Raw genomic sequence first — 57,281 nt, 5'->3', positions numbered from 1 at the left:
CCAAAACCAACCATGCCCGCCACAAAAAGATTCTGAAGCTCGCAAAGGGCTATCGGGGTCGGAATTCCACCAACTATCGCATTGCGATCGAGAAGGTGGAGAAGGGTCTCCAGTACGCCTACCGTGACCGCCGCAACAAGAAGCGCAATTTCCGCAGCCTGTGGATCCAGCGCATCAATGCCGGTGTGCGCGAGCATGACATGACCTATTCCCGTTTTATCGATGGCCTGAACAAGGCTGGCATCGAGCTCGACCGCAAGGTGATGGCCGATCTGGCCGTGCATGAGCCCGAAGCCTTTGCCAACCTGGTGTCCCAGGCGAAGGCGGCGCTTCAGTAAAAGGCAAGTTCGGGGAGGTTTGCTTCCCCAAACGGGTCTGAAAGACGAAAAGCGGGAGTCGCCTGGAGGGGCGGCTCCCGTTTTTTTCTTGCTCGACGCCTTTCCCGGTCTGGCCTTCATGGGGCTGGACAGGTACTTAAGGCGTTCGAACATTCCTTCCATCACAGGGCGGTTGGCGTGGGGCGGAATAGGCGCGCCCCAAGGGTCCATCCTCCCCGCGAAAACCTTGGAACCGAGACGCATGGACAACGTGGAAGACCTGCGCGGCGACCTGCTCGACGCCGTCGCCAAGGCCGAGGATCTGGAGGCGCTGGACGCCATCCGAGTGTCCGCCCTGGGCAAAAAGGGCCGTATCACCGGGCTTATGAAAGGCCTGGGGGGGATGGATCCCGAGGCCCGCAAGGCGGCGGGCCAGGCGCTCAACGCCGTCAAGGACGAGGTCGCCCAGGCTCTGGACGCTCGCAAGGCAGACTTGGCCGCCCAGGCCTTGGAGGCCCGCTTGGTGACCGAGCGTGTGGACGTCACCCTGCCCTCCCCCGGCGAGACCAGCGGTGCCATTCATCCAATCACCCAAACCTGGGAAGAGGTGGTGGCCATTTTTGCCCAGATGGGCTTTCTCGTGGCCGAGGGGCCGGAGATTGAGGACGATTTCCACAATTTCACGGCGTTGAATTTCCCGCCCGGCCACCCGGCCCGGGAGATGCACGATACCTTCTTCCTGCCGACGCGTGAGGATGGTACCCGCCATGTGTTGCGGACCCATACCTCGCCGGTGCAAATCCGCACCATGGTGAAGGAAAAGCCGCCGATCCGTATTTTGGCACCGGGTCGGACCTATCGCTGCGACTCGGACATGACCCATACGCCCATGTTCCACCAGTTCGAAGGGTTGGTCATCGACAAGACGACGCATTTCGGCCACCTCAAGGGCTGCCTCCAGGAATTCATGGAAGCCTATTTCGAGGTCAAGAACCTGCCGGTGCGGTTCCGCCCCAGTTTCTTCCCCTTCACCGAACCCTCGGCGGAGATGGATATCGGGTGTTCCCGCAAGGGCGGGGAGCTGAAGATCGGCGCGGGTGGCGATTGGTTGGAAATCCTTGGTTGTGGCATGGTCCATCCCAACGTGCTCAAGGCCTGTGGCTTGGATCCTGAGGAGTATCAGGGCTTCGCCTTCGGGATGGGGCTGGAGCGCATTGCCATGCTGAAATACGGCATTCCCGACCTGCGGACCTTCTTTGACTCCGACCTGCGCTGGCTGCGCCATTATGGCTTCGCCGCGCTGGATCTCCCCACCGTGCATGGAGGGCTGTCCCGATGAAGTTCACCATCGGCTGGCTCAAGGACCACCTGGAGACCGACGCCAGCGTCTCCGAGATTGCCGAGAAGCTGACCGCCCTGGGTCTGGAAGTGGAAGAGGTCCAGGATCCCGGCGCCCTGCTCGGCCCCTTTGTCGTGGGCCATGTCCTGGAAGCGGACAAGCACCCCGATGCCGACCGCTTGAAGCTGTGCAAGGTGGACGCCGGGGACGAGATTCTGCAAATCGTCTGTGGCGCCCCCAATGCGCGCAAGGGCCTCAAGGTGGCCTTGGCCAAGGTGGGGACGCTCATTCCTGTAACGGGGGAGAAGCTCAAGAAGGGCAAGATTCGGGGGCAGGAAAGCCTGGGCATGATGTGCTCCTACCGCGAGCTATGCCTGGGCGAGGATCACGACGGCATCATCGAATTGCCCGAGGACGCGCCCGTGGGGGCGCCCCTGCTGTCGCTGCTGTCCATTGATCCGATGATCGATATCGCCATCACCCCCAACCGGGCCGACGCCTTGGGTGTGCGGGGCATTGCCCGCGATCTGGCCGCAGGCGGATTGGGCACTCTGAAGCCCGATCCTGTTACCCCCGTAGCCGGAACGTTCCAGAGTCCCATCACTGTGGACATCACTGCCGACACCAAGGCGGTTGAGGGATGTTCCATGTTCGTGGGGCGCTATATCCGCAATGTGAAAAACGGCGAAAGCCCGGCTTGGCTCAAGGATCGGCTGACGGCCATTGGCCTGCGGCCCATCAGCGCCTTGGTGGATATCACCAATCTGGTTTCCTACGACCGGGCCCGGCCCTTGCATGTCTTCGATGCCGACAAGATCGAAGGTCCCATCACCGCGCGTTTTGCCAAGCCTGGGGAAACCCTGGTGGCCCTGGACGAGGTGGAGTATCGCCCCGATACCGAAACGGTTGTGATCTGCGACGCTCGGGGTCCCCAGGGGATTGGTGGCATCATGGGGGGGCTGCACAGCGGTTGCTCCCTGGAGACGGTGAATGTTTTCGTGGAATCCGCCCTGTTCGAGCCGACGCGGATCGCCGCTTCGGGCAGAGGACTGGGGATCGACTCCGATGCCCGCTACCGTTTCGAGCGGGGTGTGGATCCGGAAAGCTGTGTTCTGGGCGCTGAATTGGCGACCCAACTCATTCTGGACCTCTGTGGGGGTGAGCCTTCGGAGCTGGTGATCGCCGGGGCGCCGCCGACCTGGAAGCGGACCATTGCCCTGCGGCCCGCGCGGGTGACCCGCCTGGGTGGCGTGGAAATCCCCAAGACTGACATGGTCGATTCGCTGATCCGCCTTGGGTGCCAGGTGGAGGACAAGGGCGATGTCCTGGCCGTGGATCCGCCGAGTTGGCGGGTCGATATCCACGAGGAACATGACTTGGTGGAGGAGGTGATTCGCCTCTTCGGTTACGATAACGTGGCGGCGGTGCCCTTGCCCCGGGACCCCCAGCCCAAGCCGGTGCTGAACCCGGGTCAGCGGCGCATGGTCACCGTCAAGCGATGCCTCGCCACCCGGGGGTTGTTGGAGGCCGTAACCTGGTCCTTCATGCCCCGTGCCTGGGCCGCGCGTTTTGGGGGTGGTCAGGATGCCATGATGTTGGCCAACCCGATCAGCAGTGACCTGGACGCCATGCGCCCGGCGATTCTCCCCAACCTGATCGCTGCCCTGGGCCGCAACGCCGCCCGGGGGTTCCCGGATCTGGGGCTGTTCGAAGTGGGACCCCGCTTCCACGGCGGTGAGCCTGGGGAGCAGGCCTTGGTGGCCGCAGGTGCCCGGGCGGGCAAGGCTGTCGGTCGGGAATGGTCTCGTCCTTCGCGCGAGGTCGACGTTTTTGATGCCAAGGCCGATGTGCTGGCGATTCTGGAGGCGGCGGGTGCACCCGTGGCGAATCTCCAGATCTCCCAGGATGCGCCGGATTGGTACCATCCGGGGCGGTCGGGTCAAATTCGCCTGGGCAAGAATGTGTTGGCCACCTTCGGCGAGATCCACCCGGCGGTGCTGGAGTTGATCGATGTGAAAGGGCCGGTGGTCGGTTATGAAGTCAATCTCGACCTGCTGCCGCTGCCCAAGACCAAGCCGACCAAGACCCGTCCGGTCCTGGTCTCGTCGCCCTTCCAACCGGTGGGACGGGACTTCGCCTTCGTGGTGGAGGCCGATGTGCCTGCGGAGACCGTGGTGCGCGCGGCGAAGGGGGCGGATAAGACCCTGATCACCGAAGCCGCGATCTTTGACGTCTACCAGGGCGACCGGATGGAAGCGGGCAAGAAATCGCTGGCATTGGCGGTTACCCTGCAGCCCAGGGACCATACCTTGTCCGACGAGGAAATCGAGGCGGTCTCCACCAAGGTCGTTGACGCTGTGGTTAAGGCTACCGGTGGGGTTTTGCGGGGGTAATCTTCGGTATCTGATTGAGGAGGAGGGGGAAGTGGCTTGAGCTGCTTCCCCCTTTTTTATGGTTGAGAGCCGTTCGCCTGCCCTCTTCGCTCCCTGCGCTGGTTTCGGCGTATTTCAAGAAAGCACCTGTTGGTCAGGATGCTGTCAGATTGTAGTCGTACATTTCATCGTGCCTTCTGGGAAAAGGATAATGAAAAAACAGGGAATTGAAGTGGAGAGTGAGATGAAACATAATAATAATCCGAAAAGTGTGGTTCTTCATGGTGTAAAGAGAAGTGATTCCGGGCTAGGTTCGCGGCGTTATTTCGTTCTTGCTACGTCTGTGATCGCGGTTTGCATCGGTGTTTTCACACCTATCTCCGTGAAATATGTGGACGGTGGCTTCACCGTGTTGAACCTCGCACATGCCGACGGGGATGGCGATGGCGGCCATGATGGTGGCGGCGGCCACGACGGTGGCGATGGCGGCCATGACGGTGGTGGTGGCGGCCACGACGGTGGCGATGGCGGCCATGACGGTGGCGGCGGCGGCCACGACGGTGGCGGCGGCGGCCACGACGGTGGCGGCGGCGGCCACGACGGTGGCGGCGGCGGCCACGACGGTGGCGATGGCGGTCATGACGGCGGTGGCGGCGGCCACGACGGTGGCGATGGTGGTCATGACGGCGGTGGCGGCGGTCACGACGGTGGCGATGGTGGCCATGACGGCGGTGGCGGCGGTCACGACGGTGGCGATGGTGGCCATGACGGTGGCGGTGGCGGCCATGATGGGGGCTCCAAGCGGGGACATTTCGAATGATGTGGCGCGGAACCGTTCTTCTGGTTTGCGTCGGTGCAATCGCCGTTTCCGGATGTGCCCAGACCCCCGCCCGCCGATCCGCTGAATACGGTGCGGTTGTTTTTAACGCGGGAACCCGTGACTATGGCTTGAGTTGGGGTATGTCCAGCCCGGATGCAGCCCGGCGTGAGGCGATGAGCATTTGCGGAGCAGACTGCGCTCTTCTGGACAGCTTTGGTCCCAGGGAATGCGCTACCTTGGCGAGCCGACCCAATAGGGCTCCTCTGGTAACCATCGGTGCCACAAAGGATCAAGTCCGGCAGCGGGCACGGCAATCCTGCGGTGCCGATTGCGCGATCGTTCCGCCGGAGTGCAACGGATAATAGTCCGAGCAACCGAACCGGATTCGGTGAGGGAGCCGCTTTGTCTTTTATCGTGGACGCGGCGGAAACCCGGGGTTGGGTTTCCGCCGCTGCATCGTATTTGCCGCCCGGGTTCTTTTTTATCGCTTGACTATAGATCGTGCACGATATAATGACTGGTCTATGAGCAACGAAACATCCCAATCGACCCCGGACCACATGGACGACTCACTGAAGTTGGCGAACCAATTTTGTTTCGTCTTGTACTCCACCATGCACGGCATGAATCGGGTGTATCGCAAGGCATTGAAAGATCTGGAGCTGACCTATCCACAATATCTGGTCATGCTGGTTCTGTGGGAACGGGATGGACGGAATGTTTCGGAGATCTGTGACCAACTTCTGCTGGAGACAACGACGCTGACCCCATTGCTCAAGCGGATGGAAGCCAACGGCTTGCTCCAACGGGTGCGGTCGGCCGAAGATGAACGTCAGGTCATTGTTTCTCTAACGGAACAGGGGCGGACGCTCAAGGATCGGGCGCGGGTTGTCCCTGCTTGTGTTCTTCGGGCTACGGATATGACGGTTCCGGAGTTGACGGATTTGCGCGGTGACCTCCTTCGTTTGCGTGGTGCCTTGTATCGCACCACGGAATGAACGTGGTGAAGGGGAGACCCCGCAAGTGGTACAAACCCTACCCTGCTTTCATCAAATAAATCGTGCACGATATTAATTCGTACGATTTAAACCAACAAGGAACCCATCATGTCTATCGAAAAAATCCTGTATCGCGGCCAGGCCACTGTCACCGGCGGTCGAGATGGTCGTGCTGTCACGGATGACGGCAAGTTTGACTTCCGTCTCTCCACCCCAAAGGAGTTGGGTGGTGGGGGTGGAGACGGCACCAATCCGGAACAACTCTTCGCAGCCGGATATAGCGCCTGTTTCCTTAGTGCCTTGAAGTTCATCGCCGGGCAGGACAAATTGCCGCTTGCCTCCGACGTATCCGTTGGCGCAACAGTCGGGGTTGGCCCCGTTCCCGACGGTTTTGGTCTTGAGGTCGACCTGAGGATTTCCCTCCCCGGCATGGATCCTGCCGCCGCCAAAACCCTGGTGGAGCGGGCTCACAAGGTTTGCCCCTATTCCAATGCCACCCGTGGCAATATTGATGTGCGTCTGACCATTGTTTAATGGTCGGTGTTTTAGAGCGGAATGAGAAAAACTGTGCAGCGGCTTTCCGTCTCATACCAAGCGGCGCGGGTTTAAACCCAGGCCGCTTTTCTTGCGTTCAAACGCCAGGCGGGCTTTTACGCGCCATAAGGCGCGGCGGCCACTTGGCGGCTTCCAAGGTGTGGTGAGTCAAACTCACCGCACCTTGGTATCATACCTCTCTTTAACCATGTGATTTAGACCACGTTTATGAAACCCGGTCTATCAGACCCACTCTGTATACGACAGAGGGTGTTTTCCCGTCACGGGCCTTTGCTCCGTCCCCCCCCTTCTTTGGCGAGGCTGGGGCCGAAAAGCCCCAGACCCCGGACAAAAAAAGGGGGGTTTGGGGGCATTTGCCCCCAAATGGGCTTGGGCAATCGCCCAAAAAATATAAGACACTGCCCTATCCCGAGCAGACGCACAGGCATGCCCCAGGGGGGAACGCGCCAGGAGTCCCTTTGAGGTCCAAGAAGGGCCGACAGCGGGTGGAGCCCCCCCTACTCTGCAAACGGTCCTAATCCTCCAGGGCGGCCACACCTGGCAGGGTTTTGCCTTCCAGCCATTCCAGGAAGGCGCCGCCAGCGGTCGAGATGTAGGTGAAGTCTTCCTGCGCCCCCGCGTTGGCGAGCGCCGAAACGGTGTCGCCGCCACCGGCTACGGTCAGCAGCTTGCCCGCCTTGGTGGCTTGGGCTGCGGCCTGGGCAATGAAGTTGGTCGCGGCGTCAAAGGGCTTGATCTCGAAGGCGCCCATGGGGCCGTTCCAGACCAGGGTTTTGCAGGTCTCCAGTTTGGCAATCACGGCCTTGGCACTGGCTATGCCCACATCCAGGATCATCTTGTCCTTGGGCACCGCTGTGATCGAGACAGTTTCGTTGGCCGCGCCTTCCTTGAATTCCGACGCCACCACGGCGTCGATGGGCAGGACGATTTCACAACCCGCCGCAGCGGCTTTCTCCATAATCTCCCGGGCGGTGTCGGCCATGTCCTTCTCGCAAAGGCTGGAGCCGATCTCGGTGCCCATGGCGAACAGGAAGGTGTTGGCCATGCCGCCGCCGATGACGATCATGTCTACCTTTTCGACCAAATTCCCCAGCAGTTCCAGCTTGGTGGAGACCTTGGCACCGCCAACGATGGCGGCCACGGGGCGCTCGGGGGCTTCCAGGGCCTTGCCCAGGGCGTCCAGTTCGGCCTGCATCAGGCGACCGGCTGCGGCTGGGACGAGACGGGCGATGTATTCGGTGGAGGCATGGGCGCGGTGGGCCGAGGAGAAGGCGTCGTTCACATAGATGTCGCAGAGCGCGGCCAGCTTCTGGGCGAAGTCCGGATCGTTCTTCTCTTCCTCAGCGTGATAGCGCAGGTTCTCCAACAGGGCGACTTCGCCCGGGGCGAGGCCATTGACGACCAATTCCGCAGCCGGACCGACGCAATCGTCGGCGAAGGAAACGGCCATGTTCCCCAGGGCCTTGGACAGGGGTTCGACAATGGGTTTCAGGCTCATTTCCGGGACGCGCTGACCTTTTGGGCGTCCGAAGTGGGAGCAGACGACAACGCAGGCGCCCTTCTCGGCCAGATCACGGATGGTCTGGGCAGACCGGTCGATGCGGGTGGTGTCGGTGACCTTGCCGTCCCGGATCGGCACGTTCAGATCCGCGCGCACGAGCACGCGTTTGCCGGTCACATCCAGGTCGTCGATGGTCTTGAAGGTGGGCATGGCTCGTTTCCCCTATGCCAGTATCGGTTGTTGGTCCGCAGTGGGGCCGCACGGTTGCGCGTCCCGAAAAGGTGGGACTGGAGGCAGCCCAACACCGAGGGAGGGGAAAGAAAATCCACCCCATCCCGTCCGCGTCGGCTTCCCTAACTGAGTCCGGGGCTTGTGGACAAAAAAGGAGAGGTCCGCCAAGCCGTAGGGGAAAGTAGCAGAGGGATCCCGTTCCGGCCACCCCCGCGCTTGGTCGGTATTGCCGTGACACGAAACCGTCTTGGGGCGCTGGTTCCCTTTCGGTGGCTTAAATCGATTCCGATTTCGGTGATTTTCGTCTAATGTTTTGATCCGAGGGGAAAAAAGCGGGCAGTTTAGAAAAGGGGCGGTTAGATGTTTCGCACAGCCGAATTGGGGCGCAAGGTATCCAAAGACGAATTTGAGCGTTTGGCGACGCCCTTGCGCACGGAGTTGTTGGAGCTGCAGCAGTTGCTGTTGCAGGCGGACTTTCCCGTGATCGTCCTGTTCTCTGGCGTGGACGGTGGCGGCAAGGGCGAAAGCGTCAACTTGATCAACGAGTGGATGGACCCCCGCTGGATTCGCACCCGCGCCTACGGCCCGCCCTCGGATGAGGAACGGGAGCGGCCGGAGTTTTGGCGGTATTGGCGGGATTTGCCGCCCAAGGGGCAGGTGGGGCTGTTCCTATCGTCTTGGTATTCCCGCCCCTTCATGGAGCGGGCATCCAACAAAATTGACCAACCGGCTTTTGATGCCGCCCTGGAACGGGTGTCGGCCTTCGAGAAAACCTTGGCCGACGATGGGGCGCTGATCCTCAAATTCTGGATGCATTTGGGGAAAGACGCACAACGCAAACGTCTGAAGACCCTGGAGAAGGATCCCCTGTCGAGTTGGCGGGTCACCCAGACGGACTGGGACCACTGGCGGGATTACGACTCCTTTATCGATGCCGCGGAGCGCCTGATTCAGCGGACCAGTGTCGCCCATGCCCAATGGCAGATCATCGAAGGGGAGGATCACCGGTACAGGTCTGTGACGGTCCTGAAAACCCTTCGGGATGCCATTCGCAACCAGTTGGCCGAACGGGCCGCTTTGAAGGCGGTGGCCAGTTTGTCCAAGGAGATGCCCAAGGACGAGAAACCGGCCACGGCGGAAACCAAGCCCGACCAAGTCAAAAGCACCCCGCCCAAAAGCGCAAAGGCCAAGGCCTCGGATCAACTGGCCTCCAGCCTATCGACCAACGACGATGTGGATGCGGTGCTTGGGGAGATGCACCAGGGGTTGCCCTCCATCCTGCATACCCTGGAGATGGACCTGGATCTGTCCAAGAAACATTACGAGAAGGAATTGGCCTTCGAACAGGCACGCTTGAACGAGCTCTCCCGCAAGGCCAAGGCCAAGGGGGTGTCCACGGTGTTGATGTTCGAAGGTTGGGATGCGGCTGGGAAGGGAGGCGCCATCCGCCGCCTGACCAAGTCGTTGGATGCCCGGGACTATCAGGTGATCCCGGTGGCTGCGCCGACGGATGAGGAAAAGGCCCAGCATTACCTCTGGCGGTTCTGGCGCCACATGAGCCGGGCCGGTCGGTTCACCATTTTCGACCGCTCCTGGTATGGTCGGGTCCTGGTGGAGCGGGTTGAGGGCTTTGCCAGCCGGAATGAGTGGCGTCGGGCTTTCTCCGAAATCCGGGATTTCGAATCCCAACTGGTTGACCACGGCATTGTCCTGTCCAAATTCTGGGTGCATATCACCAAGGATGAACAACTCTCCCGCTTTAAGGAGCGGGAAGAAATCCCCTACAAGCGCTGGAAACTCACCGAAGAAGACTGGCGAAACCGGGACAAATGGGACGAGTACGAGACGGCGGTGAATGAGATGGTGGAACGTACCAGCACCTCCGTTGCGCCCTGGACCCTGGTTGAGGGGAACAGCAAGAAGTTTGCCCGGGTGAAGATCCTGCGCACCGTCTGTGATGACCTGGAGCGGAGACTCAAGAAAGGCTAAGACCCCTCCTTATGGAAGATCATGGTGTGCTTGTTGAGGTCTTGACCCTGCTGGTTGCGGCAATCGCGGCAGCCACAGTGTTCAGCCGTCTGGGTTTTGGGGCAATCCTGGGCTATCTGGTGGCCGGTGCGGTTATCGGACCCTGGGGCTTAGGTTTGATCCGAGATCCCGGGGAAATCGCCCATATTGGCGAGTTCGGAGTCGTCTTTCTGTTGTTTTTGATCGGCATCGAACTCAAACCCAGCCGCCTGTGGGTCATGCGCCGCTTGGTGTTTGGCCTGGGGGGAGCCCAGGTCCTGGTGTCCGGGGGGGCGCTCTCTGCTTTGGCTTCCCTGGGGTTGGGGCTGGATCCGGGACCCGCCCTGGTGGCTGGATTCGGTCTTGCCCTGTCCTCCACGGCGTTCGGCGTGCAACTGTTGTCAGATCGAAATCAACTCTCTGCCCAGTGGGGCCGCGCCGGATTCTCCATTCTGCTCTTCCAAGACCTCGCGGTTGTGCCTCTGTTGGCGATGGTTCCCCTTCTGGCGGATACGGGGTCGGGGTTATCCATGGACTTGGGTCTAGCCATCGTTGAGACCTTGGGGATCCTGGTGGCGGTGATCCTGGGAGGACGGATTCTGATCAATCCGGTCTTGAAACTGATTGCCTCGACCCGAGGGGCGGAGGTCTTCACCGGGATGGCCCTGTTGCTGGTCCTGGGCTTTGGCTGGCTTATGGAGCATGCGGGGCTGTCCATGGCCATGGGTGCATTTCTCGCGGGCGTGCTGCTTGCCGATTCCGAATACCGCCATCAGGTTGAAGTGGATATCCAGCCCTTCCGGGGATTGTTGCTCGGCTTGTTTTTTATGGCCGTGGGCATGGGTATCGATCTGGGGGCGTTGGTGAACAATTGGTCGTTGATCCTGGGCGCTTTGGTCGTCCTGCTGGTGGTCAAGGCCGGGCTGATCATCGGTCTGGCGCGATTATCCGGGCTGGATGCTGCAGGATCCCTCCAGGCGGGATTGCTGCTGGCCCAGGCTGGGGAATTCGGTTTCGTCCTGTTCGCCTATGCGGGGGAGCAGGGTGTGCTTGCTCCGGCGGTCTCCGAACCGTTGGTCTCGGTGATCGCCCTGGGTATGGCTGTTACGCCCTTGTTGGCGATGCTGGGTGACCGGTTGGCGCCCCGGTTTAAGAATGCAAGGGCGGCCGATGGCGCCGAGGATGCGGACCCGTCGGAAGACCGCCCCGTTCTGATTGCGGGGTTTGGTCGGGTGGGCGAGACAGTGGCACGTATGCTTCACAGCCTTGGAATCCCGTGTCGCGCCATTGATCTGGACAGCGAGAACGTGGACCGGGGGCGCAAGGCGGGGACCCGGGTCTATTACGGGGACGCCAGTCGGCCGGAGATTCTGCGCGCTGTCGGCGCGGCGGAGGCTCGCCTTTTGGTGATTACCCTGGATAGCCCTCGGGCTGCGGAACGGACTCTCTGGACTGTCCGCCACCATTTCCCCAACCTCCCTGTCCACGCCCGGGCCCGGGACTTGGCCATGTCCGAGCATCTTCGGAACCAGGGGGCGGCGCACGCCGTGCCGGAGACTTTGGAGGCGAGCTTGCGCCTGGGGGCGGAGGCGGCCAAGGCGGCCAAGGCCGATCCGGCTGCGGTAGCGGATTTGGTGCGTGCGCTGCGGGGGGACCATTACACGGGGCTGACCCAAGCCATGGATGAGGCCCGCCAGGAGTCGGCATCGGATGCGTCATCGGTTGGAAAGGGGGTCTGACTTCGGTCGTTTCGGGCCTGTCGGCTATCCCTGCTCGCCAGAGGGTTTGAGAAAGGCCCTGCGGGACAGTCGTTTTATTTCAAAAACATAATCTTCCTGACTCCATCCCCGATCCTGGACCAGCTGTTCCCACAGGCGAACGGAAAGGAGAGCCCAAAGGCTGTCCGTGGCACGCTCGACGGTCAGCGCCGGGTCCAGATCGCCATCTCGGTCCAAGGCTGTGATCGCGGCCTCGCAGCCCTGGCGGAGGGCTTCCATGCGGTTGCCCCAGGCGGCTTGGGCTTCGGGGTCCGTATCGGCCATCGCCATCAGGGCACCCGCTCCCCCATGAATCACCGGAATGAACCCACACCAAGCCTGGATGAAGCTCTCCAGCCGCTCCTGTCCTGTGGTCGCGGTACGGCTGGGGGCGAGGCGTTCTTCCGTGTCCGCACGGTCCTCGATGAATCGGGTCGTGGCAATGAGTAAGTCTGCCCTGTTCTGGAAATGCAGGTAGACGGCCTGGCGGCTGACGCCCGCTTCCTTGGCGACATCTCCCATGCGGACCTGGGCCCCGGGACCCCGCTCAAGCAAGCGCCAGCAGGCATCGAGGATTCGGTCTCGGGTGGCGTCACGGGAGGATTTGCCCGATGTCGGGGTTGGGGTGGTTTGGGGCAAGGGCGTTTCTCTGGGTTGGAGTGGGGACAATCAATGGTGGGACAGAGATGAATGGAACTTGACAGCATGTCAAGGGAGGCGATATTGACGCTGTGTAAAGTTTACACTGTGTCAATTTGACTCGTCGAAAGGACTACGCCATGCCCAATATCCTCGCCCCTCAGGGTCGCTGCTCCCAAACCCCGTCTGTTTTGGTCTTGGGTGGCACGGGAAAAACCGGCCATCGCATCGTTGACCGCCTGACCGCCAAAGGAGTCCCCACTCGAGTTGGCTCCAGGCGGGGGGCAATCCCTTTTGATTGGGGCAGCCCCTCAGGGTGGTCTGCGGCTCTGGACGCTATGGAGGTTGCCTATGTGAACTACGCCCCGGACCTCGCCATTCCCGGGGCGCCCGAGACCATCGCGGACTTTGTCGAAAGCGCTCGTGCCGCTGGATTACGCCGTCTTGTCTTGCTTTCGGGGCGAGGAGAGGCCGGAGCAGAAACCTGCGAAAGGATCGTATTGTCCAGCGGTCTGGAGGCCACGGTCGTCCGGGCGAGTTGGTTCAACCAGAACTTCACCGAAGGCGCATTTCTCCCCATGGTCCAGGGTGGAACCATCGCCCTTCCCGCTGGGGATATTCCCGAACCCTTTATCGATGCCGATGACATTGCCGACGTGGCCGTAGCGGCCATGACCGAACCGGATTGGGTCGGGGAGGTCTTGGAGGTGACGGGTCCCCGGGCTATGACTTTCGCCGAGATCGCCCGAGAGATCGTCCGGGCTTCTGGGCGGTCGATCAATTTTGTCCAGATCTCCCACGACGCCTTTCTTGAGGACGTCAGCCGGTGCGGAGCACCTAAGGACGTTGTTTGGTTACTGGACTACCTGTTTTCCACCGTGCTGGACGGGCGGAATGTCGGGCTGGGCGATGGGGTGCAGCGGGTCTTGGGCCGCGATCCGAAGGATTTCTCCACATTCGCATGCGAGGCGGCCGTGACAGGGATCTGGTCCCAGGCCGCATCGAAGATACTCTAAACTTATAGAATGAGAGTCAGACGGGGCCAGTTTGATTCAAACTGATCCCGTTTGACTCTCACCAATTGCTACAACAAAAGTGTGCTGCCGGGGACGACCGTCTCCGGTGCCGTGTCCTCCAGGGTCAACCCACCGGCCAACAGGTCGGCTATGGCGCCGCGCAGAACCTCCGGTTTGACTGGCTTGTGCAGGAGGGGGAGGCCGCTGGCGTCCGCTTCTCGCAAGCGCTGGGGCGCGGTGTCGCCGGTCAGCAACAGGGCAGGAACGGGCAGGGCGAAATGGGTGCGGACCAGGGTCACAGCGTCCACCCCGGTTTCTTGCTCTCCCAGGCGGTAGTCGGCGATGATTACATCCGGTGGCGCCTCGAAGCCGCCGGACTCCAGGCCTTCTCGCAGACCTTCAAGGTCATCGAAGGCCAAAACCTCGCACTCCCAACCCTCCAGGACCAGGGTCAAGCCATCCAGAATCGCCGGTTCGTCATCGATCAGCAGCACGGTCAACCCCTGGGCCGCTTCCGGTTCAGCTGACCGAAGGCCCCCGGTTCCATATCCCGCCAGCACTCCTTGGGGTGGGGATAGCACAAGGCCGAACCGAGATCCTTTTCCAGGGATTGAGGCCAAGGTAATTTGGGCATCCAACAAGGTTGCCACCCGTTTAACGATGGCCAATCCCAAACCCAGCCCTTCACCTTTCTCGCGGGTGGGGTTTTCCACTTGGTGGAAATCCTCGAAAATCAGGCTGTGCTGCTCCTCGGGGATGCCGGACCCGGTGTCGATCACCTGGATTTCCACCAGTCTTCCGGACCGGTGGCGGATGCCTAAGAGGACACGACCTTGGGGCGTATACCGCAGGGCATTCCCCAGAAAATTCCGCAAGATGATTTCCACCAGGGCAGGATCCGCATGGGCCTTGGCCGAGGTGCTGACATGGCTGAAGCTCAAACCCTTGGCGGCGGCCACAGGGTGGAATTCGTCGGCGAGGCGCGAGAGCAGGGGGGCTAAGGAAATGTCCCGGGGTTCCCGCCGCATCAACCCGGCGTCGAGTTTGGAAATGTCCAACAGGGTGTTCAGCAGACCCGTCAGGGCCTCTGCGGTCTTCTCGATCTTGGTGACGATCTCGCGCTTGCGGGGATTCTCTTCCCGGGCGGCGAGGACGGAGACGAACATGTTGAGGGCCTGGAGGGGTTGACGCAAATCGTGGCTGGCCGCCGCAAGGAAGCGGGTCTTGGCTCGGCTGGCTCGGTCTGCCTCCTCCTTGGCCTCCCTCAGGCGATGTTCGGCCAGATGTTCTTGGGTGATGTCACGTAGGTGCATGACCACATAGGGCCGTTCTCCCACCAGGGGGCTTTGTAGGGCGGCGCTGACCGAGGCCCAGATCGTGTTCCCATCGGCGCCGACGAACCGCATGCGGACGGTGACCGAGGTTTCCTGGCCGTTGCCCAGGCGGCGGACGAGGTCCAGGGCAATTTTGATATCTCCGGGAAAGACCCTGGAGGGCAGGTCGCCGGGGGTCTTTTCGGACAGGCCCAGAAGGTCGCGCAGGACCGGATTGACCATGCGGAAGCGTCCATCCAGCTCCACCAGTGCCATGCCATGGCCGGCGGCGTCAAAGGTGCCACGGAACCGTTCCTCGCTATCCCTGAGGGCCAGGGCGAGACTGCGGGTTTCCGATATTTCCCTAGCGCGGATGACGACGCCTTCGATGGTGTGCCAGGAACCTGTCACGGGCGCCAGACGGACGGACCACCACTGGCCATCTTCCTGGTCCTCGATCACCTCGGCGATGCCGCAACTGGCAACCCTGGCGAGGGCGGCGCGGCGTCCTTCGGCCACGGCGGGAGCGTGGGCGGCAAAGGCATCCATGCCGATGGCGTCCTTGGGATGGCACACACCCAGGCGTTTCGCACATGCGCTGCCAGTGGCCAGGATGCGGCCCTTCAGGTCCACCAGGGTGATGTCGTCATCCAGACTGTCCAGAATGACGTGAAGAATGGTTCGGCTGTCCAGGGTCATTTGGATCTCAGTTTTTTTGGGAGGCTCGGCTTGGTCCGGAGGTCTTTTCTTGTACACCGGGGGGTGGGGGATCGTCATTGCCTGGCGTCGCCATCGCTTGACGGCGGCGGTTGGACTCCCGAAATATGGGTATGGACCGGTGCCCCTTCTGGGGCCGGTCCACTTCATGGGCGCCGGAAACGGGCCCCATGTGGACTCGCTCCAGACCCAAATGGCCTTGCGCCGCATTGGGTTTCTACCATTGAGGAGGACGCAGGTGACCAGAGTATCCGTATTCAATAGCCCGCTTTTGCTGGGGTTCGACCATTTCGAGCGTGTGCTCGACCGGGTGTCCAAGAACCAGGCCGAGGGCTATCCCCCCTATAATATCGAGCAGACCAGCGAAATTGGCCTCAGGATCACCCTGGCCGTCGCCGGATTCGCTGAAACGGACTTGTCCGTGGCCGTGGAGGACAATCAGCTTGTCATTCGTGGCAAGCGCCAGAACGACGATTGCGAACGCATTTATCTGCACCGGGGTATAGCGTCGCGCCAGTTCCAGCGCGCCTTCGTCCTCGCCGAGGGGATAGAAATATCCGGGGCGAGCCTGGAAAACGGGCTTTTGCATGTCGATCTGGAACGGCCGATTCCGGAAACCAAAGTGCGTCATATTCCCATCGATGCCAAGGGTGAGACCGTCAAGGGGGCGCCGTCGCGTGCCATTGATGTCTCCGCCTTGGCTCGGGATGACGAGAATTCCTGATCCGATTCGTGCATCGGATTGGTGGTAAGATGATTGGAGCGATGCCCATATGGGGTCGCGTGAGAGGAAAACGGGAGATTGTCACCATGACAGCCGTCAAGACGACACCAGCCCATCAAATACAGGCCACGCAAACGGGAGCTGATCAGGCAGGGTCCCATCAGGATGATGGCCAAATACTGTCTATCAACCCCGAAGAATTGGCCGTGTTGGGCCTGAACGCCATCGCCTACGCTCGGCATTCCGTTCTGGACCATGATGGCCCGGCAGATGGATTCACCATCCACGCCGCCAATGGCGCGCGTATTGGGTGGGCGCCCAGCCTGGAATTGGCGAATGCAGCCATCGTCCAGCATGACATGAGGCCCATGCCCGTCCACTGACGGGCAAGAGTTATGCCCCCGTCAATGGACGGGGGATGCAGACGCCCATGCCGTTCCCATGGGCGTCTGTTGAAGACCCTTTACCGGTTGGTTTGAAGCGATTCCGTCAGGCTGGTCAGGGCCGCTTGGGTTAGTTCGCCGTCGTTGAACTGCACTCTGAGATAATCCTTGGTTTGCTCGATCACGGCTCCCTTAGGCTTGGCGCCGTTTGGCAAATGGATGGTGATGGTGCTTCCCTGAGATATGGCTTCGGAGACTTGCGTCAGTCTTGCGCCGCCCAGGCTGATGTCTTCCAGCATGCAAGGGATGACTTTGGAGGAGGCATCCAGGGAGCAGGTGACATTGATATGGAACCGCTGGGCCTTGCGCCGGTCCACGTCCTTGGTGCTGGTGCGGACGACCGAGATCAGGGTCTTTCGCAGTTCGTTGATGGATGTGGCCACGTCTGAGGAGCCCTGGCGCATGACCGTGGCCCTGTCACCATTGGCCCGGGCATTGTCCGAGACCTCGGTGATGCGTGACGTAACCTCTCGCGACGACTCCGCAGTTTGACTGACGTTGCGGGCGATTTCCCGGGTTGCTGCGCCCTGTTCCTCCATGGCTGCGGCGATGGTTTCGGACACGTGGTCCATGTCATGGATGGTGGCGCTGATGTCATCCACGGCCAGGGTGGCGGACTGGGTCGCGTTTTGAATATCCGTGATGCGCCGGGTGATCTCTTCGGTGGAGCGTGCCGTCTGGTTGGCCAAGTTTTTGACTTCTCCTGCCACGACAGCAAAACCTTTGCCGGCCTCGCCTGCCCGGGCGGCCTCAATCGTGGCATTCAGCGCCAGTAGGTTGGTCTGGCTGGCGATGTCGCTGATCAGATTGGCGACTTCGCCGATCCGTTCCACGGTGTTATTCAGTTCGGTGATGGTCCGTTTTGTCCTGTCTCCAGCATCGACTGCCTTGGCCGTGATATCGGTTGCCCGGGTCACTTGGCTGGAGATCTCGTGGATGGAGGCGGTCATTTCCTCGGTCGCTGAGGCGACGGCTTGGGCGTTGGCGAGGGCTTCCTCCGCAGCGGCAGCGACGGCTGAGGCGTTTTCCGCCACCTCTGTTGCACTGTCTGCCATGACGTTGGCCGTTTTGGCCATGTTTTCGCTTCGGTCGGCAACGGCGTCGACCGCATTTCGGGTTTCCTGCTCCACCGTTTCGGCCATGGCGCGTAGGGCGGCCGTTTTTTGCTCCTCGGCGGCTTGTCGGTTTAATTCCTGTTGTTCGCGGAGCTGGGCGGCTTCAGCCCCTGACTGTCGCAAGACATCGACAGCCTTGGCGATTTCTCCCAGTTCGTCCGGCCGGGTTTGACCGGGAACCATGACGTCGTACTTCTCGGCTTTCAAATGTCCCATGACGGCGGTCAAAGCGAGGATGGGACGGGTCAGAGAGCGGGAGAATAGAAAGCCGACCAGGAACAGGAGAACGGCAGAAATGGCCGTGACGAGGAGGATGGACTTGGTTAAAGCGCGGGTGGGGGCGAGCATTTCCCCTTCGTTCTGTTCGGCGACCAAAGCCCAGCGGACGCCATCGATATCGATGGGCATGGCTGTCGCTGCCACAGGGTCACCCAAATAGTCTGTGAAGAGTCCTTGGACACGCTCTCCGGACAGGGCTGCTGTGACTTGAGGTGTGTCGACGGTCTGGCTGAGGATCGTGCTTTCCTTGGAGAATCGACTGTCGGAGCGCATGGTCTTGTCTTTGCCCACCACATAGATTTCACCCGTCTTCCCAAGGCCCATATGTTGCTGCATCAGGTGGTCGATTCGCTCCACGGGCATCTGGAAGGCGAGGACTCCCAGAAGGGTTCCGGTCTTTGGATCGACAATGGGCGTGGACATGAAACTGGCCGGGGTGCCATGGCTGGGGGCATAGGCGGCGAAGTCGAAGAACGCAACCTTGCCGGGTTTGGGGGTGTCCCGGGCTGCGCGGAAGGCCTTTCCCAGCTCTGAATCGGCCCATTTGCCATTGACCAGGTTGGTGGCGTAGTCCAACTCCTTGAAGACCGTGTAGACGAGGTTGCCCTTGGGGTCGAACAGGAAGATATCGTAGTAGCCCCGGGCTCGGAGAAGGTTCCGGAACCAGGAGTGCCACTGGCGGTGGGCAGTGCTGTAGGCTGATCCATCGGAAGCTGCGTCGAGCTCATCCTTATGGCCGGTGGGGTTGGGATTATCGGTGATGTACAGCTTTTGTAGCTGTGCGGTCTGGTCGGAACCCAGGGCATTCCATCCGGCGATGAGGTCGTTCAGGGCCATTCGGGTAGCTGGTCCGGCTGCCAGGACCGTCAAATCTTCTTCAATGGCCTTGAAGTACTGGGTTAATTCGGCAGCGCGCGAATCTAGGACTGCGGAGAGCTTGTTTTGTGTTTCTACGATCAGCGCGTCGCGGGCACGGAGATAGGACAACGTGGCTTGTCCAATGAGGGCAATAAGGCCAAGCCCGACGATCAACAGAGGAATGCGAATGCCGAGACGCAAGGCCTTACTCCTTCTGAAAGTGAGGAGGAACATTCACCACCCGTTTCTGGGGTCGGTGTGATGGGTGTTTTGAAACCGATACAGTATATCGTACCGCAAAAAGTATTCTTTGTCCCACTCTTAAGTTCAGGTCATGCAAGGGTAGTCTAATGCATTGATTCAGGCAAGGGATTGCGGGGAGTTTACAAACCTAACTATAAGTTGTTGTGCCGGGTTAAGCCCAAGCCTATGGTGTTGGCTCCTTGTGTGGTCGCGTAGAGAAAGCCGAATAGTGTCCTCTTGGCTGGAGGCGGAATCAAAGACACCCCGTTTGGGGCAGGGTCTTGTCAGAGCTGACTACGATACACGACAGTGTCTTATATTTTTTTGGGCGATTGCCCAAGGCCCCATTTATTTTGGCCTGGGGTCTGGGGCCTTTTGGCCAGTAAATGCTTGGGGTCTGGGGCCTTTTGGCCCCAGTGGGGGACGGAGCAAAGCCCCCCTGTCGTGTACCGTGAGACTTGATCTCGGAGCACTCTAGGCCAAGTTTTCTTTGAAAACGGCCAGTTCCTCGGGGATGGCTCGGAGGGTAAAATAAAAGGTCGTGCCAACGCCTTCCTCTCCCTCCAGCCAGACGCGACCGCCGTGTCGCTCGACGATTTTCTTCACGACGGCCAGCCCGATTCCGGTTCCCGGATAGCGATCGCGGGTTTGGAGACGCTGGAAAATCATGAAGACCTTGTCGGCAAATTGGGGAGCGATGCCGATACCGTTGTCGCTGACAGCAAAGCGCCAATAGTCCCCATCCTGGGTGACTTGGATCCGGATATCCGGAGTGCGGTCCGGAGCCCGGTATTTTACAGCGTTGCTTAGGAGATTCTGAAACAGGCTCGTAATCTGTGCATCATCGGCCATGACCATGGGTAAGGGCAGGCAGACCAATTGTGCGTTGGCTTCTTCGAAGGAAACGCGCAGATTATTCATGGCCATGTCCAGGCATAGGCGAGTGGACGTCGGCTCCAGGGGGTTGCCTCGGGTGTCGATGCGTGAGAAATGCAACAGGTCTTGGATCAGGTCCTGCATGCGATGGGCCCCATCCACGGCATAGCCGATGAATTCAACGGCGTCGTCGTCCAGATGGTCGGCGTAGCGTCGTTTCAAAAGGCCAAGGTAGCTTGAGACCATGCGCAGAGGTTCCTGCAAGTCATGGGAGGCCACATAGGCGAACTGTTCCAGGTCCTGGTTCGAGCGGCGCAGTTCATCCGTTGCTTTTTTCAGGTTGCTCACGTCGGTCAAAATGCCAACCAAGCCATTGACTTGGCCTTGGGCGTCGGTAAACGCTGCCTTTGACATGGCCATGTCGCGGAAGACGCCCTCGGAATCCATTAACGTGATTTCGCGGATGTCCATGCCTCCGTTGGTGAGAAGGTCCCGGTTTCCTTCCGTCAGGCGGCGTGCCCGTTCCTGGGAAAAAAGCTCATCTGCCGTGGCGCCGAAGACCGCTTCTGGCGACCGGCTCACCAGCGTTCCAAAAGCACGATTACACCCAAGGAAGCGTTCCTGGCGGTCCATGTGAAAGACGGGACTGGGAAGGGTATCGAGCAGGGTATGCTGGAATTCCAACTGATCGGACAGGGCCCTTTCCACGCGTTTTTGCTCGGTTACTTCCCGGAAAAACCAGACCCGGCCCCAGGGGGTGCCCGTGTCGTCCTCCACGGCTAGGGAATGGCGTTCAATGACTCGTCCGTCTCGGAACATGATCTCCAGCCCCACTTCCGGCTCGCGGGGGGCTTCGTTCAGGCTGTTGATGACTTCCAGGAAGGTCTGGGGTTCGGCGACTTTTTTGGCCATGGTCTCGAACAGGAAACCCGGTTCCTCCGTTTCGAGAACATCCGGATCCAACCCCCACAGCCGCCTCAGGCGCAGATTGATCATGCGGGGACGACCCTGCAGGTCTGCGACCAAGATCCCGTTGGGCGAAATGTCCAGGACTGCCCGCATCATGGAAACCTGCATGTTCAGGTCTTCCTGAAGGCGTTTCCGTTCGGAAATATCTTCATACACGGCGACATAGCCGATAACGGCATCATCGGACTGGATTGGGGAAATGGAGACGAGATGCCAAGCGAGATGACCATTCTTGTGACGGTTGATGATCTCGCCGGACCAGTCCCGTCCTTGGGAAACCCGTGACCAGAGGTCCGTGATGACCGAAGGATCCGTTAATCCGGAGCCGATCATCTCAGGGTATTGACCAAGAACATCCGACGGAGTGTAGCCCATTACGTCCTGGAATTTGTGATTCACATAGTCGATGCGTCCTTCCGCATCGGTCATCATCACCGCGACAGGACCTTTCTCCACCGCCGTGGCCAGGCGGAGGCGTTCCATGGCGACTTGGCTCTGGTCTGTCACATCGGCCCAAAGACCGGCGACATAGGGGGGGTGTTCCCCATCTTGTCCTGTTGACCCGTGTTGTCCCGTTGGAATAAGGCGACCTCGGAAGCGGAGCCAACGGATGGATCCGTCCTTGAAGGCGCACCGCACTTGGATGTCCAGCGGTGTGGCCAGGCCCCGTTCCTGGGCTTCCAGTGCTGCCATTAGAGCAAGCCGATCCCGGGGCAAAATCCGATCGAGCCAATTTGTGCCGTCCAAGATTTCATCTTCCAGGCCTCCGCCGCTCATTTCCCCAGTGCCTTCCGAGGACCTCCAGGCCCAGGTTCCCAGGCCCGAGGCCGTAAGGGCGGCGGCGAGTTGGGCATTGTCCCGGTCCTTACGCTCCTGTACGTCGATCCGATGGGCGACCTTTCGAAGGATGGTGATCAGGGCGACTGCCAGAAATAGGGCGAATCCTCCAAATCCGACCAATGAGATCCAGACGGTATGCGTCCAGTGTTTCAAAGCCGCGTCCCGGGACATGGAGAGAGCGATCGTCAGGGTGCCAGAGGACTCAACGCGGGAGGTGCTGACCAAGGTGTCGCTATCCGAGACGGTCGTGCCGGAAGGTTTGGAACAGGCGCCCTGGGATGCCAAGATGGCATCGTTGACATAGAATTGCCGACAAAGCTTGGGATTACTCTGAAGGGTTAGCAAGGCATCGATGTCGATCAGAATCGAGACTGTTCCCAGGGGGGCGCCTGTGTCTCCGGTCATGGGGCTGACCAAGCGAAGCAGGGATGGGCGAAGCAGGGATGGGCGAAGCAGGGATGGGCGAAGCAGGGACGGGCCGCTGCCAAGGATCTGGTACTGGATGGATTCCGGGGTCTTGGACCAGCTTTCCGGTTCCGAAGGGGGGGCAAAAGGGTGTTCGGGAAGGGGGCCTTTGATCACTTGGGCCAGAAGGCGACCGGATTGGCTATGGGCGGCGATGCCAACCAGCCCTGGGACGTCAGCGACAAACGGTGCCAACCGGGTTTTGAAACGATCCGCATCCGGATCCTTTCCCAGGGCCAGGGTTGCACCAGTATCCAGGGCCACTTGTCGTGCGATAGCACCAGCGCCAGAGAGGGTTGCGTCCAGAACATGGGCCAGTTCTACAGCTTCTTCCGTTAGCCGGAGATGTGCGTCCCGCAGGTCCGACTCTCGCTCCTTGACGAGGATCCAGGTGACACAGACCAGAATCAGGACCAACAAGCCAACAATCAGAAGAATTCCAAGCGTCTTTTTTCGGAGTGCCGGAAGGGGATGGGGCCAGCAAGACCAACGGTTCCGATGACCTGGAGAAGGAGTTGGAAACGTCACCCTTTTTTCTGGGGAGGACTCTGATCGGCGCTCCATCATCGGTCGCCGGTACGCGCCCTATCCCTCTCCGCGACCATTTCGGAGATGGTCCGGGGGTCACGCAGACACCGTTGAATACGACCAATCAAGATGCGTGCGGTGAACGGCTTCACAATGAAGTCGTTTGCGCCTGCTTCTGCGGCTTTGTGGATGTTTTCGGTTTCTCCATGCCCCGTAACGATAATGATAGGCATGGATGCCAGGGTGGTGTCCGTGTCTCTGCGGATGGCTCGGGTCATGTCCATCCCTGTCATTTCGGGCATGACATAATCAATCAACGCGATGGAGGGCACCCAGGTCCTTAAAAGATCCAGGCCATCTTTCGCGCTGGCGGCTTCCCGGATATCCAAAATGCCCACGGCGCTGAGCAGCGTGGTCATCAACAACCGCATATTCGGATTGTCGTCGACAAGAAGAACCTTTACGGCGGATATATCCATTCCGTGCTCCCGGACACCCCCCTCTACTCGGGAAAACTCATCCTAAACGCCGATCATCCTGGCGTCCATATGTCGCACTGAGAGATCTGCCGGATTATGGTCAAATTGCAGCAATCGATGGGAGATGAGGAGATGGCTATGGGGGATGACCCAAGGCTCAAGGCTCGGACGGTGGTCCAAGCCATCATCCGGCGATGTCAGGTCCGGGGTCTTTCTGCTTACCAACTCCGCCGGGGGGATCCCGATGCGGGGGCCATCTTTTTGAAACTCAATGGTTTGGGAGCAGGGTGTCAGGTGCTTTGCCAAGCCCGATCCGGTGAAGGAGAGGCGGTTTGGATGCGGGCCACCGGTTCGGAACCGGTGGACGAACGGACGGCGGATGCCTATCTGGAGCGGCAGGAACGGTATGATGCGGATATTTGGGTGGTGGAAATCGAGGATCCTTCTCTAACCCTGCCCGTTGACACTGTCGTGCTGTGACCCTAACCCCTCTTGGAACGAGTCGTTCCGTAAGGCCAAGGCGATTTTTGTGACTCAAGCTCCGCTTTTCTTGATTGTCGAAGGCAATGCGGCTGTTCATGACGCCGTCAAGGCCGACTACGGAGCCCAGACTTATGCCCGGGCTTATGGTCAGGTCCTTGCCGAGGTGAGGCCCGTTGTCCGTTGGGTGTCTCTGCTTTCGGTTGATGGTCTGCCCCGTCTGCGGCATCTGGCCTGGGCCTTCGGGCTGGATTCGGATATCTTGGATCCCGTCACGCATCGAAGCGAAATTTGCGCCTGGATGGACCACTTGGTCATCCCCTATCGCCGGGAACGCGGCCGGGACTGATCCCGTTCCCCCCTTCATTTCCACGGGCAAGGGACCGCGAGGACGCGGCCTTGTCCAGTTTTCCAGGATTGGGACATCCCCCGATGGTCTCCGTGTTGTTTTCGGTCACCCCCCTTCTGGGTGGGATTGGGATTTTGCTGCTGGGGCATGGGCTCCTGGGGACCCTGGTTGGTGTGGGTTTGGCGGACATGAATGTGGGCGCGACCGTGTCCGGTATTGTCATGGCCAGTTATTTCCTTGGCTTGATTCTTGGGGCGTTGAAGGTCTCCTCGGTCATCGGTGCCGTGGGCCATGTGCGGACCTTTGCCGCCTTGGCCTCGGTGTATTCTGCGGCCAGTTTGGCCCATGCCTTCCTGCTGGATCCCTGGCTTTGGGGCTGCCTGCGCCTGGTGGAAGGCTTCACCATGGCCGGTCTGTTCATGTGCGCGGAAAGCTGGTTGAATGCTCGGGGGACGGCGGAGACCCGGGGGGCCCTGCTGTCGGCCTATATGATCATTACCTATTTCTTCCAGGGCGTGGCACAGTTCCTGCTGCTTTTGGGCCAGACCACGGGCTTCATGCTGTTTGCCCTGGTGTCGATTCTCACCTCTGTTGCTCTGGTGCCGGTTACCATCACACGGATTCCGGCGCCGGACTTGCCGGAAATTTCCAGTTTCAGCTTGGTTCGCCTGTTCCGGATTTCGCCGACGGGCATGTTCGGTGCGTTGACCGCAGGTTTGGTTTTGGGCTCCTTCTATTCCCTTGGTCCCCTTTACGCCCGGACCATGGGGCTGGATTTGACCGGGGTTGCCTTGTTCATGAGTGCGGTCATCATTGGCGGGCTTCTCTTGCAATGGCCCCTGGGCCGGTTGTCCGACCGCATGGATCGCCGGTTCATCATCGCCGGAACCAGTCTGGCCCTGGTTCTGGCTTGCCTGTTCCTGATTGCCGGGCAATGGGTGGGGATTGACCTGTCCCAATTCTTGGACAAAGGCATCTTCCTGGGATCGGCGGTTCTGTTTGGAGCCGTGGTCAGCACCCTCTATCCGGTCAGCGTGGCCTTGGTAAACGACTGGTTGGATCCGGTGGACATGGTGTCGGCCAGTGGTGGGCTTTTGTTTACGTACAGTATCGGAGCCGTGATTGGACCGCTGGTCGCCTCAGCGATCATGGAAGGGATCGGCCCCTCGGGTCTGTTCCTGTTCAGCGGCTTTATTGCCCTGGGAATGTTCGCCTATACGATCTTGCGGATGCGGATCCGCGATGCGGCGCCGGACGACGAGAAACTCCCCTTCCAGATCGTCGCGCGAACCACGCCCGTCGCGACCGAACTTGACCCCCGGGCCGACTATGAAGATGGCCAACTCTCCTTCGATTTCAACGCACCCGCACCTGTGGAGGAGGATGAGGCCGATTTGGAGGACGCGGAACGGTCCGCAGCTTAACTTTGATCAAGAGTCGTTTTGCATGTCTCACACTGAGTCCAGTTCCGTTTTGTCGACTGAAGACCGTCTGCGCGCGCAGGCCCCTCGCACGTGGCAACGCATGTTATCCGGGCGTCGGCTCAACTTGATTGAGCCCTCGCCCATGGATATCGAAATCGAGGATATCGCCCTGGGTCTGTCCCGAAATACCCGGTGGAATGGGCAAACCCAGGGGGCGCACGGCTGGTCCGTGGCTCAACATTCCATTTTGGTCAGCGACATTGTCCGCTCCCTCCAGCCCAAAGCCCATCCCCGGGTGATCCTGGCGGCCCTTTTGCACGACGCCAGCGAATATGTGACCCATGACCTGATTACCCCCCTGAAGGCCGCCGTGGGCGATGTCTTCAAGGAAGTGGAGAGCCGATTGATGGCCGCCGTTTATACCCGTTTCGGGTTGCCGCCTGTGCCTGCGCCGGAGGTCAAGGCCCTGATCAAAAAAGCCGATTGGATTTCTGCGGCGACGGAAGCGGTTCAACTGGCCGGTTTCACGGAAAAGGAGGTGAAGACGGTCCTGGGCATTAAGGAAAAACCCCTGGTCGGCGTCACCCTGACCCCCCTTCCCGTGGCCGAAGTGCAGACGCGCTTCCTTGACGCTTTCCGCCGGGCCGAGGCCGCCGTTCGTTTGGCGTCCCGCTGACATGGGCCGGGATACCACCTTGCGCGTTTTGCGCGACACCACACTGCGCACCCTGGAAGACCTGGAAGCCGAGGGTCTTCTGTCCGGTGAGCAGGCTCCGGCCCTGGCTCAGGTCGTGGATCGCTATGCCTTGGCCATCCCCTCGGCCCTGGCCGAGGGGATACGGGTCAGGGGGCCGGATAGCCCCCTGGCCCGCCAGTTCCTGCCCGATGTCCGGGAATTGGTGACGACGCCCGACGAATTGGACGAACCCATTGGCGATGGCGCCCATGCTCCAGTAAAGGGGGTGGTGCACCGCTACCCCGATCGGGTGCTGGTGAAGCCTTTGCATGCCTGTCCGGTCTATTGCCGGTTCTGTTTCCGACGGGAACAGGTCGGGCCGGGGGGCGAGGTTTTGGCCCCCGATGATTGGGCCGCCGTTCTCGACTACATCGGTGCGACTCCAGCGGTTCGGGAAGTGATTCTGTCGGGTGGCGATCCCTTGATGCTGTCTCCCCGGCGTCTGGGGGGCCTGTTGGACGACCTGGAAGGCATTGCCCATGTGCGGACCCTGCGGATCCATAGCCGGGTGCCGGTCCTGGATCCAGACCGGATCACACCGGAGATGCGGGCTGTTTTGCGCCGGAGGACACCGGTCTGGCTGGTGATCCATGCCAACCACCCTGAGGAATTTACCCCGGCAGCGGAGGCGGCCGTGGCCAGTTTGGTGGATCGGGGTATTCCCCTGCTGTCGCAGACGGTGCTGTTGCGGGGGGTGAATGCCGACCTGGAGACCCTGCGTGACCTGATGCGTTGCTTCGTGGACAACCGGATCAAGCCCTATTACCTGCACCATCCGGACCGGGCGAAGGGAACCTCCCATTTCCGCCTCTCCCTGGCGGAGGGCAAGGCCCTGGCTGATGCCCTGCGCCGCACCATTTCGGGCCTGTGCCAGCCGACCTATGTGCTCGATGGGCCGGAGGGGCAAGGGAAGTGGCCTATCTCGAGTCCCTAGAGTATTCCGAGGCCAAGTTGGGTCGCTTCGCGACCAAACTTGGCCTCGAAGATACTCTAAAACTTATAGAATGAGAGTGAAACGGGGCCAGCTTGACTCAAGCTGATCCCGTTTCACTCTAAAGCTGAGGCAGGAAACGTGGGCACCTGTTTTCACGGTACACGACAGGGGGTGTTCCCCGTCACGGGGCAAAGCCCCGCGTTTTTCGGTTTTTCAAGAAGAGTGACGCTCGCTTTCCCCTTATCCCCCCGTTGGCAGGCGTACGATGATGGTGGTGCCCTCTTCGGGGACACTGATCAGGTCGATCTCTCCACCATGCAACTCGACGAAGCGGCGGACCAGGGTCAGCCCCAGGCCTGCACCTTCGGATCGAGGACCCTTGGCGAAACTGTCGAAGGCCCGGGTCCTCTGGGTTTCGTCCATACCCCGGCCCGTGTCGGCGACGGTGAAGACCATCTCGTCGCGATGGGGGTTTTCCCCTTCGCCCGGGGCGTCCCGTTGGACAGCCAGGGTTACTTGGCCGCCCTGGCTTGAATGGGTGATGGCATTCGTCATCAGGTGGTACAGGACCTGCTTGATCCGTGTTTCGTCGGCGACGATCCAGCCGGCATCGGGGGGGCAGTCGAAATGCAGGGTAATTGCCCGGCGTTTCGCGGCCTCCCGGACCAGGGCCAGCACCGCAGCCAGGGCCGCATGGACGTCGAAGGCATCCAGATCAAGGGTGAGGTTGCCCGCATCGATGCTCGCCAGATCGGTGATATCGTCGATCAAGCGCGTGACCTGGCCCGCCGTTTGGGCGATGACCTGGGCGTACTCTTTTTGGCGTGGATTCAGATTGCCATAGTAGCCCTCCGCCAGGATCTCGGCGAAGCCGCCGACGGTGGTCAAAGGGGTGCGCAACTCAAAGGACACATTGGCGATAAACTCGCTTTTCATCCGGTCTGCGGCCCGCAGGGCATCCGTGCGTTCGCGGAGCGCCTGCTCCACCCGGGCCCGGTCGGTTGTGTCCACCATGGAGAGCAAGAGTCCGCCGTCGGGCAAGGGAACCGTGGCGTAATCCAGGTGTCGTCCATCGGATCGAACCACTCGACCGGTGCGGGGTTCCCGTCCGGTGCCTCCACCGGTCAGGCGGCGGCCCAAAACCTCCCAATCGTCGCCCCCCTGGCCCGCGTCGGCCATGCGGGCCACCAAGTCAGAGGCGAGGGGGGTCTGGTTGGGGCTGTCCAGGCCCCAAAGGGAGGCGAAGGCGGGATTGGACAGGCGGAGCCGTCCGTCGCCGCCGAAGACGGCCACGGCTTCGTGCAAATGGTCCAGGGTTTCGCGTTGGACTGCCGTTAATTGGTTATAGGACCGCTCCATGGCCAAGCTATCGGTCACGTCCTCGTAGGTGGCCAGCAGTCCGCCCAGGGGATGGGGGGCGAGAATCCGACGGAGGGTCGCTCCATCGGGCAAATGCAGGATATCCTCCCGGGGGCGGAGGAGTTTGGTGAAGAGGGCGACTTCTCCGGCCTTGAAGGCGGGGAAGTCGGCGACCTCGGGCAGGCGGCGGGCTTCGCGCAACCGTTCCAGGAAATCCCCGTAGGGTGGGTTTTCCGCCAACCACTCTGCGTCCAGCTTCCAAAGCTTTGCGAAGGCCGCATTGTGGAAGGTCATGCGGGTGACACCGTCAAAAATGGCGATGGCCGACCCCAGCCTTTCGAGGACCGCGCCATGGGCTTGGGTTTCTTGGCTCAGACGGTCTTCCACTTCTTCCAGGGCGGTAAAGTCCTGGGCGATGCCGACGGTTTGTCCGGCCAGGGGACCCGAGGGGATGGGTGTTTCCGTGATGGCCACCAGCTTGCGCTCACCTTCCAGAACAGCATGGAACCGGGCTTGGCTGGGGCGGCCTGCAGCCCGGGCCCGGGCGGCCAGTGCGCGCATTTCCTGGCCGGTTCCGCCAGAGGACAACTCCCTCCGGGCTGCGACGACCTCCAGGGGGTTGTCCAGGTCGAGGGCCTGGGCATGGGCCAGATTGCAGGCCACGATGGTCAAACTGTCGTCGCGCACCCAGACGGGTGTGGGCAACCCGTCGAGCAGGCCGCGCAGGCGGTCCCGTTCAATTTCCAGCGCGGCAACGCGGTCGCCAAGAGTCTCCAGCGCCTCAGCCGCATCGGTCACATCCCGCACCCAGAGCACATCGGCCAGGGTCTTACCCATTTCCGTGGTGGCGCGGATCCCCGTCACCCGCAGACGGCGGCCCAGGCCCGTATGAACCACATCGAGCGTGAACCCTGCTCCCTTGGACCGCAGATCGGCGACCTGCTCGGCCAACAGACGGGCATCATCGTCCCGCAGGACGACGAGCAGGTCTGAAAAGGAGGACTCCAGGCCAGCGGGCAGGCGGGCCAGGACGGCCAGACGGCGGGAACAGATGGCTGTCCCCGCCTGGGGTCCCTCCAGTACCCAGAGGAAGTAGCCATCGTCCGAGGTGTGGAGGGTCTCGCGCAGGCTTTCTGTTTCGGTGCGGGCGACGTCCCTTTGCTCGACAGCATTCAGCCAGGCGCGCCGCCATTTCACAGCGGCCCAGCCGGCGACAATGGCGATTGCGCCCATGACCCAGGGCAACAGCGGCGCGCACTGATCAGCCAACGACTGGGCTGTGGTGATCAAGGGGTCACTGGGCATGGAACAAGGGAGGTTGGAGCGCGAGAGGGGTGGGGGAGACCGGCATGGCAAGGGACAGGGCTGGGAACATGGGGCAGGGTATTCCGGGAGGAGCATTGGAGTCCCAGCCTGGGCGCTGGAGGGGGAAAATGCAAGCGCACAAGGGCGGGTGAGTCTCCCATTTCCCAGAGGCGGGGCGGCATGCTATGCCAGCAAAGAAGATCAACAAAAAGACAGTCGTGGGTTTGTTCGCCCTTCTCGGAGGGGCCTGTGCCCGATGCGTCAGCCACCCAGTTGCCCGTGCAACAATGGAACAGGGTGGCCGGGAAACTTAGGATCGAGGGATTCTCGCCATGGACCAAATCGCGAAGGGGGCCTCCCCCGACCGCGCGTCCTTCTTGGACTTGTTTACGCCGAAACTCGTCACCACACTGCGGGAGCGCCAGGGGATTGTCGGACTGAAGGCCGATGCCCTGGCCGGGCTCACCGTGGCCATTGTCGCCCTGCCGCTGTCCATGGCCATTGCCATTGCCTCGGGCGTGGGGCCGGAGCGCGGGCTCTATACCGCCATCGTTGGCGGCGCTTTGGTTTCCGCACTCGGGGGAAGCCGGTTCCAGATCGGTGGTCCGGCAGGGGCTTTCATCATCCTCGTTGCCGCCACTGTCCAGCGCCAAGGGGTCGACGGGCTGATCCTCGCGACTTTCCTGTCGGGCCTGTTCCTGCTGGCCATGGGCTTTCTGCGAATCGGGACCTACATCAAGTTCATTCCCTTCCCCGTTACCGTGGGATTCACGGCGGGGATCGCGGTCATCATTTTTCTCAGTCAGCTCCGGGACCTTCTGGGACTGACCCTCAGCGGGGGAGGGGGGAGCGAAGGACTTGCCGCCCGCCTTTCCGTTCTGGCAAAGGGCTTACCAACAGCCGATCCGCTGACCGCCCTTCTGGCCTTTGGGACCATCGGACTGATCCTTCTGTTGCGGCGTATTGCTCCGGGGTGGCCAGGGATGCTCATCGCCGTGGCCTTTGGCGGGTTGCTTGCTTGGGGTTTTACCCTTCCGGTCGAGACCATTGGGACCCGGTTTGGAGAGATCCCCGCAGGCCTCCCCGCTCCGCGTCTGCCCGATCTGTCCATGGCCCGGATTTTGTCCATTCTGCCTGATGCCGGCGCCTTCGCCCTGTTGGGCGCCATTGAAAGCCTTTTGTCGGCGGTAGTCGCCGATGGCATGTCGGGCAGACGCCACCGGTCCAATTGTGAGTTGGTCGGGCAGGGGGTGGCCAATATGGGCTCGGCTCTGTTCGGTGGTATTTGCGTCACCGGCACCATTGCCCGGACGGCGACCAATGTGCGGGCTGGCGCCTGGAGCCCCTTGGCTGGAATGTTCCACTCTCTTTTCCTCCTGATTTTCCTGGTTGTGGCTGCGCCCTTGGCGGCGTTCATTCCCCTCGCCTGTTTGGCGGGAGTCCTGGCTCTGGTGGCCTGGAACATGGTGGAACGTCACGCCATTGCCATCCTGCTCCGCACCTCTCGCGGGGATGCGCTGGTTCTGTCGGCCACTTTCTTCCTGACCCTGTTCCGGGACCTGACCGAGGGAATTCTGGCAGGCTTTCTGCTCGGAACTTTGCTGTTCGTTCACCGCATGTCACGGAGCATCGAAGTCTCGGCCCATCAGCCCTTCGTGGCCGAGGACCAAGCCGATGGCTTGCCTACGGATCGGGAGGCCTATGAGGGAGGGGCGGCGGATCCGTCCGTGGTGGTCTACCGCATCACCGGTGCTCTGTTCTTTGGGGCTGCGGCGAATGTGGGGGCGATTCTGGATCGCATCTCCGACCGTCGGCAAGCCTTCGTGTTGGATTTCACCGCCGTGCCTTTTCTGGATTCCACCGGTGCCAACGCCATCGAGGGCGCCGCTCGCAAAGCCGAGCGGCAGGGGGTGCGGTTGTATATCTCCGGCACCTCTCCGGAAATCCGTGCCGCGCTGGCCGCCCATGGGGTCACATTGCCGCTCGCCCATGTCACGGACACGGTGGAGGAAGCCCTGGATCACATTGGGCGTAACCGCGAGCAGGTCTTGGCAAGGGGCTGATTAAAACTGCAGGTCCACCACCAGGGGTAAGTGGTCCGATGCCCGGCGCACGCCAAACCCCCGGGGTGGATCGGGGACCCGGACCACCCGCTTTGGCTTGGGGCGGAAGAGCATCCGGTCCAGTCGGAACAGGGGCAGGCTGCTGGGAAAGGTGCGGCGGGAGAAATCGGCGTCGAAGCCAGCCTTGAGACTGGCGACGGAGGTCCTGCCCCAGGGCAGCCACTCGTTCAGGTCTCCCATCAGGATCATGGGGTGGGTACGGTCGTCCCCATCGGTTCCCCCCAGGGGGTGGGCCAGTCGTTCGGCCAGACGAGCCACTTGCACGCGCCGCTCCTTGCGGCCCAAGCCCAAGTGGGTGATCAGCACCCGGGGGTGTCCTGCGGGGTGCTTCAGGGTCACGTCCATGGCGTTGCGTGGCTCCTTGCCCGCAACGGACAGGTCTAGGGGCAGGCTTACGGTTATGGGCCAGCGGGAGAGCACGGCATTGCCATAGGCATGGCCGTCCCGCCACAGGGTCGGCGCATGGACGGATCGCATATTTGTCCCATTGGCCAGGACCTCCAGGGGATCATGGGGTGCGTCCGGCAATCGGGTCAGGTCCACCTCCTGAAGACCGGCGATATCCGGTTTCAGGACGGCGAGCGCTTTTGCGATCCGGGGAACGTCCCGTCGGCCGTCGGTGCCGATGCAGCCATGCAGGTTCCAGCACACAACCCTGAGGGAGAGGTTCGAGGGTGGGGTCGGGTCTAAATCTTGTTCCGATGGCATGGTTTAAGCGTCGCTCCGTTTTTCCGCCCATCGTTGGAACAGGTGGGCGATACCGGCGGTGATCACTGCCATGCCCGCCAGTCCGCCCAGGGTGGCGAGGTCCGGGTTCTTCAGGCTGCGGGCCAACCGGTCTCCCAGGAACGACAAGGCGATGATTCCCGGTCCCATGCCCAACAAAGTTCCGAGCATATAATCGCGGAAGCGAATGTGGGTGGCCCCACAGATCAGGTTTACCAAGGTGAATGGCGCGATGGGCAGATTGCGCAAGGCGGCTACGGTGGCAGCGCCCTGTTTGGCCAGACGCCTGCTCAATGCCGGGATAGCACGACCGCCGAAACGTTCCACCGCATCCCGGCCCAGGACGGTGCCCAAACCGAACAACAAAGCGGCGCTGGCATTGACACCGATGACATTGATGGCCAGGGCCTGCCAGGTGTCGAAGAGAAGGCCCACAGTCAGGATCATGACCAGAACCGGAAAACCGGTCAGCCCCAGAAGAACGATGGCCAGGGTTGTCAGCAGCGGTGCGAGAGGCCCCTGCGCCCAATCCCCAGCAAGGGATACGAGGTGGCTGGGATTGATCCAGGCCAGTACATCGGGATTGGTCCAAAGCATCGCCAGGGCACCCATCAGGGCGATGCCGCTTCCCAGGAGCAACCAAGCCCGTCGCCCAAGGCGTCTGGAGTCCGGGTCGGTTGGATTGGCCGGAGGAGGAGCCTCATCCCGGTCTACGACCATCAGGGCGGCCACCAGATCCGGATCCAGGGGGCGATCCGGATCGGTCAGACGGGGATCCGGCGCCAGATCGGCATAAAGGGAGGGGGCGCGGTGGGTCAGGGGGAGCAAGGTATTGCCCGGTCTCTCCCGCAACGCCTCGATTGCCGCGATCCAGGAGCCCTGACGGTCTACCTCCTGGTCCAGACGCGGGCCGTCCAGGCCAAGGAGTTCGCCGCAGAGGCTGGCTGCGAGGTCGGTGATGGTTCGTTGGGCCTCGGGATCGTCGGGAGCGGCCAGGGTCAGGTCCAGTTCCGTGTCCAGTCCCATGGACCGGTTTGCCATATTGGCAGACCCCACGCGGACGAGCCTGCCGTCAATGAAGAGAGTCTTGGCATGGACGTAAATAGGTTTCTCGGTCGCGGCTTGGTCCGTCTGGTTCTGTCGAGTCCGGTTTGCTTCTCCGGTTCGGGTTCCGGTCCGGGCTACGGGCCAATAGACGGCCAGGCGGCCAGGGGGCGCCACGGCGCGCAGGCGGTCGAGAAAGGCGTCGCGGCCCGTGTCCATGACCGCCTGTTGGGTGGGACCGTCCGACCCATGGGGCAGGATGATCACCACTTCTGGCCCGTCTTCCTCGGCCAACCGGCGTTCAAGGACCTGTCCGATGGTTTTGGAGGTGCAGTACTGCTGGACGATCAGGATCCACTGTTTGGCGTTTTCCAGGGCCTCGACGAAACTGGCCTCCACCTCGCGTACGGCTTCCCGGCTTTCATGGGCCCCGCTTTCGTGCGGATGTTCGGTGCGGGCGAGCGAGACCTCGTGGTTTCGGAATTGGGGGGAGACCGAGGGAGGCCAGGGATCATGGTTCGGGCCGGTGGGATCGGGTGGATCCAGATGCTCACCCGTGGCCCAAAGCCAGCGGGTCCGAACCAGCTCGGCGATGGCCAGTGCGGCATCCCCGTCAACCAGGGCCTGGAGGTCAAGCCAGGGTCCCCCCTCCGTCCCATCGGGATTGGCCCGCCGGGAATCCGAGACGTGGTGTTCCGAGGTGTCCCAGCGGGATCCGGTGAGATCCAGTCCACCGGTGTAGGCGATCCGATCATCGATGGTGACGATCTTCTGGTGATGGCTGGCCAGGGCCGGAAGGTCTCCATCCTCGACGAAATGTAGGCGGGGGTGGCCTGCCCAGAGACTGGGCAGGTCGAAGGGGACTTCCCGTTCCAACCGAAACAGCACGGCGGCTTGCCAGAGGACAATGTGGACCTCCAGCTCCGGATTGCGGTCCAGGGCATCTAACAGAAGCAGGCGAAGGGTGACGGGCCAGCCGTCTTCTGCCCGGCCTTCGGAATCCAGGGGCACGTCCCGGAGCAGGGGAACTTTGGAATGGAGCTCCCAGGCCAAGATGAAAATGGATTTTCGCGCGGCTTTTATGGAGTCGCGCAGGGCCGCGTAATAGGACTCCCCATTGAAAAGGATCGCGCACCGCTCAGCCCGCTCCCGGCGCCAAACACCCGGGTTCCGCCGGGCGGTCGGAAGGGCGTCGGCTTTGGTGAGGGGAACGTCGTCCTCCACCGGTTTCTGAGCTTCGGTGTCCGCAGACATGCCTGGGGTATCCTTTGAAGTGGATGATCCAGAAAGTAACGCGGCGCAAGGCGGCTGGTTCCGAAGGGGCTGTTTGCTGCGGTTGGGGTTGAGGGGAGCTTTGATTAAACCGCCTGACACGGCACAGGACAGGACAGTGTCTTCTATTTTTTGGGTCTTATATTTTTTGGGCGATTGCCCAAGCCCATTTGGGGGCCAATGCCCTCAAACCCCCCTTTTTCTTTTATACTCTGTGTCCTTGAAAATCCGGGTCCTCAGGCCCCGGTTGGGGATGGGGCAAAGCCTCGTGACGGGAAAACACCCTCTGTCGTGTACAGTGACCGCCCTAAATCGGAGTCGATTTAAGGCGGTTGATTTGATCTAAAATCTTATACTTAGAGTGCTCCGAGATCAAATTGGGCCACGTCTTGGCCCAATTTGGCCTCGAAGGCACTTTAAAGTCACTTTAGTGAATGGTCGCATCTTTGGGGGTCAGGGCGGTGGAGCCATTGAAGACCATCAGGGCCGTTTGCGGATAGTTGCCCATCAGCTCGGGCAGCAGGCTGTCCATTCCCGTGGGAGAGGATTCCCGGTCGGTCAACACGGCAGCGAAGGGACCACTCTCCGCCAGCAAGCGAATGGCGTTGACCGCCGAGGATGCTGTGCTGACGGTATAGAGCTTACGCAGTTCACTTTCGGCCAGGCGAAGGACGGTGTCATCCTCGCTGAGAACCAGGATGCGGGCGAGATCGGAGAGGGAGGAATTCTGGGTCATGGATGTTGTCCTTGGGCATGGGTCGGGCGGTCACCGGAACCGGTCGGAACCGACGGTGTTGCAAAAGAAGGTAGGGATGGGAGCTTGGCTTGGTTCCTCGGAACCAAGTGGTCAGTTTGGTCTTTGTCCCGATTGCGAGGTCATGACCGGAGAGTCTGAGGCGGCGGTCGGTGTCCTGTTTATCGGGGCGGGAGGCAGATCGGCGGGCCAACGGTCACGGATGGTTCTGGCCCAAAGGGGAAGCCTGTTGTCCAGGCCGAGGCGGCGCAGGGCATCCAGGTCGATATCCAGGGCGCGCCATTGTTCGGGCGGCCCATCAGGGTCACAGGTGATGGGAGTTCGGGCCAAGGACCGGGCCACATGGATCAACAGGGCCGGGGTCAAGCCCGGACGTCCATCCATGTCGGGACGGTGGTGATGGGCCACGGCCCGGGTCAACTCGGCGGGCAGCCCCCAAAGGGCGAGCATGCAGGCGCCGACTTCGGCATGGGTGCAATCGAACATGGCCTGTTCAGCCACGGTTCGATGGACACCTGCCCGTTTCGCTGCGTTTTCTGCCATGGTCAGCTTCTCCGGCGCATAGCGGGCTAAAATCAGAACGCCGATGTCATGGAGCAGGGCCGCAGTGATGGTGTTGTCCCGGGGGTCGCCTTCCAGACCCTCGACATCGCACAGGATTTCCGTCGCGACGCGGCTGGCCTCGGCATGGGTCAGGAAGGTTTCGAACCGACGGGTCGCAATGGCGTCCCCCGGTGCCGGGGCGCCCAGACCGTGAAGCAGGGCGATGGCCTCCACGGTGCGCAGACCCAGGTACCGGACGGCGAGCTCCACCGAACCAATGGCGTGGTGGGGGTGTAGGGCGCCCCGGTTGGCCACCCGCAGGACCAGTGCGGCCAGCGTTGGGTCGGAAGTCACGGTCTTGGCGGCCTCATCTGCTGCATGGTCCGGATGACGGACGGCCTGGGAAACGGACAGATGGATACTCGGACGGGCGGGCAGATCCGACACTTCCGTCAGGACCCGGCGGACCGAGGCGTTGTTGATGTGGTTGAGCAAATGTCCCGCTTCGGTCAGGGCGCGCAGAAATTGCCCCCGGTGCGGATCGACCATGCGATGGGCCACGGTCAAGGCCCGCACCGACTGGGCTTCGTCTGTGGTCTCTCCAACCAGGATGCGAATGGTTTCCGGATGGGTGACGCGAAGGCTCTCCAGCAGGGCAAGGCCCCGGGTGTCGTGGAGGATCGTCGCACAAGCGATCACATGGGGTGGAGAATCTGCGAGCATCGACCGGGCTTCCGCTGCGTCTAATGCCACCCGGACCCGCCAACGCACCCCTTCCGTCGACAGAATGTCGCAGTCCATCGGGATCAGGTTCGGCAAATTGCCAACAAGTAGAAGGTCATGTAAGGGCAGCATGGGTGTCGCTCCTCCGGTCGTGCCACGACCCCGATGGTGAATTTGGGGTCGACGGTTTTCGCTAGCATAGATCCAATCAGGGAACCGGGGTTACCCCCAACCGTGAAAACCAGCGTAACGTAACGAGAGTACAGCAAACCTTGTGCCAAAGACACAGACAGTCCCGTCTTCTTATTTTTTCCTTTTTAAAACAATCCACTATATAGATAGACCGACAATTTGACGTAGATCTAGACCTAGACTTATTGTCTCAATCAGACTGCTTGGCGTTTTGCGAAATGCGATGCAACCCGCAGCATTCTGCGAAATGCCACGGTTTGCTTCGATCAGAAGCGAAGCCCTATCCGGCGTCCGAGGGGGATTGGCAGCGCATGGACAGGGCGTGGACGCGTTCGCGCAGTTCATCGGCAAGCAGGTCGTTGACCAGCCTTTGACGGTTTACCCGGGATAGGCCATCGAATTTGGCGGAGACCACATCCACGTGGAAATGGGTCTCGCCTTGGCCATCCATGGGGGCATGGCCGCCTTTCCCTGCGGCGGCCACCCGGTCGCCGTGACCGGCATGCTTATGGGACTGATCGCGGACGGAAAGAGCGACGGGGGCTAACCCTTCGGTCAATTTGCGGATGATACGCTCATGGTAGGTTTCGGCCATGGTCGCGGACCTTTTCGACGGCAAGACCCTCCCTATTGGTGGACCGGGTCTTTGGTGAACCCGCGTGACAGGGGCGGGCGAAGGACTGAGTCCTTGTGGGAATGGGTTGCCAAGGGAGGGCTGTCAAGGGAAACAGTCTGCGAAACGGGGTGAGTCCGAGACTTGCCTTGTTCGATCATGCTCCCCATAGTAGGCGGCGATGGCACGGACTAATGACATAGGTGGCGGACGACGTGGACGACGCGGCGTACCGCCCTTAGAGGACTTCGACCTGAAAGGGCCGGAGCCTAAACGCATGTGTGACCACCCGGATTGCAAGCGGGAAGGAGAGTACCGCGCGCCCAAAAACCGGGGCTTGAATGAGTACTATTGGTTCTGCCTGGACCATGTGCAGGCCTATAACCGGTCGTGGAATTACTACGAGGGGATGAGCGACCTGGAGCTGGAGAAGGAAATCCAACAGGCTGCGGTCGGATTTCGTCCCACTTGGCCCCTGGGGGACCGGATGGCTCCGGGCCGGGGAGAGGGCGCCACAGGTCCGGATCCGCGATTCTTCCGGGACCCCTTGGGCGTTTTTGAGAAGGAAGCCGAGGAGGCCACCCGCGCCCGGCGTGAGCCCCGCGCGCCCAGCCACCGCGAGGATGGGCCCCGGGCTCGGGCCATGCGGGTTTTGGACCTGGACGAGCCCTTGACTCTGGTCGAGTTGAAGGCTCGCTACAAAGTCTTGGTCAAGCGGTACCATCCCGACGCCAATGGCGGGGATAAGGACTCCGAGGAACGCTTCAAGATGGTCAGTGAGGCCTACCACCTTTTGGCGAAGGCCCTGTCTGCGTGATTCCTTTGGTGCCGAGAAGCCAAGTGAAGGGGACGGCGTTCCGCCCTGTGCCGTCGACACAGCATTCTGCCATGGTCGATCGGTGGCGGAAAATCCAGGATCCACTTTTCCGTTGGCTCCGAGTATATAGTGCTTGCCCAAAGACCCGGCGGGATGGGTATTGGGGTTCCATGGGTTGGACGGTGCCGGAGATGGTCAGCTCCTGTTTCTTGGGACATGGGCTGTTGGAGTCCCTGAATCCGCCGACCACTTCAAGATGATGCGAGGACAGCTTTAATGGATGCCGCTGCGGAGTACCCCTTGGATAAGCCCGATGTGCAAATTTCCGTGCGCGATGTGTTCGGGATCGATACTGACCTGACCGTTCCGGCCTTTTCGCAGGCGACGGAACATGTACCCGAGCGGGACGACACCTATCGCTTTGACAAGGATACGACCCTGGCCATCCTGGCCGGGTTCGCCTTCAACCGCCGGGTCATGATCCAGGGCTACCACGGCACCGGCAAGTCCACCCATATCGAACAGGTTGCCGCGCGGCTGAACTGGCCCTGTATCCGGGTGAACCTGGACAGCCACGTCAGCCGGATCGATCTGGTGGGTAAGGATGCCATCGTGCTGAAGGATGGCCAACAGGTCACCGAGTTCCGCGAGGGGATCCTGCCCTGGTGCCTGCAGCGCCCCGTGGCTTTGACTTTCGACGAATACGATGCCGGTCGGCCGGACGTCATGTTCGTTATCCAGCGCGTGCTGGAGGTGGAAGGCCGCCTGACCCTGTTGGACCAGAACAAAGTCATCAGTCCCCACCCCTATTTCCGTCTGTTCTCGACGACGAATACGGTTGGCCTGGGCGACACGACGGGCCTGTACCACGGTACCCAGCAGATCAACCAGGGGCAGATGGACCGGTGGAACATTGTCTCCACCCTGAACTACCTGGAACATGACGCCGAGGTGGCAATCGGACTGGCAAAGCATCCGGAATATGACACGCCGGAAGGGCGGGAGAAGATTTCCGCCATGGTCGCCGTTGCCGACCTGAGCCGGTCGGGCTTCATCAACGGGGATATCTCCACGGTCATGTCGCCCCGCACGGTCCTGACCTGGGCGGAAAATGCGATCATCTTCGGGGATGACGCTTTTGCTTTCCGGGTGACCTTCCTGAACAAATGCGACGAGACGGAACGGGCCATCATCGCGGAATATTACCAGCGGTGTTTCGGCAAGGACCTGCCGGAAAGCGCGGCCAACCGCACCGCCTTCGTCTAAGGGATATGGGGACAGGATGCCGGTTCGCGGTGCCCTGTTCCTCCCCTTTCTCCTCTTCGTCCTCTCCCTGAGGGATCAGCATGAGCCGCCAACCCCTGGGTTCGAATAAGCGGGCCAACGAAGCCGTGGAAGCCATGAAAGGCGCCACCTCTGCGGCCTTGCGTGCCCTGTCCGGCAACCCGGACCTGCAAGTCACCTATGCGCCCGGATCCGCTGCCCTGGTGGGCGGACAGGCCCGGTTGCCCTTGCCGCCACGCAAGATGGATGCGGCGCTTCTGACCCGCCTGCGGGGGTCTTCGGACAGTCTGGCGCTCAAGATCCGCCACCATAACGCCAAGGTTCAGGCCAGCCTGGAGCCGGGCGGCATCGAAGCTCGCGAGATCTTCTCCGCCCTGGAGCAGGCCCGTTATGAATCCATCGGCTCTTCCCGCCTCGCCGGGGTCGCGGCCAATATCGGTGGAGCCATTGAGCAACGCTTGACCGCCGAGGGCTACGACCGGGCCTCCGACCCCAGCCAGATCCCCATGGGCGAGGCCATGCGCCTGCTTGCTCTGGAACGCTTTGGCATCGTCGACCAGGGGCCGGTGACGGCCAAGGTCACCGCACTCGCCCGTCAGGTTTTGCCCGATGCGGCGGCTGTTGCCCTTGACCGGCTGGTTGAGCAATTGGCCGATCAAGGTAAGTTTGCCCGCTCCTGTCGGGAGATGCTCGATGAAATCGGGCTGGAGGATTTCGACGCCACAGAGGCGGAACAGACGGACTCCGAAAGCGAGGGGGGATCTGAGGAGCAGGAAGAGACGGATTCCGCTGAGGAGCAGGCCGATCCGGAAGGTATGTCCTCCCCCGGACCGGAATCCGAGATGGAAATGATGCCCGGCGAGGGCGAGGGGGGGGAAGGCGACGACGAGGTCGAGGTCTCCCAGGAAGCCATGATGCCCGGTACCGGGTCCGATGACCCTGCCGGGGAATCTGATCCCTCCAAGCGCCGCAATGAGTTTTCCAGTGATGATGACGGCGAGCGCTACAGGGTCTATTGCACCGCGCATGACCAGGTCGTGGGGGCGGTCGATCTGTGCGATCCAGAGGAATTGAGCCGCCTGCGTGCCCAACTCGATCAGCAACTCGGCCATTTGCAGGGCGTCGTCACCCGTATTGCCAACCGCCTGCAACGGCGGCTGATGGCCCAGCAGACCCGCAATTGGGAATTCGACGTGGAAGACGGCCTTCTGGACGTTGCACGGCTCGCCCGGATCGTCGCGAATCCCACCATGTCCCTGTCCTACAAGCGGGAAAAGGACATGGAGTTCCGGGATACGGTTGTGACTTTGCTGATCGACAACTCGGGCTCGATGCGGGGGCGTCCGATTTCTGTGGCTGCGGTGAGTGCCGACATTTTGGCGCGGACCTTGGAGCGCTGCGGCGTCAAGGTGGAAGTCCTGGGCTTTACCACCAGCGCCTGGAAGGGTGGCAAGTCCCGGGAGGACTGGGTGAAGGCAGGCAAGCCAACGACGCCCGGTCGCCTGAATGACCTTCGGCATATCATCTACAAGGAAGCGGACCTGCCCATGCGCCGGGCCAGGCGCGCCCTTGGGTTGATGCTCAAGGAAGGTATCCTGAAGGAGAATATCGATGGGGAGGCTCTGCTTTGGGCCCATGCCCGGCTGATCGCCCGGCCCGAGGCCCGGCGGATCCTGATGGTGATTTCTGACGGCGCGCCGGTGGACGACAGCACCCTGTCGGCCAACTCGGGCAATTTCCTGGAGAAGCACCTGAGGGAGGTGATCGAGCATATCGAGCGCCGTTCTCCTGTGGATCTGGTGGCCATCGGAATCGGCCACGACGTGACCCGCTACTACCAGCGCGCCGTGACGATTAACGATGCCGAAGATTTGGGGGGCACCATGATGAGTCAGCTTCTTGAGCTGTTCGAGGACGACCCTCGCGCCGCCCGCATGGCTCCCCGGGGATCCCGTTTGGTGATGTAGGGGTCCGAAATCAAGGTGGGTCCTGTCGTGCTGACAGCAGGCCCTTGGCGTGACGCGGACCACCTTCCACCTTGGCCCTTTAAAGCCCGAAGCATTCGGGGTTTTGCCCCACTTCCCCATCGTTTTTGGAGCATGGGATTAAAGGGTCCGTGAGCCTTTGCGGGTTTGGGCGGAGCCCCGAGTTTTTCAAGGGAAGGGCCGGAAACTCACAAAATCGCTGCGGCGGCGTGTTCCTCTCGGTCGAGGAGTCCCTTCAAAGTAGCCAGTGCCCGGGCCAAGGCCGGACGGGAGGGTGCCCCCAGGCAGAGGCGCAAACCCATGGCGAGGTTTGCGTCAACCACCGGTGCGAGCGGTGGCGTGAGGGAAATACCCTCCGCCAAGGCCCAGCGGCAAATGCGCTCCGCCCGTGGTTCGGGCAGGGGAAGCCAGACGTGGAAGGCCCGGTATTCCGGAGACACCAATCCGGGGAAGGTGGAGCGGATCAAATCCATGCGGGCCGTTGCGTCCGCTCGCATGGCGATCGCGGTTCGGTCTGCGGTTCCATCGTTCAGCCAGAGATTCAGAATGGCCGAGGGGAGGGGCGCCGCCGTCCAGGTGCTGCCCTGGATGCCGCGTGTTGCCTCTGCCTCCCGCCCCCGAGGGGCCACCAGGACGCCCAAACGTAAGAGGGCACTGAGCGGTTTTGAAAAGCTGTTCACGTACCAGACCCGATCCGGATCAAGGTGATACAGAGTCGGGGTCCTGTCCCCTCGCAGGATGGCGTAGGCGTCATCCTCCACCACCTGGGCCTGATGTTTCCGGGCCACGGCCAGGATGGCCAAGCGCCGGGCCTCGCTCATGGTGGCGCCCGTGGGATTGTGGAGGACCGGGGTCACATAGACCAAGGCGCCGGGATGGCGGGTCAGAATGGCGTCCAGGGAGTCTGGAACCATGCCTTCTTCGTCCATCGTCGCACCAAGAAGGGGACGCCCCAGGTTTCCTGCGGCGACGATGGCCCCGGGGAAGGTAACCGCTTCGGTGACCACGGGGCGCCCCGGTTCGGCGGCCAGGGTGAAGGCGATTGCGACGGCCTGTAAGGCCCCATTGGTGATCAGCAAGCCGTCTGCGGGTGCCGTGGGCCTTTGTTGGGTTAACCACAGACTTGCGGACCGGCGCAGCTCCGTCGATCCCGCGCAGGGGGGGTAGGAGGCCGGATCGGGCAAGGCATCGGTCTCCGCCAATGTGGCCACCGCCCGGGCGAAGTCCTGTCGGTTCAGCAAAACCGGTGGCAGGTTCAAACTCAGGTCTGCCAACCCGTTGGCCATTGTCCCTGAATCCGTGTCCGGAGTGGCCCATGGGCCGCCCCCGCCCCCTGGCCCCGGTCCCATCACGAAGGTTCCCCGGCCATGTTCTCCCCGGGCCAATCCGCGCTGTTCCAACAGGGTATAGGCCCGCCCCACGGTGACCACGCTGGTCGACAGGTCTGCGGCGAGACTACGGTGGGCAGGGAGACGCGTGCCCCGGGGCAGGAGACCCTGGCCGATGTCTTCGGCAATGGCCCTGGCCAGGCGGTCGGCCAAGGTGCCCGGGCCCTCGGCGAAGCGGGGGCACCAGGGGGAGGGATCACGCATGACACTTTCTCCAAAAGCAATAAGTGTCATAGGTCTTAAGCGAAATTGACATAGGGGAATGTTCCATGGAAACCTGCAGATACCGGGCGAATTGCCTCGAGAACCAACACAGTGATCTTACTCATCATGGGTCACTATGTCAAAGTGTCCTATGCCGCGCCGCCGCAACACCAAGGAGAGTCCCATGGCCGAGACCCTGTTTCCCTTGTTCCTGTTCGCGATCACCATGTTCTACACCCCGGGACCGAACAATGTGATGCTGACGGCGTCTGCGGCGAACTACGGGTTCCGGCGCACCGTTCCCCATATGCTGGGGGTCGCAGTGGGCTTTCCTGCCATGTTCCTGGCCGTTGGCCTTGGCTTCGGTGCCATCTTCACCGCAGTCCCTTGGATTCGGCCGGTGATGACTGTCGGGGGAGCGGCCTATTTGCTCTACATGGCCTGGCGGATCGCCACCGCTGCGCCGCCTCAAGTTGAGGGCCAAGACGAGGCGTCCGGGGAAATCCAAGGTCGTCCCATGACGTTTCTCGAAGCCGCCGCCTTCCAATGGGCGAATCCCAAGGCTTGGGTGATGATTTTGGGGGCTCTTGCGGCCTTCACGTCCGGTGGCGCCGAGGGCGCTCCCGCCTGGGAGGTTCTGGGAATCTTTGCCCTCTTTGTTGCCATTGGATTGACGAGTACCTCCACCTGGGCCGGCTTTGGCGTTGCCATCGGCCATTTGCTCGCCCGCTCGCGGATGGCAAGCCGTCTGTTTAATTGGGCCATGGCCGGACTGCTGGTTCTGTCTCTGGTCCCTGTCTTGAAGGACTTGACGTTATGACCGGGAGCAATACGGAGCGGAGGCCAAGTCCTGTCCCCGAGCCCCTCCCTGCCCTCGACCGCTATCGGGGTTTATTGCTCGACCTCCCTGGGACGGTGATGGTCGACCATCACCGGTTTCGGGACCTGGATGCCTTGGTTGATCACTTGTGCAGCGGGCTCCCGCCCAAGGAGATAGGTCAGCTCCCCCCCCTCTCCGAAGACAGGGTCAAACGCTGGTTCGGGGATGCGCTCGATCTCATGGGGATTCTGTACGAGGACCCGTCCCATTGGGGGCGCTTCCCGTCCTTGGACGAGATTTTTTGTCGGGTCGATCCGGAGTTAGCCAGAAACCCCACTTTGGTTGCGGCTCTTGTCGACACGGTGGCCGCCTTTGAACGGGGTACGATTCCTCCCGCCCATGCCGAGGCCCTTCGGACCCTGGCTCAGACCCATGCCCTCGCGGCGGTGTCCAATATTTGGGCGCCCAAGGGTCGCTGGTTGGCGGAATTGAGTCGGGCCGGTGTCCTCTCCTGTTTTGGCGCCTTGATATTCTCCTCCGATGGGGGGCCTGTTAAACCCAGGCCTGGACCTTTTCTGGCTGCGGCGCGGGGTCTCGGACTTTCTCCGGGGCAGGTGCTCGTCATCGGGGACGATCCCCTGCGCGATGGGTATGGTGCCCGTCAGGCCGGGATGGCCTACACCATCATTGGAGGTCTGTCTGGTCTTGATTTGCCGACTTTGGCGGCCCGTCTTCCCGCCTGATCGACAGGACGCGCTCTGAGGTGGGGCGTTTCCTCTGTTGTCTTCCGGCTCTGATCATGTTTTGCATAGGGTTAGCCGGAGTGGGATCGGGGAGCAGAATTCACATGGGGGGGGTTAGGGGCAGTCTAAAGGGGAAATACGCGCTTGAACGGGCGGGCTTCCTGATATTGGCCCTGACCCTTTCGCTTCTCACCTTTGGCGTGGCACAGGCGGTAGCACCGCCTGTGAGGGCCTGTTTCGAGATTTGGACTCCCTATCAATTTGTGGACGAGCAGGGGCGGCCCAAGGGAGTGACGCTTGACGTGACCCGGGATATTCTTGGCGAGCTGGGCTATGAAGTGGACTTCACTGCGCTGCCCTACAAACGCTGCGTGAACATGGTTCGAGCCGGAGAGATGGACATGGTCATCAGCTCCGGTGGAGAAGAAGGGTTGGTTCCCGCCCATGTCCATAAGGTGGATTGGGTTATCGGTCTCTTTATGTCCCAAGATCGGGCTCCCGCCCAGTTTGAATCCCTGTCGGAGATCGGTCCCCTGACCGTTGGTTATGGTCAGCAGTTCGAGCTGCCAGCGCGCCTCACGTCGTCTCCCTATTTGCGGCTTGAGCCCGCCCCGGACGACCTCCTGAATTTCCGTAAACTCGCCTCGGGGCGAATAGACGCTGTGGCGACGGATATGCCCTGGGCTTTCGGGCTGCCGGGCAGGGAGCGATTGGGTGCCATCTATGTTCCCCCGGCCTTGGCCATCGTTCCTCAGCCTGACGCTTTTCGCCCCGGCCTGGAAGCCCTACGCGATGCCTATTCGGATGCCCTGGAAGCGAAGCGGGCTAGGGGAGATCTGGACAGGTGCTACAGCGAGCTTTTGGGCCGGTCGCTCACCGAGATAGAGGCAACGCCCCTATTACCCACGAAGGGGTTCAGGGAATAGGAGCAAGGCGGGCTGGTTCTCCTTGAAAGGTTCGGGTGCGGTAACGACATACTCTGAGTGGACGGTCCCACCGCGATGCCCCGACGATCAAGGTGGTGAGGATTGTTCTACAGAACGCGGTTCGCCGGGGCGTTCACTTTGCCCGGAGTCGAACGCCGGTGTTTGAGACGCGCCCGATGGCCTTCCCCAAAAGGGCCCTTCGTATAGGCAGTGTCTTGTCCGTGTTCCTTTCATTGACCCCTGGTCCCGCACTCCCCTCGGCGGGATCGGGGGTCTTTTTTTGTGTTTCTCGCGTGTATAGGGTCTTTTGACGATCACGTTGATCCAAGTCGTGCAGACAACACGCTTTTGGCATCTTGTCCGGGAAACGACTCCAGGTGTCAGGCCGCTCCCCGTTTCACATCATGGCCTGCCATCTCCAAGGCGATGGTCACGGATCCGGGTCAAAGGCTCTGGGATCAATGGTGCGCAGAGACGGCCCAGAGACAATGCAACGGTGTGAAGGAGTCCCCTTCTGCTGGACATGCAGGGGGATTGCTCCTGTCTTTTCTTGGGTAAGATTCTTCTGCTGTGAAAACGGCCCCAGAATTGCGATCTCGTTGCGATACAGAGGGCGTGAAGGTCTTGGTGGGGCCGGGACCACCAGGGACCCAAGACGCCAGCCGACCGCCGAGCCCGGAGCTGGGCGCGAAGCCGTTGACCCAATGTTTCCCGAGGGCAAAGGGCGATGCCGTGGCGGCGTAATGCCAGAAGGAAAAGGGGAGGGAGCAGGATGTATAAACCAGCCAAGTCTCGGATCCGTGCTCGGCGTTTGGTCAGTGCGGCAGTCGCTTTTAACGGGGAGGTTGGGTGATTCCTGAAGTCGGCGTGATTGCACGTGAAGTGTTTATCCATGGCTCTACCTCTAGCGCGTGTGTGACTATTAGAACAATCACTGATTGTCTATGCAATCACGAGTATGGTAGATGCATGAATACTTTATTAACAAATAGGCTTCTCCCTGGTGCGGTCTTAGAGCATGTCGCGTGAAATGTGATTCACGCAACATGCTCTAAGCCTCTGATATTGGAGCAAATCGTCACGCCTGCGGCGTGCGTTCCGCCCGTCGCAATCTGTTCCAGATTGCTCGGGATTTGCTCTAAACAGGGCCTCCCGAACTTCCTTCATTGAACACCTTATCTCTTGCGTATTCGCAATGCGCCGCCGGTCAATTTTCTCCAAACTTCCATCTTCCCTGGTCCCTTTCCGGTTGGGAAAGGGTTGGAAGAAAGGAATTGAATCATGACCTTCGAGGAAATGTTCATGTACGGGATCGGGGGGATCGCCTTGATTCTTGCCGTCACTTTTGGCCTGGGCGGTTTCATTATCATGAAAGCCATGAAGAAGCCGGGCGAACGGTAAACGGCGCTTGGCGCCTGCTCTCGTTTCCATCGGGCGGAAGCGGTCCTGCCCCGTCAAGGGTATGCCGTAGGTGGAGTCTTTCCGATTGTCTGCGCTCTGCTTCTTCGGACGAAGAGACACCAAGGGCTCTGAACGCAGAGGGAGCGGTGGGAGCGTCGGAGGGGATCGTGAAGTCCGCGGATTACGCCAGAAGAGTGGTGGCGCCCACGGGGCTTTCCGTCAACCAAGTGACCGCGCCCGCCACTTCGATGGGCAAGTCGGCGCGCAAGGCGTCTTCAGCCAGATCGATAGACCTCAGGCCGGTTTCGCAGACAATGAACCGTGTCCCTAAGGCGGCACAGGCACTCAGTAGGGTTTCCATATCGGCGATGCCCCGGGCCTTGTATTGGGTGTCTTGGTCCAGGGCGTCCAAAAAGCGGGGTTCTGCGGCCAAGTCATGCCAGCCTGGTGCGTCCAGGTTGTTTCCTGCCGCCTGGGCTTCGTTTCTTTGGGCTGCCAAGGTGCGGCAGGCCCCCATGGAAAAGAACAGGACACTGGGCTTGCCGATGGCTGCAGCAGCGCTGGCCAGGAGGAGGGCGTAGTGCACCTTCTCATAGCTATTGGACAGAACAACCGCAGAGAAGCCGTTTGGCGCAGTGGGAGCGGGCGCCAGCGGCTTATCCGACATGTTCGGCCTCGCAGGGAGAAACGCTTGGCTGATGGTGATGGGGGGACAGGTCCAAGATACGCGGGGCCTCTCCACAAAGCGGGCAGTGGGGGTCGGGCTTGAGCCGGACTTCGCGAAATCCACCCCCCAGGGCGTCGAGGATCAGCAGGCGTCCCGCCATGGAGCGGCCAATGCCGAGCAGTTCCTTCAGTACTTCCGTCGCCTGCAGACTGCCCAGAACGCCGACCACAGACCCCAGGACTCCGGCTTGGGCGCAGGTGGGAACCGCGTCGGCTGGCGGGGGCTCGGGATACAGGCAGCGATAGCAGGGACCCCCGGCATGAGTCCGAAAGGTGGAGATTTGGCCGTCAAAGCGTAGGACCGCAGCGCTCACCAGGGTTTTGCCCAGGAAATGGCAACAATCGTTGATCAGAAAGCGGGTCGCGAAGTTATCGCTGCCATCGGCGACGAGATCATAGGCGCCGATGAGGTCCTCCGCATTCTCAGCGGTCAGGCGGACAGCGTGGGGTTCCAGGACCACGTCCGGGTTGATGGCGGCGACCGCGGCGCGGGCGCTTTCCACTTTGCTTAGGCCCAATCGGTCCGTCGTATGCAGGATCTGCCGTTGCAGGTTCGATAGGTCCACGACATCGGCATCGACGACCCCAATGCGGCCAACCCCCGCCGCAGCGAGGTAAAGCACCAGGGGGGAGCCCAACCCCCCGGCGCCGACGACCAGAACGCTGGACCTGAGGAGCTTTGCCTGACCCGTGCCGCCGACTTCAGGCAGCAGGATGTGGCGGGCATACCGGTTGATCTGGTTCTCGTTGAAATCCATAGGGAAGGGGTCCTGATCGGAGATACGGGCGCGTTCCTCTCAGGTAAAGGGGGTTCGCGCCCGTCGCAAGTCCTGGCTCCCAGTGGGGACCGAGAACCAGTTATGTCGGATGGATCACACCTGTTCGAAAAGGGGTGTGGACAGGTAACGCTCGGCGAAGCTGGGCAGGATGGCGACGATGGTCTTGCCCTTGTTCTCCGGGCGGGCGCCAATTTCTGCGGCTGCGGCCAGGGCCGCACCGGAGGAGATCCCCACGGGCAGGCCGTCGCTCTTGGCCACGTCCCGGGCGGTGGCGAAGGCGGTTTCGTTGGCGACCTTGATCACTTCGTCGATCAGATCCGTCTCCAGGTTGCCGGGGATGAAGCCCGCGCCGATGCCCTGGATCTTATGGGGCCCCGGGGCGCCACCGCTGATCACCGGGCTGTCCTCAGGCTCGACAACCACTAGCTTGACCTCTGGTTTCAGCTTTTTCAGGGTTGAGGCGATGCCTGTGGCGGTACCGCCGGTGCCAACGCCGGAGACAATGATGTCCACCTTCCCATCGGTGTCCTTCCAGATCTCCAGGGCGGTGGTGGTCCGGTGGATTTCCGGGTTTGCCGGATTCTCGAACTGTTGCAGCATGACCGCGCCGGGGGTGCTGTCCACCAGCTCCTGAGCCCGGGCAACGGCGCCCTTCATGCCCTTGGCCGCTGGGGTCAGATCGATTTCTGCACCCAGGTGAACCAGCATCTTCCGTCGCTCAATGGACATGCTTTCGGGCATGGTCAGGATCAGCCGGTAGCCCTTGGCGGCACAGACAAAGGCCAAGGCGATGCCCGTGTTGCCGGAGGTCGGTTCCACCAGGGTAGCGCCCGGCTTCAGACGGCCGTCCTTCTCGGCCGCTTCGACCATCGCCAGACCGATGCGGTCCTTGACGCTGGCCAGCGGGTTGAAGAACTCGCATTTCCCCAGTAAGTCCGCGACAACGCTGCGGGATTCAGAGAACCGGGTGACCCGGACCAGGGGCGTCGCCCCAACGGTATCCAGGATGCTGTCGTAGATCTTTCCGCGAAACTCGCCGCCGTTGCTCATGGTCATTTCCCACCATTCTTGTGTTAATATCAAAATAACAACACTTCATTCTAGGTATTTACATCCGGTGGACCTCAAGTCAACCGGCACCGGATGCTAAATGTTGAAATCCATGTTTTTCACCGCTTCGCTGGGAACACCACCCTGGTAGGCCCGGGTGCACAGATCGTCCACGGTCAGGTTGTCCAGCTTGGCCATGACTTCCTCGCGCATTTCGTTCCACAAGGGCCGGACGACCTGCCGTCCCAGATCGGACCCGGGCAATTCGATGGTGGCATCTTCCGCTGCTTCCAGGTCTCGGACGACTCGAACGATCTCGCCAATGGTGATGCGTCGCCGCTCCCGGGCCAGACGATAGCCGCCCTTCGGTCCCCGGACACCGGTGAGGATGCTATTGCGCACCAAGTGTTGCAGGGTCTGCTCCAGGTACCGACGGGGAATACCCTGCCGCCGGGTGATCTCCCGACTTTGGACCGGTTCTCCCCCTGCGTGGTAGGCGATGTCCAAGACCGCCTCGATGGCGAAAAGCATCTTTTTAGAAAGCTTAATCATGCCAAAGGCTCAATGCTCGCTGTTAAGGACTGTGCAGTCAAAGGGATGCTCGCCTTCTTGGGCGGCTCCGATGGGGTTCCCCTTCAGGTGTTCGGCCAAGCGGAGAGCCAGACGGTCGGCCAGCCTATCCTTGTCCATGGTCGGCCAATCTTCAACGGCGCCGTCCTCTGTGATCAAATGGACGGTGTTTTCCGACGCGCCAAAGGTGCTGCCCCGGCCTTGGTTCCCATTGGCGGAAACATCATTGGCAAGAATCCAGTCGCATCCCTTACGGGTCCGTTTGTCCCGGGCATGGTCCACCACCCGCTCCGTTTCTGCGGCGAAGCCAACCACCAGGGCCGGGCGGCGCGCGCTGTCCTGCGACAGGGTCGCCAGAATGTCCGGATTGGGGCGGAGGGCGATGGTGGGGGGAGCGCCACCCGGGGTCTTTTTCATCTTCTGAAGCGCTGGGCCGTCGACCGTCCAATCGGCCACGGCAGCGGCGCAGACGGCCAGATCTGCGGGTAGGGCGGCCTCGCAGGCGTCCAACATCTGGGCCGCAGTGGTGATCCGGACGACGGTTACCCCCGGTGGGTCGGGTTCATGCACAGGGCCGGAGACCAGGGTAACCCGAGCACCCAGCTTGGCGAGGGCTGCGGCGATGGCATGTCCCTGCTTGCCCGAGGAGTGGTTGGCGATATAGCGCACGGGATCGATGGGTTCATGAGTGGGGCCGCTGGTAACCAGGGCGTGGCGTCCGGCGAGCGGCTTCTGTCCGGGGTCCGCCAACAGCTCTGCGATGGTGGCCAGGATCTCCGCAGGTTCGGCAAGGCGTCCCAGGCCGTCTTCGCCGCAGGCCATGTCCCCGGGGTTGGGGCCGATCCGATAGATGCCCCGGGACTCCAAAAGCGCCACATTGGCCCGGGTTGCGGGATGGCTCCACATGGCGGGGTTCATGGCCGGGCAGATCAACACGGGTTTGTTCGTAGCCAGAAGGGCCGTGCTGGCCAGGTCGTTGGCGTGGCCCCCGGCCATCTTGGCCATCAAGTCCGCGGTTGCCGGGGCAACGACGACCAAGTCGGCCTCCCGCGACAGGCGAATATGACCCATTTCGGTCTCATCTGTCAGGGAGAAGAGATCGTCATAGACGGGTTCACCGCTCAGGGCCGCCAGGGAGAGGGGCGTGACGAATTGGGATCCGGCCTTGGTCAGGATGCATCGGACCGAAACGCCCGCATCCCGCAGGCGGCGGATCACTTCCAGCGTCTTATAGGCGGCGATGCCACCGGCGACCACCAATAGGATGCGCTTTCCCCGCAAGGTCCGTCCTCCCCTTCTCCACGGACTCTCCGTGGGGTGTGATGTGATGTCCCATTAAACGACATAAAATAACTGTTGTAAGCGAAGATACTCACCGTCTCCGATTACTTAGCGAGGAATGGCATGCCGGTCAAAGTCAGAGTGAGAGTGAGAGTGAGAGCTTGGGCTATTTTTGCCGTTGCCTGTGGAGCCGGTCACGGGAGGAGAAAAAGGGGTCTTTAACTGAGTGCAGAAAAAGACCGAAAACGCTCCAAAAGCGTCATTCCCGCAGGCGGAACGCAGACCTTGGGCGTGAAAGCGGGAATCCAAATGCGGTGTCATTTTCGGCAAGAAACGACACAATCTGGATCTCCACCTGCGTAGGGATGGCGACAAAACAGCTTTCCAAACCCTTTTAACCCCCTAATCCAGCAGCAGCAAGACCCCGAGAACGGCAGCCAGAATCCAGGGCGCCAGGGTGAAAACGGAGATTCGGCTGCCGCGCATGGCCTTGATGCTGTCCGGATGCAGGCGAAAACCGCCCTTGTCCGCGCCACCGAAGACATGATCGGCAGCGTCCAGGATTCGCGGCAGCTTTTCGACGGTGCTGCTCAACTTTTCCATGCCGTCCATCAGCTTGGCCTGGGGGCCCAGGTTGTCCACCATCCAGGCTTCGACCAGGGGGCGGGAGAGCTCCCACATATTCACGTTGGGATCCAGGGTTCGGCCCACGCCTTCGGTCACCAACATGCTTTTTTGCAGCAGCAAGAGTTGGGGTTGGGCCTGCATCTGGAAGGTTTCGGTCACCTGGAACAACTGGCCGAGCAGTCGGGCGACGGAAATCTCGTTCAGGGGTTTGCCCATAATCGGCTCGGCGATGGAGCGGCAGGCCTGGGTGAATTGCTCGACGGATTTGTCTGCGGGAATCCAGCCCGCCTCGAAATGGACCTCGGCGGCACGGCGATAGTTCCCGGTCAGGAACCCCATCAACATTTCCCCGAGATGGCGGCGGGTCTTGCGGTCGATTCGACCCATGATACCGAAGTCCACGGCCACAAGGGTTCCATCGGCCTGGACGAACATATTTCCAGGGTGCATGTCGGCGTGGAAGAAGCCGTCCCGAAAAACCATGTTGAAAAAGGTGTTGGCGGCGTTGCGGACGACCTCCATGGGGTCGATGCCCGCAGCGATCAGGGCGTCGCGTTCGTCCGTGGACATACCGCGCACCCGCTCCTGGGTCATGACCCGGCGGCCCGTGCGGCGCCAGTCCACCCCAGGCACGCGGAAGGTCTCGTCGCCTGCGAAATTCTCAGCGATTTCGCAGGCCGCAGCCGCCTCGAACCGCAGATCCATTTCAATGGTCACGGATTCTTCGAAGGCCCGGACGGTTTCCACCGGTTTCATGCGCCGCAGCCAGGGCTGGGTGTATTCGGCCATCCGTGCGAGCCACTGAAGCAGGGCGATATCCTTGTGGAATGCCTCCTCCACCCCGGGGCGCAGGACCTTGACGGCCACTTCATCGACCACGCCGTTCTCGTCTGGGGTGGTCAGGGCGAAATGGACCTGGGCGATGGAGGCCGCAGCGACGGGTGTCGGGTCGAACTGGGAGTACAGGGCCTCAAGGGGTTGGTCCATTTCCTCGGAGATGACCCGTTGGACCTCCTCGAAGGGAAAGGGCGGCAGGTCGTCCTGGAGGTTGGAGAGGTCGGCCGCCACCTCATCGCCGAGCAGGTCAGCGCGGGTGGACAGGGCCTGGCCCAGCTTGATGAACGACGGACCCAACTCGACGAAGGCGGCAGCGAGCTTTTGCCCCGGTCGTCCGGGGGCATTCCGGCGGCTGATGGCCTTGGCGAGCCAGACCGCCGGTTTCGCCACCCTCAGGTGCTCCAAGGGAAATAGGGCATCGTGCCGGGCCAGGACCCGGGCGATGGTCAGCAACCGGGCGAGATTCCGGGCGTATTGAAACATGTCAGAGACGCCAACCCGAATGCATGGCGGCGATGCCGCCGGACAGGTTCCGGTATTTACACTGCTTCAGTCCCTGGGCCTCCATGCGGGTGAGAAGCTCCCCCTGAGGCGGGAACTTGCGAATGCTCTCGGCCAGGTACTGGTAGGCCTCTGCGTCCCGGGCCACATACTTGCCCATCGCGGGCAGCACCTTGAAGGAATAGACATCGTAAAGCCGATCGAGCACCGGCAGGACCACGGTGCTGAACTCCAGGCAGAGAAACCGCCCGCCGGGTTTGAGCACGCGCCGGGCCTCGGCCAGGGCTTGGTCGATTCGGGTGACGTTCCGTAGACCGAAGGCAATGGTATAGGCATCGACGGAGCGGTCGGGCAGGGGAATGGCTTCCGCGTCGCCGCAGGTCCAGGACAGACCGTCGATTCGTCCCCTGTCCAAGGCCCGATCGCGACCAACGGCCAGCATTTCCTTGTTGATGTCGCAGACGGTCACATGAGTGCCCTTGGGACCGTCTGTGCTCGAGCCTGTGCGCAGGGCTGCAGCGGCGCGGCGTTCCGTGGCATCAAGGATGCGGAAGGCGATATCTCCTGTTCCTCCTGCCACATCCAGATAGGTCCGGCCCGGTCGCGGGTCGAGCCAAGAGACGAAGGCGTCCTTCCAGAGCCGGTGGATTCCCCCGCTCATCAGGTCGTTCATCAGGTCATACCGAGGTGCCACGGAGTCGAAGACTCCGCGGACCAGAGAGGCTTTCTCGGCCGCGTTTACGGTCTTGAAGCCGAAATGGGTGGTGTCATTTTCCCGCGTCATGCGGCGCACCTTAGTATAAGCGAGAGGGCGGCGCCATATGGTTATGGCATTGTCGTCTCGCTGCGCCCTCTTGCTTATACTAAGGTGCGGCGCCGAGTTCCTCACCTGTGGTTCTTTGGGCGGTTTCTTGGCCCTTCACCCTGGCCCACTGTTATGGAAAGTGCCCGTCCCATGCCCGAATTGCCTGAAGTTGAGACCGTCCGCCAGGGGTTGACCCCTGTCCTGGTGGGGCGCCGCCTGGTCCGGGTCCAGGCCAACCGACCGAATCTGCGCCTGCCCATTCCGGTCGATTTGGCCCAACGCTGTGTGGGACGGACCGTGACCGCGCTGGACCGGCGGGCCAAATACCTGTTGCTCCGGCTGGAGGGAGGAACCGTGGCCCTGATCCACCTGGGGATGTCGGGCTCCATGGTCGCGCGCCGGGTGGAGGCCCATCCGGAAACGGGTGTCCATGACCATGTGATCTTCGAGACCGACGACGGCTGGCGTGTCACCTTCCGTGATCCCCGTCGATTTGGCCTGATTACCTTGGCGACCGAGGAGGATCTGGCGACCCATTCCCTGCTCGCCAAGTTGGGACCGGAACCCCTGTCGGATGCCTTTGACGCCCGGGTTCTGGTGGCTGCTTTGGGGGGAAAACTGACGCCGATCAAGGCGGCTCTTCTGGATCAACGGATCGTGGCGGGGCTCGGCAATATTTATGTCTGCGAGGCCCTGTTTCGCGCGGGGATCTCACCCAAGCGGACCGCTGCGACGGTGACGGGGCGCCGGGCTGACCGCTTGGCCGTGGCGATTCGCCAAGTGCTGGAAGAGGCCGTGGCCGCAGGGGGGTCCAGTCTGCGCGATCACCGCCAGGCCGATGGCGAACTGGGGTATTTCCAGCATACCTTTGCCGTTTACGATCGGGAGGGAAAGGCCTGTCCGGGTTGTGAGTGCGACCTGGAAAAGACCGGAGGGATTGAACGGATCACTCAGTCAGGCCGGTCGACGTTTTTCTGTGCCCGTAGACAGCGGTGATGGTGTAGGCTCCGCTCCCATGTTCAGACAGGAACACAGTCATATCCGGACCCGTCGGGTCCTCCCCCGGCTTCCCATGGCGACTCCGCTGGTCTTGGGCGTGGTTCTTCTGTTCGCCGGTGGCGGAGAGGGACCCAAAGGCGCCTTTGCCCAAGGGGGAGCGGGAGCGGTGGCCTATGTGACCGGGACCGGGGATATTCCCCTTATGCCTGGTCTGACCATGGTCCCCGATTCCGGCATGGTTTTTGATACCCCCCATGGGCGCTTGGTCGAGGCCTACGCCCGGGGATCCTTTTCAGCAAAGGATGTGTTGTCCTTCTATGGGGCTACCTTGCCCCAAATGGGGTGGCGGGCGAAGGGAGCGGGCTCCTTCCGCCGGGAAGGTGAGGCCCTGGACCTTGAATTCCTGGGCAAGGCTCCCAACCTGACCGTTCGGTTTTCCCTGGCGCCGGGACGCTAGAGCAAAACGGGATCAGCTTGAGTCAAGCTGGCCCCGTTTTGCTCTAATAATATAGATTTTAGAGTGCCTTCGAGATCAAGTGGGGCCAAGACACGGCCCCACTTGATCTCGAAGGCACTCTAGGGCATCACCGAATTGGGCAGGTGACACACAAACACAGGCGGAGTGCACCGTCCGATGACTCTTTTGAAAGCGGCGGTGCACGAGGGCAGCACTTTTAGATCCAATTTTCCCCTGGGGCCCCTCGCCCTGCGAACAGCCTTGACCACCGAATCCAAACTATAGGGAGCAGGCTCAGATGGCCTACGAAAACATTCTCGTGGAAACCAATGGCAAGGTCGGCGTTGTCACGCTGAACCGACCGAAGGCTCTCAACGCCCTGTCCGCAGGCCTGATCAAGGACTTGGGTGCGGCGCTTGATACCTTCGAGGCCAATCCGGATATCCATGTTATCGTCCTGACCGGTTCGGAAAAGGCCTTTGCTGCCGGGGCGGATATCAAGGAGATGGCTGGTTTCTCCTACATGGATGCCTATCTGGCGGATTTTATCACCGTTGGTTGGGAGCGGGTGACCAGCTGCCGCAAGCCGGTCATTGCGGCGGTTGCCGGATTCGCTCTGGGCGGCGGCTGCGAGATGGCGATGATGTGCGACTTCATCATCGCCGCAGACAATGCCAAGTTCGGTCAGCCGGAAATCAACCTGGGCACCATGCCCGGTGCCGGTGGAACCCAGCGTTTGACGCGATTTGTGGGTAAGTCCAAGGCGATGGATATGTGTCTGACGGGTCGTATGATGGACGCTGAGGAAGCCCATAAATGCGGGCTGGTCAGCCGGGTCTTCCCGCTGGATGATCTGAAGGATGAGGCGATGAAGATTGCCGAGACCATCGCGGATAAGAGCCTGCCCATTTCCATGATGGTGAAGGAGTCGGTGAACGCCGCCTATGAAACCACCCTGACCCAGGGTGTGAAGTTCGAACGGCGCCTGTTCCATTCCACCTTTGCCACAGACGACCAGAAGGAGGGCATGGCCGCCTTCGTCGAGAAACGCCAGCCCAACTTCTCCGACCGCTGAGGTTCGCTCCCGGTTGCCTTTCCTCCGG

General features: G+C 61.4%; 47 protein-coding genes (1 of these 47 running past the window's edge). 26 read left to right on the top strand and 21 right to left on the bottom strand.

Annotated elements, in window-relative coordinates; translation table 11 throughout:
- The 3 genes from rplT to pheT form a co-directional block, all read left to right on the top strand.
- Window positions 1-338, top strand: partial view of a 50S ribosomal protein L20 gene (gene rplT, locus ACLIRY_RS05865; RefSeq protein ID WP_413204424.1) — the 3' portion only. Its footprint begins 19 nt before the window's first position; 338 of the gene's 357 nt are visible here — the last part of the coding sequence; its start codon lies beyond the left edge, outside the window; the stop codon is at window positions 336-338.
- A 241-nt stretch (window positions 339-579) separates the two neighbouring features.
- Window positions 580-1,656, top strand: coding sequence for a phenylalanine--tRNA ligase subunit alpha (gene pheS / locus ACLIRY_RS05860; protein WP_413204423.1), 1,077 nt, complete (start codon window positions 580-582; stop codon window positions 1,654-1,656).
- A complete protein-coding gene (gene pheT / locus ACLIRY_RS05855) occupies window positions 1,653-4,049 on the top strand; it encodes a phenylalanine--tRNA ligase subunit beta (protein ID WP_413204422.1) in 2,397 nt (798 codons plus the stop codon). Before pheS ends, pheT begins: the two co-directional genes overlap by 4 nt.
- 286 nt (window positions 4,050-4,335) lie before the next feature.
- On the opposite strand, the gene ACLIRY_RS05850 is transcribed toward pheT, so the two are convergent.
- Complete coding sequence (locus tag ACLIRY_RS05850; RefSeq protein ID WP_413204421.1) at window positions 4,336-4,887, bottom strand: hypothetical protein; 552 nt, start codon at window positions 4,885-4,887, stop codon at window positions 4,336-4,338.
- Between ACLIRY_RS05850 and ACLIRY_RS05845 the strand changes: the two genes are divergently transcribed.
- The 3 genes from ACLIRY_RS05845 to ACLIRY_RS05835 all read left to right on the top strand — a co-directional run bounded on the left by ACLIRY_RS05845 (window position 4,845) and on the right by ACLIRY_RS05835 (window position 6,380).
- Entirely contained in the window at window positions 4,845-5,210 is a 366-nt protein-coding gene (locus ACLIRY_RS05845) for a DUF4189 domain-containing protein (protein ID WP_413204420.1), read from the top strand. The two genes, ACLIRY_RS05850 and ACLIRY_RS05845, sit on opposite strands and share 43 nt — an antisense overlap.
- 198 nt (window positions 5,211-5,408) lie before the next feature.
- The gene (locus ACLIRY_RS05840; protein WP_413204419.1) at window positions 5,409-5,846 is read left to right on the top strand and encodes a MarR family winged helix-turn-helix transcriptional regulator; all 438 of its coding nucleotides are present in this window, start codon (window positions 5,409-5,411) and stop codon (window positions 5,844-5,846) included.
- Window positions 5,847-5,954: 108 nt separating this feature from the next.
- Window positions 5,955-6,380 carry an organic hydroperoxide resistance protein gene (locus ACLIRY_RS05835; RefSeq protein ID WP_413204418.1) on the top strand — a complete coding sequence of 142 codons (426 nt, stop codon included), beginning with the start codon at window positions 5,955-5,957 and terminating at the stop codon, window positions 6,378-6,380.
- Window positions 6,381-6,915: 535 nt separating this feature from the next.
- On the opposite strand, the gene ACLIRY_RS05830 is transcribed toward ACLIRY_RS05835, so the two are convergent.
- Window positions 6,916-8,112: a phosphoglycerate kinase gene (locus ACLIRY_RS05830; RefSeq protein WP_413204417.1), complete on the bottom strand. Its 1,197-nt coding sequence runs from the start codon at window positions 8,110-8,112 to the stop codon at window positions 6,916-6,918.
- Between the two features lie 381 nt (window positions 8,113-8,493).
- On the opposite strand from ACLIRY_RS05830, the gene ACLIRY_RS05825 reads away from it, so the two are divergent.
- Both ACLIRY_RS05825 and ACLIRY_RS05820 read left to right on the top strand, forming a co-directional pair.
- Complete coding sequence (locus ACLIRY_RS05825; protein ID WP_413204416.1) at window positions 8,494-10,122, top strand: polyphosphate kinase; 1,629 nt, start codon at window positions 8,494-8,496, stop codon at window positions 10,120-10,122.
- A gap of 26 nt (window positions 10,123-10,148) precedes the next feature.
- Window positions 10,149-11,879, top strand: coding sequence for a monovalent cation:proton antiporter-2 (CPA2) family protein (locus ACLIRY_RS05820; RefSeq protein WP_413204415.1), 1,731 nt, complete (start codon window positions 10,149-10,151; stop codon window positions 11,877-11,879).
- Between the two features lie 24 nt (window positions 11,880-11,903).
- Here ACLIRY_RS05820 and ACLIRY_RS05815 read toward each other — a convergent pair whose 3' ends face one another.
- Window positions 11,904-12,536 (bottom strand): TetR/AcrR family transcriptional regulator, encoded by a 633-nt coding sequence (locus ACLIRY_RS05815; protein WP_413204414.1) that lies wholly within the window; start codon window positions 12,534-12,536, stop codon window positions 11,904-11,906.
- A 140-nt stretch (window positions 12,537-12,676) separates the two neighbouring features.
- On the opposite strand from ACLIRY_RS05815, the gene ACLIRY_RS05810 reads away from it, so the two are divergent.
- Window positions 12,677-13,552: an SDR family oxidoreductase gene (locus ACLIRY_RS05810; protein WP_413204413.1), complete on the top strand. Its 876-nt coding sequence runs from the start codon at window positions 12,677-12,679 to the stop codon at window positions 13,550-13,552.
- Window positions 13,553-13,620: 68 nt separating this feature from the next.
- On the opposite strand, the gene ACLIRY_RS05805 is transcribed toward ACLIRY_RS05810, so the two are convergent.
- Window positions 13,621-15,564 (bottom strand): ATP-binding protein, encoded by a 1,944-nt coding sequence (locus tag ACLIRY_RS05805; RefSeq protein WP_413204412.1) that lies wholly within the window; start codon window positions 15,562-15,564, stop codon window positions 13,621-13,623.
- A gap of 256 nt (window positions 15,565-15,820) precedes the next feature.
- Here ACLIRY_RS05805 and ACLIRY_RS05800 point away from each other — a divergent pair, with 256 nt between their 5' ends.
- Window positions 15,821-16,306: an Hsp20 family protein gene (locus ACLIRY_RS05800; RefSeq protein WP_413204411.1), complete on the top strand. Its 486-nt coding sequence runs from the start codon at window positions 15,821-15,823 to the stop codon at window positions 16,304-16,306.
- 86 nt (window positions 16,307-16,392) lie between these two features.
- Entirely contained in the window at window positions 16,393-16,689 is a 297-nt protein-coding gene (locus ACLIRY_RS05795; RefSeq protein ID WP_413204410.1) for a hypothetical protein, read from the top strand.
- Window positions 16,690-16,769: 80 nt separating this feature from the next.
- On the opposite strand, the gene ACLIRY_RS05790 is transcribed toward ACLIRY_RS05795, so the two are convergent.
- From ACLIRY_RS05790 to ACLIRY_RS05780, 3 genes are all read right to left on the bottom strand, one after another.
- Entirely contained in the window at window positions 16,770-19,202 is a 2,433-nt protein-coding gene (locus ACLIRY_RS05790) for a methyl-accepting chemotaxis protein (RefSeq protein ID WP_413204409.1), read from the bottom strand.
- Between the two features lie 516 nt (window positions 19,203-19,718).
- On the bottom strand, window positions 19,719-22,814 hold the full coding sequence (locus ACLIRY_RS05785; RefSeq protein WP_413204408.1) for a PAS domain S-box protein: 3,096 nt from the start codon (window positions 22,812-22,814) through the stop codon (window positions 19,719-19,721).
- 143 nt (window positions 22,815-22,957) lie between these two features.
- Window positions 22,958-23,401, bottom strand: coding sequence for a response regulator (locus ACLIRY_RS05780; protein ID WP_413204407.1), 444 nt, complete (start codon window positions 23,399-23,401; stop codon window positions 22,958-22,960).
- A 132-nt stretch (window positions 23,402-23,533) separates the two neighbouring features.
- Between ACLIRY_RS05780 and ACLIRY_RS05775 the strand changes: the two genes are divergently transcribed.
- The 5 genes from ACLIRY_RS05775 to ACLIRY_RS05755 all read left to right on the top strand — a co-directional run bounded on the left by ACLIRY_RS05775 (window position 23,534) and on the right by ACLIRY_RS05755 (window position 27,324).
- Complete coding sequence (locus ACLIRY_RS05775; protein WP_413204406.1) at window positions 23,534-23,881, top strand: DUF1491 family protein; 348 nt, start codon at window positions 23,534-23,536, stop codon at window positions 23,879-23,881.
- A 49-nt stretch (window positions 23,882-23,930) separates the two neighbouring features.
- Window positions 23,931-24,230 carry a hypothetical protein gene (locus tag ACLIRY_RS05770; protein ID WP_413204405.1) on the top strand — a complete coding sequence of 100 codons (300 nt, stop codon included), beginning with the start codon at window positions 23,931-23,933 and terminating at the stop codon, window positions 24,228-24,230.
- Between the two features lie 83 nt (window positions 24,231-24,313).
- Window positions 24,314-25,654 carry an MFS transporter gene (locus ACLIRY_RS05765; RefSeq protein ID WP_413204404.1) on the top strand — a complete coding sequence of 447 codons (1,341 nt, stop codon included), beginning with the start codon at window positions 24,314-24,316 and terminating at the stop codon, window positions 25,652-25,654.
- Window positions 25,655-25,796: 142 nt separating this feature from the next.
- Window positions 25,797-26,330 (top strand): YfbR-like 5'-deoxynucleotidase, encoded by a 534-nt coding sequence (locus tag ACLIRY_RS05760; protein WP_413204403.1) that lies wholly within the window; start codon window positions 25,797-25,799, stop codon window positions 26,328-26,330.
- Window position 26,331: 1 nt separating this feature from the next.
- A complete protein-coding gene (locus ACLIRY_RS05755) occupies window positions 26,332-27,324 on the top strand; it encodes a lysine-2,3-aminomutase-like protein (protein ID WP_413204402.1) in 993 nt (330 codons plus the stop codon).
- 240 nt (window positions 27,325-27,564) lie between these two features.
- Here ACLIRY_RS05755 and ACLIRY_RS05750 read toward each other — a convergent pair whose 3' ends face one another.
- On the bottom strand, window positions 27,565-29,988 hold the full coding sequence (locus ACLIRY_RS05750; RefSeq protein ID WP_413204401.1) for an ATP-binding protein: 2,424 nt from the start codon (window positions 29,986-29,988) through the stop codon (window positions 27,565-27,567).
- 332 nt (window positions 29,989-30,320) lie between these two features.
- Between ACLIRY_RS05750 and ACLIRY_RS05745 the strand changes: the two genes are divergently transcribed.
- The gene (locus ACLIRY_RS05745; protein ID WP_413204400.1) at window positions 30,321-32,051 is read left to right on the top strand and encodes a SulP family inorganic anion transporter; all 1,731 of its coding nucleotides are present in this window, start codon (window positions 30,321-30,323) and stop codon (window positions 32,049-32,051) included.
- Here the strand turns inward: ACLIRY_RS05745 and ACLIRY_RS05740 are convergent, their stop codons facing one another.
- From ACLIRY_RS05740 to ACLIRY_RS05720, 5 genes are all read right to left on the bottom strand, one after another.
- The gene (locus ACLIRY_RS05740) at window positions 32,052-32,819 is read right to left on the bottom strand and encodes an endonuclease/exonuclease/phosphatase family protein (protein WP_413204399.1); all 768 of its coding nucleotides are present in this window, start codon (window positions 32,817-32,819) and stop codon (window positions 32,052-32,054) included.
- A 3-nt stretch (window positions 32,820-32,822) separates the two neighbouring features.
- Window positions 32,823-35,135 (bottom strand): VTT domain-containing protein, encoded by a 2,313-nt coding sequence (locus tag ACLIRY_RS05735; RefSeq protein ID WP_413204398.1) that lies wholly within the window; start codon window positions 35,133-35,135, stop codon window positions 32,823-32,825.
- 445 nt (window positions 35,136-35,580) lie between these two features.
- Complete coding sequence (locus ACLIRY_RS05730) at window positions 35,581-35,889, bottom strand: hypothetical protein (protein ID WP_413204397.1); 309 nt, start codon at window positions 35,887-35,889, stop codon at window positions 35,581-35,583.
- Window positions 35,890-36,000: 111 nt separating this feature from the next.
- Window positions 36,001-37,305 (bottom strand): HDOD domain-containing protein, encoded by a 1,305-nt coding sequence (locus ACLIRY_RS05725; protein WP_413204396.1) that lies wholly within the window; start codon window positions 37,303-37,305, stop codon window positions 36,001-36,003.
- 340 nt (window positions 37,306-37,645) lie between these two features.
- Complete coding sequence (locus ACLIRY_RS05720; RefSeq protein ID WP_413204395.1) at window positions 37,646-37,960, bottom strand: BolA family protein; 315 nt, start codon at window positions 37,958-37,960, stop codon at window positions 37,646-37,648.
- 295 nt (window positions 37,961-38,255) lie between these two features.
- On the opposite strand from ACLIRY_RS05720, the gene ACLIRY_RS05715 reads away from it, so the two are divergent.
- The 3 genes from ACLIRY_RS05715 (at window position 38,256) to cobT (ending at window position 42,046) form a co-directional block, all read left to right on the top strand.
- Window positions 38,256-38,795 (top strand): J domain-containing protein, encoded by a 540-nt coding sequence (locus tag ACLIRY_RS05715; protein ID WP_413204394.1) that lies wholly within the window; start codon window positions 38,256-38,258, stop codon window positions 38,793-38,795.
- Between the two features lie 276 nt (window positions 38,796-39,071).
- Window positions 39,072-40,061 (top strand): cobaltochelatase subunit CobS, encoded by a 990-nt coding sequence (cobS, locus tag ACLIRY_RS05710; RefSeq protein WP_413204393.1) that lies wholly within the window; start codon window positions 39,072-39,074, stop codon window positions 40,059-40,061.
- An 80-nt stretch (window positions 40,062-40,141) separates the two neighbouring features.
- Window positions 40,142-42,046, top strand: a complete 1,905-nt coding sequence (gene cobT, locus ACLIRY_RS05705; RefSeq protein ID WP_413204392.1) for a cobaltochelatase subunit CobT — start codon at window positions 40,142-40,144, stop codon at window positions 42,044-42,046.
- 206 nt (window positions 42,047-42,252) lie between these two features.
- Here the strand turns inward: cobT and ACLIRY_RS05700 are convergent, their stop codons facing one another.
- Complete coding sequence (locus ACLIRY_RS05700) at window positions 42,253-43,656, bottom strand: PLP-dependent aminotransferase family protein (protein ID WP_413204391.1); 1,404 nt, start codon at window positions 43,654-43,656, stop codon at window positions 42,253-42,255.
- Window positions 43,657-43,840: 184 nt separating this feature from the next.
- Between ACLIRY_RS05700 and ACLIRY_RS05695 the strand changes: the two genes are divergently transcribed.
- The 3 genes from ACLIRY_RS05695 (at window position 43,841) to ACLIRY_RS05685 (ending at window position 46,145) form a co-directional block, all read left to right on the top strand.
- Window positions 43,841-44,476, top strand: coding sequence for a LysE family translocator (locus ACLIRY_RS05695; protein ID WP_413204390.1), 636 nt, complete (start codon window positions 43,841-43,843; stop codon window positions 44,474-44,476).
- Window positions 44,473-45,219 carry an HAD family hydrolase gene (locus ACLIRY_RS05690; protein WP_413204389.1) on the top strand — a complete coding sequence of 249 codons (747 nt, stop codon included), beginning with the start codon at window positions 44,473-44,475 and terminating at the stop codon, window positions 45,217-45,219. The genes ACLIRY_RS05695 and ACLIRY_RS05690 overlap by 4 nt, the downstream gene beginning before the upstream one ends.
- A 104-nt stretch (window positions 45,220-45,323) precedes the next feature.
- Window positions 45,324-46,145, top strand: a complete 822-nt coding sequence (locus tag ACLIRY_RS05685; RefSeq protein ID WP_413204388.1) for a substrate-binding periplasmic protein — start codon at window positions 45,324-45,326, stop codon at window positions 46,143-46,145.
- A gap of 1,582 nt (window positions 46,146-47,727) precedes the next feature.
- On the opposite strand, the gene ACLIRY_RS05680 is transcribed toward ACLIRY_RS05685, so the two are convergent.
- The 7 genes from ACLIRY_RS05680 to ubiE all read right to left on the bottom strand — a co-directional run bounded on the left by ACLIRY_RS05680 (window position 47,728) and on the right by ubiE (window position 54,701).
- Window positions 47,728-48,213 (bottom strand): hypothetical protein, encoded by a 486-nt coding sequence (locus tag ACLIRY_RS05680; RefSeq protein WP_413204387.1) that lies wholly within the window; start codon window positions 48,211-48,213, stop codon window positions 47,728-47,730.
- A complete protein-coding gene (locus tag ACLIRY_RS05675) occupies window positions 48,203-49,030 on the bottom strand; it encodes a HesA/MoeB/ThiF family protein (RefSeq protein ID WP_413204386.1) in 828 nt (275 codons plus the stop codon). The genes ACLIRY_RS05680 and ACLIRY_RS05675 overlap by 11 nt, the downstream gene beginning before the upstream one ends.
- 114 nt (window positions 49,031-49,144) lie before the next feature.
- Window positions 49,145-50,101 carry a cysteine synthase A gene (cysK, locus tag ACLIRY_RS05670; protein WP_413204385.1) on the bottom strand — a complete coding sequence of 319 codons (957 nt, stop codon included), beginning with the start codon at window positions 50,099-50,101 and terminating at the stop codon, window positions 49,145-49,147.
- A 96-nt stretch (window positions 50,102-50,197) separates the two neighbouring features.
- Window positions 50,198-50,653, bottom strand: coding sequence for an RrF2 family transcriptional regulator (locus tag ACLIRY_RS05665; RefSeq protein WP_413204384.1), 456 nt, complete (start codon window positions 50,651-50,653; stop codon window positions 50,198-50,200).
- Between the two features lie 9 nt (window positions 50,654-50,662).
- Window positions 50,663-51,952, bottom strand: coding sequence for a bifunctional phosphopantothenoylcysteine decarboxylase/phosphopantothenate--cysteine ligase CoaBC (gene coaBC / locus ACLIRY_RS05660; protein ID WP_413204383.1), 1,290 nt, complete (start codon window positions 51,950-51,952; stop codon window positions 50,663-50,665).
- Window positions 51,953-52,354: 402 nt separating this feature from the next.
- Window positions 52,355-53,899 (bottom strand): 2-polyprenylphenol 6-hydroxylase, encoded by a 1,545-nt coding sequence (ubiB, locus tag ACLIRY_RS05655; RefSeq protein WP_413204382.1) that lies wholly within the window; start codon window positions 53,897-53,899, stop codon window positions 52,355-52,357.
- Window position 53,900: 1 nt separating this feature from the next.
- Window positions 53,901-54,701, bottom strand: coding sequence for a bifunctional demethylmenaquinone methyltransferase/2-methoxy-6-polyprenyl-1,4-benzoquinol methylase UbiE (ubiE, locus tag ACLIRY_RS05650; RefSeq protein WP_413204381.1), 801 nt, complete (start codon window positions 54,699-54,701; stop codon window positions 53,901-53,903).
- Window positions 54,702-54,872: 171 nt separating this feature from the next.
- Between ubiE and mutM the strand changes: the two genes are divergently transcribed.
- From mutM to ACLIRY_RS05635, 3 genes are all read left to right on the top strand, one after another.
- Window positions 54,873-55,718 carry a bifunctional DNA-formamidopyrimidine glycosylase/DNA-(apurinic or apyrimidinic site) lyase gene (gene mutM / locus ACLIRY_RS05645; RefSeq protein WP_413204380.1) on the top strand — a complete coding sequence of 282 codons (846 nt, stop codon included), beginning with the start codon at window positions 54,873-54,875 and terminating at the stop codon, window positions 55,716-55,718.
- Between the two features lie 76 nt (window positions 55,719-55,794).
- The gene (locus tag ACLIRY_RS05640; protein ID WP_413204379.1) at window positions 55,795-56,178 is read left to right on the top strand and encodes a hypothetical protein; all 384 of its coding nucleotides are present in this window, start codon (window positions 55,795-55,797) and stop codon (window positions 56,176-56,178) included.
- 298 nt (window positions 56,179-56,476) lie between these two features.
- Window positions 56,477-57,253, top strand: a complete 777-nt coding sequence (locus ACLIRY_RS05635; RefSeq protein ID WP_413204378.1) for an enoyl-CoA hydratase — start codon at window positions 56,477-56,479, stop codon at window positions 57,251-57,253.
- The last annotated feature ends 28 nt before the right edge of the window (window positions 57,254-57,281 follow it).

The sequence above is a fragment of the Rhodospirillum sp. A1_3_36 genome (genome assembly GCF_047263945.1).
Classification (GTDB): Bacteria; Pseudomonadota; Alphaproteobacteria; order Rhodospirillales; family Rhodospirillaceae; genus Rhodospirillum.
The sequence above is the reverse complement of the archived record's forward strand: the minus strand, read 5'-3'. Positions and strand labels throughout refer to the sequence as shown.

Excerpts from the sequence above, each read along its gene's own strand:
- pheS (WP_413204423.1), top strand. The coding sequence starts at position 580 with ATGGACAACGTGGAAGACCTGCGCGGCGACCTGCTCGACGCCGTCGCC.
- pheT (WP_413204422.1), top strand. The coding sequence starts at position 1,653 with ATGAAGTTCACCATCGGCTGGCTCAAGGACCACCTGGAGACCGACGCC.
- ACLIRY_RS05845 (WP_413204420.1), top strand. The coding sequence starts at position 4,845 with ATGATGTGGCGCGGAACCGTTCTTCTGGTTTGCGTCGGTGCAATCGCC.
- ACLIRY_RS05840 (WP_413204419.1), top strand. The coding sequence starts at position 5,409 with ATGGACGACTCACTGAAGTTGGCGAACCAATTTTGTTTCGTCTTGTAC.
- ACLIRY_RS05835 (WP_413204418.1), top strand. The coding sequence starts at position 5,955 with ATGTCTATCGAAAAAATCCTGTATCGCGGCCAGGCCACTGTCACCGGC.
- ACLIRY_RS05830 (WP_413204417.1), bottom strand. The coding sequence starts at position 8,112 with ATGCCCACCTTCAAGACCATCGACGACCTGGATGTGACCGGCAAACGC.
- ACLIRY_RS05825 (WP_413204416.1), top strand. The coding sequence starts at position 8,494 with ATGTTTCGCACAGCCGAATTGGGGCGCAAGGTATCCAAAGACGAATTT.
- ACLIRY_RS05810 (WP_413204413.1), top strand. The coding sequence starts at position 12,677 with ATGCCCAATATCCTCGCCCCTCAGGGTCGCTGCTCCCAAACCCCGTCT.
- ACLIRY_RS05805 (WP_413204412.1), bottom strand. The coding sequence starts at position 15,564 with ATGACCCTGGACAGCCGAACCATTCTTCACGTCATTCTGGACAGTCTG.
- ACLIRY_RS05795 (WP_413204410.1), top strand. The coding sequence starts at position 16,393 with ATGACAGCCGTCAAGACGACACCAGCCCATCAAATACAGGCCACGCAA.
- ACLIRY_RS05780 (WP_413204407.1), bottom strand. The coding sequence starts at position 23,401 with ATGGATATATCCGCCGTAAAGGTTCTTCTTGTCGACGACAATCCGAAT.
- ACLIRY_RS05775 (WP_413204406.1), top strand. The coding sequence starts at position 23,534 with ATGGCTATGGGGGATGACCCAAGGCTCAAGGCTCGGACGGTGGTCCAA.
- ACLIRY_RS05765 (WP_413204404.1), top strand. The coding sequence starts at position 24,314 with ATGGTCTCCGTGTTGTTTTCGGTCACCCCCCTTCTGGGTGGGATTGGG.
- ACLIRY_RS05760 (WP_413204403.1), top strand. The coding sequence starts at position 25,797 with ATGGATATCGAAATCGAGGATATCGCCCTGGGTCTGTCCCGAAATACC.
- ACLIRY_RS05755 (WP_413204402.1), top strand. The coding sequence starts at position 26,332 with ATGGGCCGGGATACCACCTTGCGCGTTTTGCGCGACACCACACTGCGC.
- ACLIRY_RS05750 (WP_413204401.1), bottom strand. The coding sequence starts at position 29,988 with ATGCCCAGTGACCCCTTGATCACCACAGCCCAGTCGTTGGCTGATCAG.
- ACLIRY_RS05745 (WP_413204400.1), top strand. The coding sequence starts at position 30,321 with ATGGACCAAATCGCGAAGGGGGCCTCCCCCGACCGCGCGTCCTTCTTG.
- ACLIRY_RS05740 (WP_413204399.1), bottom strand. The coding sequence starts at position 32,819 with ATGCCATCGGAACAAGATTTAGACCCGACCCCACCCTCGAACCTCTCC.
- ACLIRY_RS05735 (WP_413204398.1), bottom strand. The coding sequence starts at position 35,135 with ATGTCTGCGGACACCGAAGCTCAGAAACCGGTGGAGGACGACGTTCCC.
- ACLIRY_RS05730 (WP_413204397.1), bottom strand. The coding sequence starts at position 35,889 with ATGACCCAGAATTCCTCCCTCTCCGATCTCGCCCGCATCCTGGTTCTC.
- ACLIRY_RS05725 (WP_413204396.1), bottom strand. The coding sequence starts at position 37,305 with ATGCTGCCCTTACATGACCTTCTACTTGTTGGCAATTTGCCGAACCTG.
- ACLIRY_RS05720 (WP_413204395.1), bottom strand. The coding sequence starts at position 37,960 with ATGGCCGAAACCTACCATGAGCGTATCATCCGCAAATTGACCGAAGGG.
- ACLIRY_RS05715 (WP_413204394.1), top strand. The coding sequence starts at position 38,256 with ATGTGTGACCACCCGGATTGCAAGCGGGAAGGAGAGTACCGCGCGCCC.
- cobS (WP_413204393.1), top strand. The coding sequence starts at position 39,072 with ATGGATGCCGCTGCGGAGTACCCCTTGGATAAGCCCGATGTGCAAATT.
- cobT (WP_413204392.1), top strand. The coding sequence starts at position 40,142 with ATGAGCCGCCAACCCCTGGGTTCGAATAAGCGGGCCAACGAAGCCGTG.
- ACLIRY_RS05700 (WP_413204391.1), bottom strand. The coding sequence starts at position 43,656 with ATGCGTGATCCCTCCCCCTGGTGCCCCCGCTTCGCCGAGGGCCCGGGC.
- ACLIRY_RS05695 (WP_413204390.1), top strand. The coding sequence starts at position 43,841 with ATGGCCGAGACCCTGTTTCCCTTGTTCCTGTTCGCGATCACCATGTTC.
- ACLIRY_RS05690 (WP_413204389.1), top strand. The coding sequence starts at position 44,473 with ATGACCGGGAGCAATACGGAGCGGAGGCCAAGTCCTGTCCCCGAGCCC.
- ACLIRY_RS05685 (WP_413204388.1), top strand. The coding sequence starts at position 45,324 with ATGGGGGGGGTTAGGGGCAGTCTAAAGGGGAAATACGCGCTTGAACGG.
- ACLIRY_RS05680 (WP_413204387.1), bottom strand. The coding sequence starts at position 48,213 with ATGTCGGATAAGCCGCTGGCGCCCGCTCCCACTGCGCCAAACGGCTTC.
- ACLIRY_RS05675 (WP_413204386.1), bottom strand. The coding sequence starts at position 49,030 with ATGGATTTCAACGAGAACCAGATCAACCGGTATGCCCGCCACATCCTG.
- cysK (WP_413204385.1), bottom strand. The coding sequence starts at position 50,101 with ATGAGCAACGGCGGCGAGTTTCGCGGAAAGATCTACGACAGCATCCTG.
- ACLIRY_RS05665 (WP_413204384.1), bottom strand. The coding sequence starts at position 50,653 with ATGATTAAGCTTTCTAAAAAGATGCTTTTCGCCATCGAGGCGGTCTTG.
- ubiB (WP_413204382.1), bottom strand. The coding sequence starts at position 53,899 with ATGTTTCAATACGCCCGGAATCTCGCCCGGTTGCTGACCATCGCCCGG.
- ubiE (WP_413204381.1), bottom strand. The coding sequence starts at position 54,701 with ATGACGCGGGAAAATGACACCACCCATTTCGGCTTCAAGACCGTAAAC.
- mutM (WP_413204380.1), top strand. The coding sequence starts at position 54,873 with ATGCCCGAATTGCCTGAAGTTGAGACCGTCCGCCAGGGGTTGACCCCT.
- ACLIRY_RS05640 (WP_413204379.1), top strand. The coding sequence starts at position 55,795 with ATGGCGACTCCGCTGGTCTTGGGCGTGGTTCTTCTGTTCGCCGGTGGC.
- ACLIRY_RS05635 (WP_413204378.1), top strand. The coding sequence starts at position 56,477 with ATGGCCTACGAAAACATTCTCGTGGAAACCAATGGCAAGGTCGGCGTT.